Raw genomic sequence first — 49631 nt, forward strand, 5'->3', positions numbered from 1 at the left:
AGCCCGCGTGTGACCCCGCAGGTTCACGATCTGGGGGCATTGACCGGGCAGAAAATCTGCACGCCGCAGCATCTGGGCCTGCACGCCGGGGAGTTCTTCCCGATGGGGATGAGTGCGGAACTGCCGGGCGATCAGCGCGGCGAGGATGCGATGTCGGTCTGTCTTGATTTCGATTTGCCCGAGGGGATCGATCTGCTGGGGCGGGCGCGGGTGGAATTGCGCCTGACTTGCGACCAACCCTTCGCGCATCTGATCGCCCGGCTGTGCGATGTGGCACCGGATGGGTCTTCGACCCGGATCAGCCACGGAATGCTCAACCTGCGCCATCGCGACAGCATGGAGCACCCGACCCCCGTGCCGGTGGGCGAGGCGGTCTCGATCAGCCTCGATCTGGACGAGATGGGCTATCGGCTGGCAGCGGGGCATCGGCTGCGGCTGGCGCTGTCGACCACCTATTGGCCCTTCGTCTGGCCCGCCCCGGTTGCCGTGACGCTGACGGTGCAGGGCGGTCGACTGACGCTGCCGCGTCATCAGGGCAGCACGGGCGATGAATGGCAGCCACCCGCCGCAGAGACCGCCCCGGGCTGGAAGCACCGGATGCTGCGACCGGGAAGGTCCATCCGCCGCATCACGCAGGATCTGCTGAGCGGCGAGTGGCTGCTGGAGGTCGAGGAGGATACCGGCGATGCCGAGAACCTGACCCATGGGCTGGTTTCGGGCGAGACGGTGCGCGAGCTGTGGCGCATTCATCCCGATGACCCGCTCTCGGCCCGGGTGGAGATCCGCTATGAACAGCGCCTGTCGCGGGGCGATTGGCAGGTGCGGACCGAGGCGGTTTCAACCCTCGAATCAGCCCCGACGGAATTGCGGCACCATGCCCGGCTGACAGCCTGGGAAGGAGAGACTCAGGCCCTTACGCGCGAGTTTTTCGACAACACCCCGCGCGACCATGTTTAGGAATATTGCGACATGGCGGGCCGAATTTAGCAGTTTACGCAAGCCGCCTTCTGGTCCCATGCTAACGCAAACAGCCAAAGAGCTAGCAGGGAGACGGAAATATGAAGGACGATCTTGCCAGATTGATCGACTGGATCGACGCCGGCGGCATGAGCCGCCGCGGCTTTCTGGGGCGCGCTTCGGCCTTTGGTCTCGCGGCAGCCCTTGGCAGCGCGGTCCTGCCCGGACAGGCCCGCGCCGAGGAACCGAAGAAGGGGGGGATCCTGAAAATCGGCCTTGGCGGTGGCGAAAGCACTGATGCGCTGGACCCGGGGCTGGCCGATGGTCCGGCGGCTTTCAACGTGAACCGGCAATGGGGCGATTGCATCATCGATGTGTCGGCCGAGAAAGAGTTGCAGCCGCGTCTGGCTGAAAGTTTCGACAGCAACGAGGACAGCACGGTCTGGACCTTCAAGATCCGTAAGGGCGTGAAGTTCCATGACGGATCCGAGATGACCGTCGATGACGTGGTGGCCACCTTCAAGCGCCATTCCGACGAGAATGCGAAATCCGGGGCCTATGGCATCATGCAGGGCATCAAGGAGATTTCTGGCGATGGCGAGAATGTCGTTTTCACGCTGTCGACCCCCAATGCCGATCTGCCCTATCTGCTGGCGGACTACCACCTGATCGTGCAGCCTAAGGGCGGTGTCGACAACCCGAATGCCGGCATCGGCACCGGCCCCTACAAGGTGAAGTCCGCCGAGCCTGGTGTGCGTTATGTATTTGAAAAGAATGCGGATGATTGGGATGCCACCCGTGGCCATTATGACGGGGTGGAATTCCTGATCATCAATGACACCACGGCACGGACCGCCGCCCTGCAATCCGGTCAGGTCCATGCGATCAACCGGGTTGATCCCAAGGTCGCAAAATTGCTGTCGCGTGCGCCGGGCGTGCAGGTAAAAAGCGTGGCTGGCCCCGGCCATTACGTCTTCATCATGCATTGCGACAAGGCGCCGTTTGACAATAACGATCTGCGGCTTGCGCTGAAATACGCGATCAACCGGCAGGAACTTGTCGACAAGATTCTGGATGGTTTCGGCTCGGTCGGGAATGACGTGCCGATCAACAGCTCCTACCCGCTGTTCGACGAGGCCCTGCCGCAGCGCGAGTTCTCGCTGGAAAAAGCGGCGGAGCATTACAAGAAATCCGGCCATGACGGCAGCCCGATCGAGCTGATCGTGGCGGATGGTGCCTTCCCCGGCGCGGTGGATGCGGCGGCGCTGTTCCAGGCCTCGGCCACGCAGGCAGGCATTCCGCTGGTCATCAAGCGGGTGCCCGATGATGGCTACTGGTCGGATGTCTGGAACGTCAAACCCTTCTGCGCCAGCTATTGGGGCGGGCGTCCGGTGCAGGATCAGATGTATTCGACGGCTTACCTCTCGACCGCAGACTGGAACGACACCAAGTTCAAGAATGCGGAATTTGACGAGTTGATCCTGGCGGCGCGCGGCGAAACCGATGAGGCCAAGCGCAAGGAAATGTATGCCAAAGCCACCACCATCCTGTGGGAAACCGGCGGTGTGATCTGCCCGATGTTCAACGATTTCGTCGATGGCGTGTCGGAAACCATCGTGGGTTGGGTCGACGATCCGAACCTTGAACTGATGAACGGCTTCATCTCCTCCAAGACCTGGTTCGCCTGACCGATGGCGCACCCCGTCCTGACACTGGTTGCCCAACGCGTTGCGTTGGGCCTCCTGCTGCTTCTCGCGGCCTCTGTCCTGATCTTCGTCGGCACCCAGATCCTGCCCGGCGATGTGGCGCAGGCCATTCTGGGCCAGTCTGCCACGCCCGAGACACTGGCCAATCTGCGGCAGGAGCTGGGCCTGAATGAGCCGGTGGTCAGCCGCTATTTCGGCTGGCTGTTCGGCGTCTTGCAGGGCGATCTGGGCACGGCCCTGTCCAATGGCCAACCCATCGCCCCCGCGCTTGGCACGCGGCTCGGCAATACGCTGTTTCTGGCGGCAACGGCTGCGGTGATCGCGGTGCCGCTTGCGGTGCTGCTGGGGCTGGTTTCTGTGCGCTATCGCAACCGCTGGCCCGATAAGGTGATTTCGGCGGTGACGCTGGCCACCATCTCGGTGCCGGAATTTCTGCTGGGCTATATCGTGATCTTCTTCTTTGCGGTGCAGTATCGCCTGCTGCCCTCGCTTTCGACGGTCTATGACGGCATGACGATGGGCGAACGGCTCTATGCCATCGGCCTGCCTGTCATCGTGCTGGTGCTGGCGGTTCTGGGCCATATGATGCGCATGACGCGCGCCGCGATCCTGAACGTGATGCAATCGGCCTATGTCGAAACTGCCGAGTTGAAGGGCCTGCGTCCCTTCACCATCATCGCCAAACACGCCTTCCCCAATGCCATCGCGCCGGTGGTGAATGTGGTGATGATCAACCTTGCCTATCTGGTGGTCGGTGTCGTCGTGGTCGAGGTGGTCTTCGTCTATCCCGGCATGGGGCAATATCTGGTCGATCACGTCGCCAAACGCGATGTGCCGGTGGTGCAGGCCTGCGGGCTTGTCTTTGCCGGGGTCTATATCGGGCTGAACCTGATTGCCGACCTTGTCTCGATTCTGGCCAACCCGCGACTGAGGCACCCGAAATGACCCGTTTGCCCATTTCCGCATTGATCGGGCTGGCCTTTACGACCGCCTATTTCGCCGCTGCGCTGTTTGCGCCGCTGATCGCCCCCTATGGTCTGGCCGAGGTTGTCGGTGACAGTTGGGAGCCCGCCTCAAGCCAGTTCTGGCTTGGCACCGATTCCATCGGACGGGATCTGCTGTCACGCATGATCTGGGGCGGACGCACCACGATTTTCGTCGCAACCTGCGCCACGATCCTGGCCTTTGGGCTTGGGTCCGTGCTGGGCTTTCTGGCGGCGGTCTGCGGTGGCTGGGTGGATCAGGTGCTGTCGCGGCTGGTCGATCTGATGATGTCGATCCCGGCGCTGATTTCGGCGCTGGTGGTCCTGTCGGTGATGGAGGTGACGCTGACCACGCTGATCCTTGTCATGGGCATTCTGGAAAGCACGCGGGTCTTCCGTCTGGCCCGCGCCGTGGCCGTCGATATCGCGGTGATGGATTATGTCGAGGCCGCGCGCCTGCGCGGTGAGAAACTCGGCTGGATCATCTTCCGCGAGATCCTGCCCAATGCCTTGTCGCCGCTGGTCGCCGAGATGGGGCTGCGCTTCATCTTTGCGGTGCTGTTCATCTCGACCCTGTCTTTCCTGGGGCTTGGCGTGCAGCCGCCGATGGCGGATTGGGGGGGCATCGTGAAGGAGAACAAGGAGGGCATCGTCTACGGCATCCCTGCCGCGCTGATCCCGGCCTTTGCCATCGCGACGCTGGCGATTTCGGTGAACCTTGTTGCCGACTGGGTGCTGAACCGCACCTCCAGCCTGAAAGGAGGCCGCGGTGCCTGAGACAACCCTGTCTGACAAATCCAATCTGCTGGAAATCCGCAATCTGGTGCTGGAAGCCACCTCCTATCCGCCGGGCGAGCCGCCCAAGACCGTGACGCTGGTGCATGGTGTCTCGCTGGCGGTGGAAAAGGGCAAGGTTCTGGGGCTGATCGGCGAAAGCGGCGCAGGCAAATCGACCATCGGCCTGTCCTCCATGGCCTATGGCCGGGGCGGCGTACGCATCACCGGCGGCGAGGTCATCGTGAATGGCCGCGATATCCTCAAGGCCGGGGCCGGTGGCTTGCGCAAGCTGCGCGGCAAGGAAGTGACCTATGTCGCGCAATCTGCGGCGGCCAGCTTCAACCCTGCCAAGCCGCTGATGGAGCAGGTGATCGAGACGACGCTGGCCACCGGCCAGATGAGCCGGTCACAGGCCGAGGCGCGGGCGGTCGATCTGTTCCGGCAGCTGGGCCTGCCCAATCCCGAAACCATCGGCAAACGCTTTCCGCATCAGGTCTCGGGCGGGCAGTTGCAGCGGGTGATGACGGCGATGGCGCTGTGCCCGAAGCCCGATCTGGTGGTGTTTGACGAGCCGACCACCGCGCTGGATGTGACCACGCAGATCGACGTGCTGGCGGCGATCAAGCGCGCGATCCATGAGACCGGGGTGGCGGCACTTTATATCACCCATGATCTGGCCGTGGTGGCGCAGGTGGCCGATGACATCATGGTGCTGCGCCATGGCAAGACGGCGGAATATGGCAGCTGCCGCCAGATCATCGAGGATCCGCAGCAGGACTATACCAAGGCCCTGGTCGCCATCCGATCCATCGAGCACGCCGAAAAGCCGGATGCGCCGCCGCTTCTCAGCATCCAGAACGTGACGGCCCGCTACAAGGGCACGAATTTTGACGTGCTGAAGAACGTCTCGGTCGATCTGCCGCCGGGGCAGACGCTGGCGATCGTGGGTGAAAGCGGGTCGGGCAAATCGACGCTGGCGCGGGTCATCACCGGGCTTTTGCCGGCAGCACAAGGCAGCATCACCTTTGCCGGGCGGACCCTCTCGCCCGATCTGGCGGGGCGGTCGCGTGATGATCTGCGCGAATTGCAGATGATCTACCAGATGGCCGATGTTGCGATGAACCCGCGCCAGACCGTTGAAACCATCATCGGTCGCCCGCTGGAATTCTATTTCGGGCTGCGGGGCGAGGCCAAGCGCAAGCGCGTGCAGGACTTGCTGGATCAGATCGAGATGGGGCGCGGTTTCGCCGACCGCTACCCGGCAGAGCTGTCGGGCGGGCAGAAGCAGCGCGTCTGTATCGCGCGGGCGCTGGCCGCCAAGCCCAAGCTGATCATCTGTGACGAGGTGACCTCGGCGCTGGATCCGCTGGTGGCGGACGGCATCCTGAAGCTGCTCTTGAACCTTCAGGCCGAAGAGGGCGTGGCCTATCTGTTCATCACCCATGATCTGGCGACGGTGCGGGCCATCGCCGACCGGATCGCGGTGATGTTTAAGGGGCAGGTGCAGCGCTACGGCACCAAATCGGATGTGCTGGCACCGCCCTATGATGCCTATACCGACCTGCTGCTGTCCTCGGTCCCCGAAATGCGGCTGGGCTGGCTGGAAGAGGTGCTGGCGCATCGCCTGATGGAAAGCGCCGGGAATTGAGATCAGGGGCGGGGGATGACCCCGCCCCGATCTTTATGCGCCGCCGGTCATCGTCTTCAACCTGTCCAGCAACCGCGCAAAAGCGGCCTCTGCGCGTGGCACCGAATGGCGGGCGCGCAGCCAGCCATGGACCAGACCTTCATCCAGCAGCCATTCGGCGCGGCCCCCGGCGGCGATGATCCGTTCGGCATAGACGTGTCCGTCATCCGCCAGCGGATCGCATTCGGCGCTGGCGACCACCACCGGCGGCAGGCCGCTGAAATCGAGATCATGCAGCGTGCCGACCGTGACATCGGGTTCCTCGGGTTCCTGCCCGCCATGGCGCGCCTGCGCATACCAGATCACATCCGCCGTGCTCAGCATCGGGGCATGGGCATGGCTGACATAGCTGCCCTGGCTGCGGTCGCCGCCAAGGGCGGGATAGATCAGCAGCAACCCGCGCAGATCTGCCCGCCCGCGCAGCCCATGCGCGGCGGATGCGACCAGCGCGGCCCCCGCAGAATCCCCTGCCAGCACCAGCGGGCCGGACAGGGCATGGGCCACCGCCATCACGTCCTCATAGGCGGCGGGGTGCAGATGTTCCGGCACCAGCCGATAATCGACGCTGATGACCTGCACGCCGGTCGCCACTGCCATCTCGGCGCAGACATCATCATGACTATCGAGATTGCCGACCACGAAGCCACCGCCATGGGCATAGAGGATGTGGGTGTCAGAGGCCGCGCCATAGATGCGGCAGGGCACGCCCGCAATCGCCCGATCCTCCACCAGCAGCCCGGCGGGGCGCGGCGCGCGAAAGGCCGCGCACATCCGGTCATAGACCGCGCGTTGTTCGGGAATCGTCAGATTGACCGCATCGGGCGGGTAGAAACTGTCGGTGCGGGCGATGAAGGCGCGTGTGGCATTGTCCATCAAACGGTCATAATCGCCCATGCCAAACCTCCGGTTCATGGCTGTTTTGCCCAGATTGCCATTAACCATTGTGGTCAGCGCGCTCAAAACGCCCCGACTAGCCCACATTCTCGACACGATTTGATGCCAGATTCGAAACTGAGCCACGCAAATTAGATCGGATGCCCCATGCAGATCTTCCGCGCAGACAGTGATGAGGCTGAGTTAGTGGGTTTTGGTGTTCGCATTCTTCTTTTGTCGCATCCCGGCGGGCCGGGAACGGCGACGGCCATGACCCGGCTTGCCGGTCTTGGCGGCCAGATCGATCATCAGGAGGAACTTTTTGCGGGCCTTGAGGCGATGATCGAGGACCCGCAGGGCTATGGCCTGTTCGTCATGCTCTGTGATGATTTCGGCGGGCTTGAGGCCGGGCAACGCGCGCTTTCGCTGCTGCGCGGGGCGGGCTGTTCGCTGCCGGTCATGTTGGTCGCCGCAGCGGTGGCCCAACAGATCTTCCCCGAGGATCGCAGCGAGGCCGTATTGCTGCGGGCCCCGCTCTCCGCAGTCTCCCTGCGGGTCGGATTTGAACATGCGCTGCGCGAACGCCTGATCTGGCGCGCCGCCTGATCGGATCTTCGGATCGGAATGCCCTGAGCTGCGCGCATGGTCGCAGACATGAAAAAAGGCGGGCCAGCGGCCCGCCTTTTTCTTTGCCCGAAGGCAAATGAAATCAAGCCAGCGACAGGTTGGTCGCCGACTCACGGCCGTCACGGCCAGCTTCGATGTCGAAGGTCACCGCCTGGCCGTCAGCCAGCGAGCGGATGCCAGCGCGCTCCAGCGCGGTGATGTGGACGAACACGTCCTTCTTGCCGCCTTCCGGGGCGATGAAGCCGAAGCCCTTGGTAGCATTGAACCATTTCACGGTGCCCTTGGCCATCGTGATCACTCCTGTTTGATCTGCCGCCCGCAAAATCGCGGCGGCTCGGCATCGTCAGCGCAGTCGAGCTGTGGCCGGAGATCGGAGACAGGGGTCGAAAAGAGATAACGTCGCAGGCGAATATATGGGGGTGATTTCGCGCGAAAACAAGCCAAATCGGTGGCGCGGTCATTGTCCTGCCATTGATGGGGGCGTAAGGCGCTGGAAACCGGGAAAGGGACGACGATGACAGAGGCCGAAGTGATGGCGCGGGCGGGCGGTACCTGCGAGTTTTGCGGGGCAGCGGATGCGTTGCAGCCCGTGGCTTTCGCCCCGGCAGGGGCCGTTGCCCTGTGCCCGGCCTGCCGGGGCGAGACCGACACCGGCCCCGATCATTTCCGTTGTCTTGAGGGCGCGGCCTGGTCGGGGGAACCTGTGGTGCAATTCGCGGTCTGGCAAAGACTTGGCACGATCGAGGCGCCTTGGGCCAGCGAAACCCGCGCCGGGATGGCGCTGTCGCCCGAGGCCGAGGCCTGGGCCAACGCGCCGCAGGCGGTGACCCATCGTGACAGCAATGGCGCGATCCTTGCAAATGGCGATACCGTGACACTGATCAAGGACCTGCCGGTCAAGGGGGCGGGCTTCACCGCCAAGCGCGGCACGGCGGTGCGCGGGATCACCTTGGTGCCCGACAATGCCGCCCATATCGAAGGCCGGGTCGAGGGGCAGCGAATCGTCATCCTGACGGAATTCGTGAAAAAACGCTGATTGCTGCGGCGTAGGGGCGATTCCGCCAGATCATCCCTTGTCGTGGAAAAAGTCGTGGATCTGCTGGGCCAGCGATTCCGAAATGCCGGTGACCGCCATCAGATCCTCGACCGCCGCGCGGCTGACCGCCTTGGCGCTGCCGAAATGCGCCAGAAGCGCGCGCTTGCGACTGGCACCGATGCCGGGCACCTCGTCCAGCGGGGTGGCGGTGGTGGCTTTCGCGCGTTTGGCGCGGTGCGCGCCAATGGCCCAACGGTGCGCCTCATCGCGCAGGCGCTGGATGAAATACAGCACCGGGTCATTCATCCGTAGCGCAAAAGGTGCCTCGCCGGGGCGGTGGAACTCTTCCTTGCCATGGTCGCGGTCAATGCCCTTGGCCACCCCGATAAAGGGCACATCATCCACCCCAAGCTCTGCCATGATCTCGGCCACGGCCGAAATTTGACCGGCACCGCCGTCGATCAGCAGCAGATCGGGCCAGAGGTCGGTCTTGCGCTCAGGGTCTTCCTTCAACAGCTTTTCAAAGCGGCGCGTCAGCACCTCTTTCATCATGCCGAAATCGTCGCCCTGCGCGCCAGCCTCGCCCTTGATGTTGAACTTGCGATATTGCGATTTCAGGAAGCCATCTACCCCGGCCACGATCATGCCGCCGACGGCATGGGCACCCTGGATATGCGAGTTGTCATAGACCTCGATCCGCTTCGGCGCGGCTTCCAGATCAAAGGCATCGGCCAACCCTTGCAACAGCCGGTTCTGCGTCGTGCTTTCGGCCATGCGGCGGGCCAGGCTTTCGCGGGCATTGCGATGGGCGTTTTCCACCAGTTCGGCCTTTTCGCCACGCTGGGGCACCGCGATTTCGACCTTGCGACCCGCGCGCTCTGACAGAAGATCGCTCACCAGATCCTCATTCGCCACAGGATGCGAAAGCAGGACCAGACGCGGCGGTTCCTTCCCGTCATAGAACTGGCTCAGGAAGGCTTCGAGGATTTCTGGCTCATCGGCATCCGCGGGGGTCTTGGGATAGAAATCCCGGTTGCCCCAGCTTTGATGGCCGCGGATGAAGAAGACCTGCACGCAGGCCTGCCCGCCCTCCAGATGCAGCGCCACCACATCCGCCTCGGACACGCCGCGAGGGTTGATCCCCTGCACCGATTGCACCGCCGTCAGCGCCTTGATGCGGTCGCGCAGCGCGGCGGCGCGCTCATATTCCATCGCTTCGGCAGCCTCGGTCATGGCCTTCGCCAGATCGGCCTGCACCGAGGTCGATTTGCCTTCCAGAAACCGCGTCGCATCATCGACTAGGTCGCTGTAATCCGCCTCGCTGATGCGGCCGACACAGGGCCCGGAGCAGCGCTTGATCTGAAACAGCAAGCAGGGGCGCGATCGATTTGAGAACACGTTGTCAGCGCAGGTGCGCAGCAGGAACACCCGTTGCAGCTGGTTCAGCGTGCGGTTCACCGCGCCCGCACTGGCGAAGGGGCCGAAATAGCGCCCCTTCTCGCCGCGTTTGCCCCGATGTTTGCGGATCATCGGAAAGGGGTGCCCGGTCGGGATGACGATATTTGGAAAACTCTTATCGTCGCGCAGCAGCACGTTGTAGCGCGGCTTCAACTGCTTGATGAGGTTCTGTTCCAGCAGCAGCGCCTCGGTCTCGGTGCGCGTGGTCAGGAACATCATCGACACGGTTTCAGCGATCATCCGCGCGATGCGCCCGGAATGGCCCGAGGGGCGGGCATAGTTCGACACCCGCGCCCGCAGGTTGCGCGCCTTGCCGACGTAAAGCACCTCATTCGCGGCATTCAGCATCCGGTAAACCCCGGGCGAGCCGTCAAGCCTGCGCAAATAGTCCTGAATGACCGCATGGCCCGCTTTCGGCGGGGTGGTCTGATCCGGGCTGGGCTGTGCCTCATCCATCATGGGCAGACCTCGCTTTTCCTCTCACCGATTCCCCCTCTCTCGCTGCAACAGGCCAGAGCTAAGGACAAGGGTAAAGCTGTCCCCAGTTTCTGTGGATAAGTTTGCGGAGAAAATTCAGAACGGCGCATTTTTCCCTTGTTTTCAGCCTGCTTCCCTGCCTTGCTTAAAAAATAGGCAAATATGCAAGGCACTGATTTTGCGTGAGAAATTTTTCTTACAGGGGCAAGCGGCTGAAAAGTCAGGGTTTTCTTTACAAGTTCGTGAACAATAGATGAAAAGTGGACAACTTCCCTCGCGACACTTTCTTGCGCCTATTCCACGCCCAGCACATCCGGGGTCTTCCAGCCCAGATGTTGCCCCCCATCGACGCAAAGCAATTGCCCCGTCACACCGGGTGCATCAAGGAAATATCCCAGGGCTGCGGTAATGTCGGCGGGGTTGGAACCGCGCCCCAGAATGGTTGCCGCGCGTTGGGCGGCGAAATGCGTCTCGCTTTGCCGTTCGCCACGCAGGGTGGGGCCGGGGCCGATGGCATTCACCCGGATCGCGGGGGCCAGGCCCTGTGCGGCGGTCTGGGTCAGCGCCCAAAGGCCCATCTTGGCCAGCGTATAGGTCGAAAATTCCGGCGTCAGCTTGCGCACGCGCTGGTCGATCATATTGACGATCAGGCTGCGCGCCAGCGGCTCGCCCGCCGCATCGCGCCCGGCCTCGGGCGCCTGGGCCGCAAAGGCCTGCATCAGCACGAAAGGCGCGCGCAGATTGCTTTCAAAATGCCGGTCCCAGCTTTGCCGGGTCGCACTTTGCAGCGTGTCATATTCAAAGATCGAGGCGTTGTTGACCAACACCGTGAACGGCCCGCCAAGTGCCGCCACCGCGCGCGGCAGCAGGGCTGCGGTCTGCGCCTCATCCAAAAGGTCGGCTTGCAACGCTACTGCGCGCCGTCCCATGGCGGTGATCTGCGCCACGGTCTCGGCGGCACCTGCCTCGGATCCGGCGTAATGCACCGCTACGTCATGGCCACGCCCGGCCAGATAGATCGCCATCGCCTGACCCAGACGCTTGCCCGCCCCGGTCACCAATGCAAGAGGAGCCTGCGCCATCATTTGCCCTTTCCGCCGCAGGGGCAGGGGGATGCGCCGATGCGTGGTCTGCCGCAGGCGCTGCAATAGCGGGCGGTCACCCGTTTTTTCTTGTGGCCGAATTTCTCATAGATGATCGCGCCGATCACGATGGCGACAATCACGAAGGTGACGGCCTTGACCATCATGTCAGAGCCCGAACCGGGCGAAAGCCGCGCGGTCCTCGATCTCGGCCAGAACATCGCTCATGGCGCGCCCGGTCAGTCGGGACATCAGCCCGCGTTTCTGCCCCATCGGCACGAGCCGGGCCTTGTCGCCGTAAAGCGCCTTCAGCTTGGGCACCAGATGCGCCACCCCGTCGGCCAGACCCAGATCGACAGCCTGCGCGCCGACCCAGACATCGGCATTGAACAGATCGGCTTCGGGCTTCAGCTTTGCGCCGCGCCGGGCTTTCACATGGTTGATGAAGGCCTGGTGGATCGGCTCCTGCAAGGCCAGCAGTCTTGCGGTATCTTCGGGTTTCACGGGCTGGAACGGATCGGCCAGCGATTTCGACCGGCCCGAGGTGACAACCCGCCGCTCGATCCCGTGGCGGGTGATGAAATCGGCAAATCCGAAACCTGCCGAGATCACCCCGATTGAACCCAGGATGGAGCTGTCATCGACCCAGATATCGTCGCCGGCACAGGCCAGCCAGTAGCCGCCGGATGCTGCCACATCTTCGACAAAGACATGGACCTTCACGCCCTTCTCAGAGGCCAGCCGCCGGATGCGGGCGGCAATCAGGCTGGATTGCACCGGCGATCCGCCCGGCGAATTGATCGCCAGCGCCACCGCGGCGGGTTTCATGCGAAAGGCCTTTTCGATCAGCGGTGCCAGGGCCGCGTCGTTCAGCCCGGCACCAAAGCGGCCACCTGTGCCGATGGCGCCTTGCAGGCGGATCACCGGCACGACCGGCAGCTTCTTGCGGAAAGGGATGCGGAACTTCATGAAACGGATGTAGAGAGGACGGGGCGATGCGGCAAGGCCCGCCTGGTGCCGGGCTGTAGGAATTGCCGGATTTGCGGTGGGGGGACGGGGCCATGATCGACCGGCTGGAGATGTTCATAGCCCTCGCCAATGAAGGGCATTTCGGGCGCGCCGCGCAGGTCTGCGGCGTGACGCAGCCCACATTGTCTTCAGCGATCAAGCAGTTGGAGGATCAGCTTGGGGTGCAGCTGGTCTGGCGCGGATCGCGCTTTCAGGGGCTGACGCCCGAAGGGCAGCGCGTGCTGGACCGCGCCCGCCGCATCGTGGCTGATGCGCGCGCCCTGCGCGATGAGATGCGCAGCCTGCATCATGGGCTGGCGGGCCATCTGCGCATCGGGGTGATCCCGACCGCGCTGCCGATGGTCGCCGATCTGACCACGCCCTTCACCCGCCGCCACCCCAATGTCCGGGTCACGTTGTTGTCGCGCACCTCGGTCGAGATCCTGACCGGGATCGAACGCCTCGATCTTGATGCGGGTGTCACCTATCTTGACAATGAACCCCTGGGCCGCGTCACGCAGGTGCCACTTTACGCCGAATTTTACCGCCTGCTCTGCGCGCCATCGCATCCGCTGGCCGGGCGGGCGCAGGTGACATGGGCGGAGTTGCGTGACCTCCCGCTATGCCTGCTGACCGGCGACATGCAGAACCGCCGCATCGTCAACCAGCATTTGACCGAAGCCGGGATCGGCGCGGCGCCGATGGTCGAATCAAATTCCACCATCGCGCTGATGGCCCATGTGCTGAGCGGCGAATGGGTGTCGATCCTGCCGAAAAAGCTGGCCGAACTGTTCGCCCAGGGCGGCGGGATTGTCGCCGTGCCCATCGTCGGGCCAGAGGTGGAGCATCTGGTCGGGCTGATTGCGACCCATCGCGTTCCGCCAACGCCATTGATCGCCGCCTTGCTGGACTCGGCCCGCCGCATCGCTGAGGTTTGATAGATAAATCCTATCAAGCAACGGCATATCAATATTGATTTGGCTATCAACCGCGCCCATTCTGGCTGTCAGCTAACGGGAGGTCAGCCAAATGCCGGATCAGGCCGCAATGCTTGCGCGGGTCAAAGAGATCATTTCCGCGCATGACGGGATCGAGGGGCCCTTGCTGCCGATCCTTCACGCGGTGCAGGCGGCCTTCGGTCATGTGCCACAGGCGGCCTTGCCGGTGATCGCGCAAAGCCTGTCGCTGTCGCGCGCCGAGGTGCATGGCGTGATGACCTTCTATCATGATTTCCGTGCAGAGCCCGCCGGGCGGCATGTGCTGAAACTGTGCCGGGCGGAAAGCTGTCAATCGGTGGGGGCGGATCAGGTGGCACAGCAGGCCATGGCGCAGCTGGGGCTGGACTGGCACGAGACCACGCCCGATGGCCGCGTGACGCTGGAGCCCGTTTTCTGCCTTGGCCTTTGCGCCTGTGGCCCGGCCGCCATGGTCGATGGTCGTGTGGTCGGGCGCGTCGATGCCGACAGGCTCGCCGATCTGATTGCGGAGGTGCGCTGATGCGGATCTATATTCCCCGTGATGCGGCCGCCAAGGCACTGGGCGCAGATGCCGTTGCCAGGGCCATTCAGGCCGAGGCGGCGCGGCGCGGGCTGGAAGTAACCATCATCCGCAACGGATCGCGCGGCATGGTCTGGCTGGAGCCGCTGGTCGAGGTGGAAACGCCCGAGGGCCGCATTGCCTTTGGCCCGATGGTGCCGGGGCAGGTGGCCCAGGTCTTTGATGGCGGTCCGCTGGCCTTGGGTCTGACCGAGGATCTGCCCTGGATGAAGGGCCAGACCAGATTGACCTTTGCCCGTTGCGGCGTGATCGATCCGCTGGATCTGGCGGATTTCCGTGCCCATGGCGGGTTCAAGGGGCTGGAACGCGCGATCACCCTGTCGGGGGCCGCGATTGTCGATGAGGTCACCAGATCCGGCTTGCGCGGGCGCGGCGGGGCGGGCTTTCCGACCGGGATCAAATGGAAGACGGTGCATGATGCGCCGGGGCCGCAGAAATACATCGTGGCCAATGCCGATGAGGGTGATAGCGGCACCTTTGCCGACCGTATGATCATGGAAGGCGACCCCTTCACCCTGATCGAAGGCATGACCATTGCCGGGCTGGCGGTCGGGGCCACCAAGGGCTTCATCTATTCGCGGTCGGAATACCCCGATGCCAATGCCACGCTGGCCGAGGCGCTGCGCCTGGCGCGGGCGGGCGGCGTGCTGGGCGCATCGGTTCTGGGCTCTGGTCGGGCCTTTGATATCGAGCTGCGCGTGGGGGCAGGCGCCTATGTCTGCGGCGAGGAAACCGCGCTGCTGAACAGTCTTGAGGGTAAGCGCGGCACTGTGCGCGCCAAGCCGCCGCTGCCCGCGCTGCAAGGTTTCATGGGGCGGCCCACGGTCGTCAACAACGTGATCTCGCTGGCCACGGTGCCGGTGATCCTTGACCGCGGGGCGGAGTTCTATGCGGGTTTCGGTCTGGGCCGGTCGCGCGGCACCATCCCCTTGCAGATCGCGGGCAATGTGAAGCAGGGCGGGCTTTACGAGATCGCCTTCGGCCTGAGCCTGCGCGAGATTGTCGAAGGGATCGGCGGCGGCACGGCCTCGGGGCGTCCGGTCAAGGCAGTGCAGGTGGGCGGCCCGCTGGGGGCCTATCTTGCGCCGCACCAGTTTGAAACCCCCTTCGGCTATGAGGAATATTCCGGCCAGAACGCGCTGATCGGCCATGCCGGGCTGACCGTCTTTGACGACAGCGCGGATATGCTGAAACTCGCGCGGTTCGCGATGGAATTCTGCGCCATTGAATCCTGCGGCAAATGCACGCCCTGCCGCATCGGCGCGGTGCGCGGGGTGGAAACGCTGGACCGCATCGCCCGCGGCGATGACGGGGCGATCCCGCTGCTGACCGACCTGTGTGAAACCATGAAGGCGGGCTCGCTTTGTGCGCTTGGCGGCTTTACCCCCTATCCGGTGATGTCGGCGCTGACGCATTTCCCCGATGATTTCACCAGCACGCACAAGGAGGCCGCCGAATGAACGACAAGGTTCAGGGCCCGGCCTCCTACTTTCCTTCCATTGAACAGGAATACGGCCAGCCGATGCAGCACTGGTTCGACCTGATCGGGCCACGTCTGTCGGAGCCGCATATGCAGATCGTGCGCTTCCTGAAGGAAGATCATGGTCTGGGTCACGGCCATGCCAATGCCATCGTGGCGCATCAGCTTGCCCAACGGAAAGGGGCCTGAGATGAAAGATTTCATCATCCCGGATCGCGATTTCGGCACCCCCGCCGCCAAATCGAAAACCATGGTGACGCTCAGCATCGACGGGTTTGACGTGACCGTGCCCGAGGGCACCAGCATCATGCGCGCGGCGGCCGAGATCGGCATTTCCGTGCCCAAGCTGTGCGCCACCGACAGTCTGGATGCCTTCGGGTCCTGCCGGTTGTGTCTGGTGGAGGTGGAGGGGCGCAATGGCACGCCCGCCTCCTGCACCACGCCGGTGGCACCGGGCATCAAGGTCCATACCCAGACCGGCAAGCTGAAACAGCTGCGGCGCGGCGTGATGGAGCTGTATATTTCGGATCACCCGCTGGATTGCCTGACCTGCGCGGCCAATGGCGATTGCGAATTGCAGGATATGGCGGGGGCCGTGGGTCTGCGCGATGTGCGCTATGAGGCGCCCGAAAACGGAAAGATGGAAACCCATTTCCGCGCCAAGGACACCTCAGGTGCTGCCAATCCGCAATGGCTGCCGAAAGACGACAGCAACCCCTATTTCAGCTATGATCCCAGCAAATGCATCGTTTGCAATCGCTGCGTCCGCGCCTGCGAAGAGGTGCAGGGCACCTTCGCGCTGACCATCGAAGGTCGGGGCTGGGACAGCCGGGTTCATGCCGGGCTGAAAGAGGATACGTTCCTGTCCTCTGATTGCGTGTCCTGCGGGGCTTGCGTGCAGGCCTGCCCGACTGCCACGCTGGTTGAAAAATCCATCATCGACATCGGCACGCCCGATCGCGGCATCGTCACCACCTGCGCCTATTGCGGCGTCGGCTGCCAGTTCAAGGCCGAGATGCGCGGCGATGAGCTGGTGCGTATGGTGCCCTACAAGCACGGCAAGGCCAATCGCGGCCATAGCTGCGTGAAGGGTCGCTTTGCCTATGGCTATGCCAGCCACAAAGATCGCATCCTGTCGCCGATGATCCGCGACAGCATCAATGACCCCTGGAAAGAGGTCAGCTGGGCCGAGGCGATGGCGTTTGCCGCAAACCGCATGAAGGCCATTCAGGATCAATATGGCCGCCAGTCGGTCGGTGTCATCACCTCGTCACGCTGCACCAATGAAGAAGCCTATCTGGTGCAAAAGCTGACCCGCGCGGTGTTTTTGAACAACAACACCGATACTTGCGCCCGGGTCTGCCATTCGCCCACCGGCTATGGTCTCGGCCAGACCTTCGGCACCTCGGCGGGCACGCAGGATTTCGACTCGGTCGAGGATTGCGATGTGGCGCTGGTGATCGGGGCCAACCCGCATTCCGGCCACCCGGTCTTTGCCAGCCGCCTGAAAAAGCGTCTGCGCCAGGGGGCAAAGCTGATCCTTGTCGATCCGCGCCGCACCGAGATGTTCGAGGGGCCGCATTACCGCGCCGCCCACCATCTGGCGCTGAAGCCCGGCACCAATGTCGCCGTCGTCTCGGCCATGGCGCATGTCATCGTGACCGAGGGGCTTTATGATGAGGAATTCATCCGCACCCGTTGCGACTGGGACGAGTTCCAGGATTACGCGGCCTTCATCAGCGAACCGCAACACGCGCCCGAGGCGATTGAACTTCTGACCGGGGTACCCGCAGCCGAACTGCGCGGGGCGGCACGGCTTTATGCCACAGGCGGCAATGCCGCGATCTATTACGGTCTGGGTGTGACGGAACACAGCCAAGGCTCCACCACCGTCATCGCCATCGCCAATCTCGCCATGCTGACCGGCAATATCGGCCGCCCCGGCGTGGGGGTGAACCCGCTGCGCGGCCAGAACAACGTGCAGGGCAGCTGCGACATGGGGTCTTTCCCGCATGAGCTGCCGGGCTATCGCCATGTGAAAGGCCCCGAGGTTCGCGCGATTTACGAGGCGGCATGGGGCGTGCCGATCGATCCGGAGCCGGGCCTGCGCATCCCCAATATGCTGGATGCGGCGGTGGAAGGCAGCTTCAAGGGGCTTTACTGTCAGGGCGAAGACATCCTGCAATCCGACCCCGATACCAAACATGTCGCGGCCGGCCTTGCGGCGATGGAATGCGTGATCGTCCATGACCTGTTCCTGAACGAAACCGCGAATTATGCCCATGTCTTCTTCCCCGGCTCGTCCTTCCTTGAGAAAGACGGCACCTTCACCAATGCCGAACGCCGCATCAACCGCGTGCGCAAGGTGATGGCCCCGAAGCAGGGCTATGCCGATTGGGAAGTGACGCAGCTTTTCGCCCGCGCCATGGGGGCGGATTGGAACTACACCCATCCGGCGCAGATCATGGAAGAGATCGCGCTGACCACGCCCAGCTTTGCCGGTGTCAGCTATGACCGGCTGGAAGAACTGGGCTCGGTCCAGTGGCCCTGCAACGAGGCCGCGCCCGAGGGCACGCCCCTGATGCATATCGACGGTTTCGTGCGCGGGCGCGGCAAGTTCATCCGCACCGAATATGTCGCCACCGATGAACGCAGCGGCCCGCGCTTCCCGCTGTTGCTGACCACCGGGCGGATCCTCAGCCAGTATAATGTGGGGGCGCAGACAAGGCGCACCGAGAACGTAGTCTGGCACCCGGAGGATGTGCTGGAGATCCACCCGCATGACGCCGAAAATCGTGGCATCCGCGAAGGCGACTGGGTGCGCCTTGCCAGCCGGGCTGGGGAAACCACGCTGCGCGCCACGGTGACCGATACCGTTTCGCCGGGCGTGGTCTATACGACCTTCCACCATCCGGTGACTCAGGCCAATGTCATCACCACCGATTTCAGCGACTGGGCGACCAATTGCCCGGAATACAAGGTGACGGCGGTGCAGGTCAGCCCCTCCAACGGGCCCAGCGAATGGCAAGAGGAATACGAGGCGCAGGCGGCGCTGTCGCGCCGGATTGCGGCGGCCGAATGATGGAGACGCGCGCGCCTGTGCCGCGTCGGGCGGTCCGGGCCGGGGGGATGAGCCCGGGCACCCGGATGCTGCCCGCCGAGGTGGCGGTGGCGCTTTCCTATAATGGATCCACCCATGCGGTGATGATGGCGACACCCGCAGATCTGGAGGATTTCGCGCGCGGCTTCACCCTGACCGAAGGCATTGCCAGCCTTGCCGAAATCGAAAGCATCGAGCCGCAGGAAACCCCGCGCGGCATTGATCTGCAAATCTGGCTGGGCTCGGATGCGGCCGAGCGGCAGGCCAGACGGCGGCGCAGCATGGCCGGGCCGGTCGGCTGCGGGCTGTGTGGCATCGACAGTCTGGAAGAGGCGGTCCGCCGCCCGCGCCCGCTGCCGCCTGACGGTTTCACCATGACGGCAGGTCAAGTACAGGCCGCGATGGCGGAGTTGGAGGCGCATCAGCCGCTGCATGACGCAACCCGCGCTGCCCATTGCGCCGCCCTTTGGCGGCCCGGCGGCATCTTGGCCGCACGCGAGGATGTTGGCCGCCACAATGCGCTGGACAAGCTGATCGGCGCGGTCGGGCCGCGCAATGACGGCGCGGTGATCCTGACCTGCCGGGTCTCCATCGACATGGTGCAAAAGGCCTGCGCCGCGGGATTTCCGGTCATGATCGCGGTCTCGGCCCCCACGGCTGCGGCGGTCGCCATGGCCGATGCCGCCGGGCTGACCCTGATCGGGCTGGCGCGGCCCGACAGTTTCGAGATTTTCACCCATCCTGACCGGATCCCGCCTGAGGAGGCCGCCAATGTCGCATGATAATGCCGTGCAGACCAAGCTGATCACCATGGCAAACCAGATCGCGCGCTTCATGGAAAGCAAGCCGCATGATGAAGGCGTCAGCGGCTTGGCGAGCCATATCAACGATTATTGGGAACCCCGGATGCGCCGCCAACTGTTCGAGCTGATCGACAAGGGCGGCGCGGGATTTCGCCCGCTGGTGCTGGAAGCCGCGCCGCAAATCCGCCGCCCCGCTGCCTGAAACCCGCGGTGCCTGTCGTTGCCGCGCCGGTGTGTGGGCCTGTGGGCGGCTGGGACTCGCGGCATCGCAATGGCTTGCCACGCACCGCGCCATTCATCTGTTCCCAAATATCCTCTGGGGGTCCGGGGGGCGAAGCGCCCCCGGCGGCATTCGCCAGATCCCCGTCGAAAGGCCATCTCACCCGAAGCGCCGCCGCGCCTCCAGCGCGAGGCCGGTGCCGACGCTGCCCAGATCGTCGCCGCGATCCTGCCGTGCGCCCGGCAACATCTGTGCCAGCAACTGCTGCAACACGGGCAGACGGCTGGATCCCCCGGTCAGGAAGACGGTCTGCACCTGATCGGGTTTGACGCCCCCTTGCGCCAGAACACGGGCAATCAGATCGGCCAGACGGGTCAGGGGCGCAGCCATCGCGCCTTCCAGCATCTCGCGCCGCACCACCGGGTTCGGTGCCCCGCATAGCGGTGACAGCATCAGGCGCGCTGCCTCATCGTGGCTGAGCGCAATCTTCACCCGCTCCACCTCCATGGCAAGGGCATGGCCGTGATGCCCGTCGATCAAACGCAGGAAGCGGTCGATCAGTTCAGGCTGGTCGATCTCGTGGCGCAACGCCTTCAGGTCGGTCAGCGTCTGGCGGCTGTAGATCACGTTGATCCGGTGCCAGGTCGCCAGATCCAGATAGTAATGCCGTGGCATGGTGCCCGCCCCGCCCTTGGTCGCCGCGCCAAACCCCAGATGAGGCAGGGCGGCCGTCAGGCTCAGCAGCCGGTCGAAATCGGTGCCGCCTAGCCGGATACCGTCATTGCCAAGAATGTCACCCGCGCGGTCAGCCAGCCGGGCGCGATCCGGCCCCACCCGCACCAGCGACACGTCCGATGTGCCGCCGCCGATATCGACGATCAGCACCAGCTCCTCGCGGGTAAGACGGCTCTCATAATCCAAGGCGGCGGCGATGGGCTCGAACTGGAAGGACACCTGTTCAAACCCGATCTCGCGCGCGATCTCGGCCAGCACAGATTCGGCCTGAGCATCGCCCGCGGGATCGTCATCGATGAAATGCACCGGCCGCCCCAGCACCACGGCCGAGACCGGCGCGGGCAGACGGGCGCGGATGCTGGCCAGAAACCGGGCCAGCACCTCGCGGAAGCTGACATTGCGGGTGCCGACGCGGGTGCGCTCAGAAATCAGGCCCGATCCAAGGGTGGATTTCAGACCGCGCATCAGGCGGCCTTCCTCGCCCTCCAGATAGGCGTTGATCCCCGCGCGCCCCATCAAGGGCGGGCCATCCTCGGCCCAGAACACCGCAGAGGGCAGGGTGGCCTCGTTCTCTTCCAGCGGCAACAGGCGCGCGCCATCCGCATCCGCCATGCCGAGGGTGGAATTCGAGGTGCCGAAATCGATGCCGCAGGATGCCATGGGTCCGATGCCTGTCGCTTGGGAAAGGCGGCTGACCTAGCGCCCTGAACCGGGCCTGTAAAGCGGCGCATAGCCGATTGCGCGCTATGGTTGTATCTGCAGGTCACGCGCCCCCTTCCCCCGCTGCAAGGCTTGGGCTACGACTGTCGCCATGACGTGGAATATCCCGAATATCCTGACGCTGTTGCGTCTTCTGGCCGCGCCCGGTGTCGCGGTGATGTTCCTTTACTTCCACCGCCCCTGGGCGGATTGGCTGGCGCTGGCGCTGTTTGTCGGCGCGGCCGTCACCGATTGGTTCGATGGCTATCTGGCGCGGCTGTGGAAGCAGGAATCCAAATTCGGGGCCATGCTGGATCCGATTGCCGACAAGGCGATGGTGCTGATCGCGATCATGGTCATCACGGGCTATTCCGGCATGAATCCGTGGTTGATCCTGCCCGCGACGGTGATCTTCTTCCGCGAGGTCTGTGTGTCTGGCCTGCGCGAGTTTCTGGGCAGCGTTGCGGGGCAGCTGAAGGTCACCAAACTGGCCAAGTGGAAGACCACCGCGCAGATGGTGGCCATCGCGGTGCTGTTTCTGGGCACCGGGCTGGAATATATGGAAGGCATTACCATGCGCGGCATGACGCCGGAGCAGTATGCCGATGCCATTGCCGCAGGTATCGCCGATCCGATCCGCACCTGCGGCGGGCGCGATTGCGCGACCTATGCCACCAATATCGGCCTTGTGCTGATCTGGATCGCGGCCATCCTGACACTGATCACCGGGCTTGATTACTTCCGCAAGGCGCTGCCCTTCCTGAAGGACAAGTAGGATGCGGCTGCGGGTGCTTTACTTCGCCTGGCTGCGCGAACGCATCGGGGCCGCGCAGGAGGAGCTGGAGACTTCTGCGGCAACGCTTGCCGATCTGGTGACCGAGCTGCGCGGGCGCAGCGATGGCCATGCCCTTGCCTTTGCCGATCTGAAGGGCCTGCGGGCCGCCATCGATCAGGAATTGGTTTCCTTTGACGCGGCCCTGGGTGACGCGCGCGAGGTTGCATTCTTTCCGCCGATGACGGGGGGCTAGCCGATGCCAGAGCGACGGCCAGAGCACGAGCGTGTGCGGGTGCAGGCCGCAGCCTTCGATCCCGGGCAGGAGGTCAGTGCCTTTACCGCCGCGCTGTCGGCCTCGGGCGCGGTGGTCAGCTTCACCGGCCTTGTGCGCGACGGTGCCACGCCTCTGACCGCGATGGAAATCGAGCACTACCCCGGCATGACCGAACGGGCAATTGCCGCCATGGTGGCGGATGCCATGGCGCGTTTCGGACTGGAGGATGCGCGGGTGATCCATCGCTATGGGCGGCTCAGCTTGCGCGATCCGATCATGATGGTTGCAACCGCCGCCCGTCACCGCGCCGATGCCTTTGCCGCGGCGGAGTTTCTGATGGATTACCTGAAATCCCGCGCACCGTTCTGGAAGAAGGAAATCACCGCGGATGGCGCGGCCTGGGTTGCGGCGCGCGATCAGGATGAAGATGCGCTGCGGCGGTGGTGACACCTGCCTGCATCTCACGGCACCGTTGACGCATTGCGCGAAAAACACCGTCCTGTCGACGCGCGCCGATGCGGCGGCACCTTCGGCATAGTTCTGGCTGCCGGGCAATCGCGGGGCGCTCGCCTTTGCGACCATTGACACCAAGGCCGGACATGGATCTGCCCCGCGCGCAGGTCGGGGCCTTTACCACTTTGGCATTGCTGCTGGGCCTGCCCGTGCGGGGTGGGGAGGCATCCGCCCCGCTGCCCGATCCGGCCTCGGGTGGCTTGCGCGGCGTGCGGCTGGGGGCGGCATGACGCAGTCAGAGGTCGCACCCACGCTGTCGCAGTCGGTGCGGCAGGAACCGCATGACGGGATTTGTTGTGGCTTGCGGGCTTTAGGGGTTGACCCCGCGTCGCTCCGGCCCTCTGTTCGTCTGATCTGTCTTCGTCCCTGTGCGATTCCCGCTAAACAAACGGCTGCCACCGATGTTGAAAACAATTCTGCTCAAATTCACCGCCCTCGCGGCGCTTTCTCTGCTTGCGGCCTGCGCCCCGCCACCCAAGGTCGTGGCACCGCCGGCCGAAGTTCCCGGCTATGAAGGCCTGCAAGATGGGGAATTCTTCATCCAGCCGGTCAATGCGCGCTATCTGGCGGGCGATGTGGCGCGGCATGAGGTGGCCTATAATGGCACCGAAAAGCCCGGCACGATCGTCGTCGATCCGCATGTGCGCAAACTTTACTTCGTGATGCCGGATGGGCGTGCGATGCGCTATTCCATCGCGGTGGGTCGCGCCGGTCTTGGCTTCAAGGGCAGCGCCACGGTCAATCGCAAGGTCGAATGGCCCCGTTGGACGCCGACCGCCAACATGATCCGCACCATGCCGGAAATGTATGCCGAATATGCCGGTGGTCTGCCGGGCGGCCTGTCGAACCCCCTGGGCGCGCGCGCGCTGTATCTCTATCGCAACGGGCGTGACACCTATTTCCGCATCCATGGCACTTCGGAGAACAGCTCTATCGGGCACGCGACCTCGGCCGGTTGCATCCGTCTGTTCAACCGCGACGCCATCGACCTTTATGAGCGCGCGCCGCTTGGCACCCATGTGAAGGTCCGCACCGCTGCCGAGTCGGAAAAGCTGGAAGGCCGTTATATGGAAGATGAGAACGGGCTTCTCATTCCCTATGACGAGGCGATGATTGCGGTGGTCGAGCAGCGCAAGCTGGACAAGAAGGCGGCAGATGCTGCGGCCGCAACCGCTGCTGCCGCCAATGCTGCAGCAACCGCCGCTTCCGAGGCTGCGGCGCGGGAGGCCGCGCTGACCGGCCAGCCGGTGCAAGGCTGATCCGGCGCGGAGCGCGGCACCGGAGCCGGGGCCGCTTCTGCCGCTGATCGGGCGAAATTGAAAAGGCGCCCCGGATCGGTCCGGGGCGCCTTTCTTCATGGCCGTGCGGCCGGGGTCACCAGTTGATGTGATCCTTGAAATCGGCAATCGTCCGGTCCCAGAGCGACAGGTTCTCCGCAAACAGATCGCGCGACATGCCGGTGCCGACCATCATATCCATCTCGATATAGGGGTCTTGCTCGTCATCGAGATAGACCTTGCCATAGCGTTTGCGGGTGTTCCAATCATTGACCGAGGCCATTTCCATGCCGTTTTCCATGTCGAACCCGGCCGAAAACTGGATCGCCTCGCAATCCTTGCCGCTGCTGCAGCCATAGAACCAGACCGAGAAATTGGCACCGCCCGCCGCCGACTTGATCTTGGGGTCGCCCCGGTCATCGGTGGTCAGTTCCGCCCGGTAGCCAAGCGATTGCATGACCTCGACGATATGCGCAGGATTGCCCGCGCTGATCATGTCATTGCTTTGGGTCTGCGCCGGCACCAGCTTTGGAACCGGCACGCTGTTGGTGGTCTGCGCCATGCCGAATTGCGGCACGAGCGCAAGCGCGAGGCCAAGGAAAATCGGTTTCATCCCATATCTCCGTCTTCAGGGTCTGCGGGGCCGGTCACCGGCCCCTGAAATCGTTACGCGGGTCCGGCCCGGCCTATCCCGGACCCGGGGCGGATGCAAATGGCTCAGGCCAGAATGACATAGTCTTTCAGTGTGGTCTCCACGCATTCCCAGGTGCCTTCGAAACCGGGGCGGATGATCCAGCTGTCGCCCGCGCGCAGGGTGGTGGCTACCCCATCGGCATCGGTCAGGATCGAGACCCCTTCAAGGATATGCACATATTCCCATTCCGAATAGGAGATGCGCCACTTGCCCGGGGTGGATTGCCACATGCCGCTGTAAAGCCCGTCGCGTTCCTCGATATTCCAGGTCGTGTGGACCGGATCGCCGGAAATCAGTTTTTCCGGGGCGGGGCGCTCGGTTTCGGGCGGGGTCGCCTCACGGTTCACGCGTTGCAGCAGGGTCATGGCTGGGCCTCTCCTATGGCTTTGCCGCATCCTGCGCTTTCCCGCGCGCGGGTCAAGCTGGCTGCGACGAAGGAAGGGGCGGGCCGGGGTTTCGCCGCACAGCAGCGGGCAAGTTTCGCTGGTGCGGCACCGGGGCGGGGGCTATACAAGGCCCCAGCCTTTCTTGCGAGGGAGATCAAGAGAGCCATGAGTGCAACCGGCAGCCTTCGCCCCGTCCTGCCTGCGGATATCCTTGCCCGCAAGGGCGATACGCCCATCGTCGTGCTGACTGCCTATACGACGCCGATTGCGCGGATCGTCGACCGGCATTGCGATATCATGCTGGTGGGGGATTCGGTCGGCATGGTGCTGCATGGCCTGCCCTCGACCCTTGGCGTCACCATGGAGATGATGATCCTGCATGGCCGCGCGGTGATGCGCGGGGCGCAGAAATCCATGGTGGTGATCGATATGCCTTTCGGTAGCTATGAGGAAAGCCCGGAACAGGCCTTCCGCAATGCCGCGCGTATCATGGCAGAGACCGGTGCCCCGGCGGTGAAACTGGAGGGCGGCCAGCATATGGCCGAGACGATTGCCTTCCTGACCAAACGCGGCGTGCCGGTGATGGCTCATATCGGCCTGACCCCGCAATCGGTGAACACCCTGGGCGGCTACAAGGTGGTCGGCCGCGACGGCGAGGCCGAAAAGGTCATGGATGATGCCCTTGCGGTGCAAGAGGCGGGCGCGTTCTCTGTCGTGCTGGAAAAGGTGCCCGAAGGGCTTTCGGGCCGCATCACGCAGCGCCTGTCGATCCCGACCATCGGCATCGGTGCGGGGGCGCGCTGTGACGGGCAGGTGCTGGTTGTCGATGACATGCTGGGTCTGTTCACCGATTTCCGCCCGAAATTCGTGAAGCGTTTTGGCGAATTGGGGCAGGCCGCGGATGAGGCCATCGCCGCCTATGCCGATGAGGTGCGCCACCGCCGTTTCCCGGCCCCGGAACATGCCTTTGCCGATGTGCTGGCCCCCAAAGGAACCAAAAGCTGATGCAGATCCTCAGGACCGTCGCGGAATTGCGCACCCGTGTGCGTGGTTGGAAGGAGGATGGCCGTCAGGTCGTGGGTCTGGTGCCGACCATGGGTGCGCTGCATGAGGGGCATCTGAGCCTTGTCCGCGCCGCCAAGCGCGGCTGTGACCGGGTGATCGTGTCGATCTTTGTCAATCCGACGCAGTTCAACAACGAAGATGATCTGAAGAAATACCCGCGCAGCGAAGATGCCGATGCGGCTTTGCTGGCCGCCGAAGGGGTCGATATCCTCTTCGCGCCCTCGGTGACCGAGGTCTATCCGCCGGGCTTTGCCTCATTGATCACGGTCAGTGGCGTCAGCGCCCCGATGGAGGGCGAGCGCCGTCCCGGCCATTTCGAGGGGATGGCGACGGTGGTCGCCAAACTGATGGGCATGACCCAGGCGAACCGCGCCTATTTCGGACAGAAGGACTGGCAGCAGTTGCAGGTCGTGAAGCGCATGGTCGCGGACCTGAACCTTGCGGTCGAGGTGGTCGGCTGCGACACTATCCGCGAGGCCGATGGTCTGGCGATGTCATCGCGCAATGTGCGGCTGGACGCGCTGAGCCGGGCGCAGGCCTCGGGCCTTGCGCGGGTGATGGGCAAGACCGCCGCCGCGATCCGCACCGGAACGGACATTGCCGCCGCGCTGGACCAGGGCCGCGAGGAGCTGCGTCTGGCGGGGTTCACCGAGGTCGAATATCTGGATCTGCGCGATGCCGCGATGCTGGATCCGATCACCAGGCTGGACCAACCGGCGCGGCTGCTGGCGGCAGCCTGGATCGGTGGCGTGCGGCTGATCGACAATATCGCGGTCTGACGCGCAGCTGCCAAACGAACCAGAAGCGGGCGTTTGCGCCCCCTTCTTGCTGCGCAATTCCCCAAAGGCGCGCGCGCCCGACCTGAGGATATTCGAGAAAAGAAGCGCGCAAATGGCTGCGCCCTGATGTCTTCCTTTCCCAAACATCCTCAGACGGGTTTGGGGGCGAAGACCCCCGGGGGATGGGGCCGAAACAGCATAGTCAGGTCAGCAGGTCGGCCAGCACCAGCGCCATGACCAGTGCGCTGTCTTCCATATCCTGCACGCCCACCCATTCATCGGGCTGATGCGCCAGATGCAGCAGGCCCGGCCCATAGGCGATGCAGTTCTTCATGCGCCCGATCCGGTCGATGTGTTTCTGGTCGTAGGTGCCGGGGGAGACCACATGTTCCGCAACCCGCCCCAGCACCCGCTCGATCGCCGCGCCGGTGGATCGCACCACGGGCGCATCCGGCGCGGTCTGGATCGGCTGCACCTCGAACAGATCGCGGATGCTGTAATCAAAGCCGGGGCGGCTGGATTTCAACCCTTCCAGCAGCCCGGTCACCTCGGCCTTCACATCGCCGATGCCTTCTTCGATCAGGAAACGCCGGTCGAGGATGATGCGACAGCGGTCGGCGACGCAAGGCGCGGGCAGGCCGCTATAGCCGGGCTCGGGCTCCGCCTCGCCGCCATGGATCGAATTGATGTTGAGCGTCGAGGCCCGCGCCCCTTCCGGCACCACCGGCATGGCGGTGCGTTTGGTGGCAAGCAGCGGATAAAGTTTGCGCTCGATCTCTTCCAGCACGGCCCCCATATGGCGGATGGCGCTGTCGCCCAGAAACGGCATGGAGCCATGGGCGATGCTGCCCTTGGTCTCCACCTCGGCCCACCAGACCCCGCGATGGCCAAGGCAGATGCGATCCTTGTGCAAGGGTTCGGGGATGATGACATGCTGGACGCGGTCGGGGTCGAACCAGCCCTGTTCGGCCAGATAGGCGACACCGCCATAGCCGCCGGATTCCTCGTCGGCGGTGGCGGAAATTTCGATGGCACCGCGAAAATCGGGGAAGGCCGCGATAAAGGCCTCGGCCGCGATGATGCTGGCGGCAAGACCGCCCTTCATATCGCAGGCCCCGCGCCCATAGATGCGGTCACCTTCCAGCGCGCCGCCAAAGGGATCACGGGTCCAGCCATGGCCGACCTCGACCACGTCGTGATGGCTGTTGAAATGCACGCAGGCACCGGGGCCCGCGCCTTCGCGCCGCGCGATCAGATTCCAGCGCGGATGGGCGTCGCTGTCGCCGGGCGCGCCTTCGGCCCGCACCAAGGCGGTGACAAAGCCCTGTGCTGATAGCCGGTCCGACAGGTAATCGCAGATTTCGCGATAGTGCAGCCCCGGCGGGTTCAGCGTCGGGATGCGGATCAGATCCTGCGTCAGCGCGATCAACTGATCGCGGCGGGCGCGGATCTCGGCGTGCAGGCGGGGAAGCGGATCGGTTTCCATCCTCCGATCATAGGAAGGGCGGGGCCGATTTGCCAAGGCGCGATGGCGCAGCACGGGCCTTGCGCGGACTTGCATTGCCGCGTTGCATTTTGCCCCCCTCTGGCGCAGGCTCGGAGCCGAAGAAACTGTCTGTGCGGCCCTGATTTTCAGACCACCGCCACTGGTGCGGGGCAGGCAGGACGCACATATGTGAACAGAGTTAACTTGGGAGGTGTTCATGGCCGATTTTGCCACGCAGATTGCCGATAGCCAGAAGCAGTTCATCGAGGCGCAAGAGAAGATCTCGACGCTGACCGCGCGGATCGAAGAGGCGCGGCAGAAGATGTCTGCGGGCGAGGCGGCCATCGATATCGAGAATGCGACGCTGGACGATGTTCACAAGCACACCGACCTGATGAACGCCAATATCGCCGAGCTGATCATGGGCTTGGATGATGTGACAGCGGGCTTCACCGAGGATTTCAACGAGCTGCGCTCAAAAACCACGGCAGAAAGTGTCATCGGCTTCTTTTCGCGCGGCAAATCCGAAGCGATGCGGCAGGAGCGTCTGCGCACGGCCTCGATTGATACCAAGTTGCAGGATCTGATCGGCAAGTCGGATGTGATCGTGAAGCTGCTGCAAAGCCAGCTGGATCTGCTGAACAACCAGAAATCCCGCGTCGAGGCCAATCTGGTCGGCACCCTGGACGAGCGCGAGGGCACGGTTGCCGCGCTGGAGGCCGTGCGGGCCGAAATTGCCGGGCTGGACCCCAAGGTGATCGAGCTGGAGAACAGGATCGCGGTGGAACAGGACGCCGCTGCCCGCACCAAGCTGGAGACCGAACTTGCCACCCTGAACACCCGTCATAACGCGCTGGTGCAGGATGAACAGGTGATGCTCGCGAAAAGCCAGACGCTGGAACGCTATATCGAAAAGGGCAAGACCTGGGTCGACAGTCTGCAAAATCAGGCGGCGACCCAGATGGTGCTGATCAACAAGCTGCAAACCGACACCAAGCAGCGTGTGGTGCTGTATGATGCGCTGACCTCCAGCCTCAAGACCGCGCAGCAGCAGGATGTGGCGCACCGTATCAATGAGATCGGGGTGAAAACCGATCAGGAGGCGCAGGCGGCTATGGCGGCGATTGGCGCGGCCACCAATCAGAAGATGGCTGACATGCTGGAAGCGCATGAGGGGCACATGGTCTTTGCCCGCCAGATTCTGGAGGCCAAGGCCAAGGCGGATGAACGCTTTGCCCGCCGCTTTGCCACCATTGTCGAGAAGCACGACAAGAACCAGTATGGCGCATGAGCTTTGCGGCGCAGCTGCGCCGGGCGGCGCTTTGGGGCGGGGCGGCGGCGCTGATCGCGCTGGCGCTTCTGGCCTTGGCAGAGGCGACGGGTGCTGCGATCTGGGCGGCGCTGGCCGTATTGCCTGGGCTTGTCGCCATGGTGCTGCTGGTCGGGGGCGTCGCGTTTCGGGCGGGGCAACGCTGGCTGTATTTTCGCCTGTCGGCCCCGAATGCCGCCTATCGCCGCTTGAACACCGCCAGCGCCGCGATGCGCTGGCTGATCTGGATTGACGAGGACGGGCGCGACCGCGATGCCTCAGACCCATCTGACTGACGACCATACCCCGATCCCCGACAGCCTTGTCGTGCGGCGCTATTTCGCCAAGTTCGACCGCATCATCGGTCATTTGGCCCGTGTGGCGGGCGAGTTGGAGGTGGAGGGCCGCCTAACCCGGCTGGAAGCGCGCGTGATTGCGGGCCATGTCGGGCGGCTGGCCGCGACCTTTCATGCGCTGGGGCTGAAATACCTGATGACCGGCCGGGTCGAGGGGCCTTTGCCCGGTGCGCTGACCTTTGACCGCCATGACAGCGGCTTTCCCATCGCACAAGAGCTGATGGTGATGGCGGTCGATGCCAGTCAGGCAGAGAAGCATCTTGCCGGAATGGAAAGTGAGGCGGGGCTGAAGGATCGGATGATCCGCCAGATCGTCGGGGATCTGAGCCTGCCGACACGGCTGCAATTCGCGCTGTCGCAGCGGCTTTATTATGAGGCCTTGCAGGCGGGTGGGCTGTTTCAGGCCCGCAATGATCCCGATGCACAATGGGTGCAGGATGTCGGTCCCCGGCGGCATTTCCTTGTGCATTGGGCGGTCTATGACACCCAGAGCAATCTGCCGGTCCTCTATCTGATGGATGTGCACGATAGCGGCAAGAAGCCGCTGCCCACAGATGCGCGGCGCTGGCCGCAGGTGCAGGCGCATCTGATGGCGCAATCGTTGTCGGGGCTGAAACTTCTGACCATCGCGCAGGGCCTGGACGCCGATTTCCCCGATCTGCATCCGCGCCGCTTGCGGCGGCTGACCCTGGGGCCCATGCATTCGCACAGCTTCACCCTGCAATCGGGGCCGATTGCGCAGGTTCTGGCCACTGCCCGCGCGCCGGCGGGCGAGGATTGGGCGCTGGTCTGGACGGCCGAGGATCTGGTCTCTGACCGCGAGGAAGAGGTGAAGGATGGCTGGTTCTCCTCTGCGCAGCGGCAGGTTTACCGTCTGGATCCGCTTTTGGGGGGTGAGACCGGGGCCAGCCGGACCGAGCGGATGATCGTGCTGCCCGAGCGCCCCTATCAGGCGCTGGCGGAACTGAACCCGCCCGGCTTTGCCGATATTCGTAAATTCATTGTTGGCGCGGGCGGGCGCCTCATTCCGGCGAGGTAGGCCATGACGACACGCGACACGATGGAGCTGAAGGAAGACGGTATCCGCAGCCATTACGAGACGGCTTTGGGTCTGCTGACCGGCTTTGACCATGCGCCGCGCATTGCCACCGCTATTGCGCCGGTGGTTGAGGCGGAACGTTCGCCCGGCATCGGCGCACGGCCGCGCTTTCGGTCGACCATCCCGGGGATGGCGGCGCGCAGCACCGCCCGCCCCGGCGGCGTGCGGCTGATCGAGCGGATCGAAGGGCTGGGCGATGGGCTGGTGACGCCGCAGCAGGCAACCGCCCTTGGTGCGCTGCGCCGGGCGCTGGCGATTGCGCTGGCGATGGGGGACACCTTCGCGCAGGGCACCGCGCTAGCCGAGTTGAAACGCGCCAATCTGGAGGCCCGTCTGCCCGAGGTCCGGCGCGCCGATTTCTCGGCCCTGCTGGCTGCCGAGGCGTTGGTGGTCCTGCACAGCTTTGCCAACGCGCTGGCCTTTCTGTTGGCCCCGCATCTGGGCGAGGTGGTGGTGGAGATCGGCACGGTCGAGGAGGTGCTGACCGACAATGCCCCCCTCGCGCTGCAAGGTGCGCTATGGGAACTGGACCAGGATATCGCGGCGCATGGCCAGGATGATGCACGCCTGATCGCCACGCTTGCGGCCTTTGCCGAGGCATTGATGACCCGCGTGGCCGCGCGTGCCGAAAGCGCGCCCGCCACCGCGCCTTTTGCTGCCAGCAGCTGGCGGGTGGAGGCCGATGGGCTGACCCTTGCGGGCTTTACCCCGGCGCGGGTGGCCAAGGGTGCGGCCCTGACCATGCAGTTCAAGAAACCGACCGAGGTGATCGGCAACCATATCGCCAAATATCAGGCGATGCGGCTGGCCAAGATGCTGATGGCCTATGACTTCACCCGCAAGCTGAACCCCTTTGCGGAACTGGGCGGTTTCATCTTCACCTTCATGGGCGATGGCAAGCCCGGCACCGGCAAGACCACGCTGATCCAGATGATGGCGGGGTTGCTGAACGATTACTGCACGGTCGCGGGCTATCCCTTCCGCTATCAGAATTTCTCGATTGACCAGATCGACAGCTATCAGGGCAAGTCGGGGCAGAATGCCAAGGCCTTCATCACCCATATCATCGACCCGGCGGCGATTGCTTTTGGCACCATCGACGATATCGACCAGATCGCGGGCAAACGCGGCGACCGGCAATCGAGCGCGGGCCAGCAAGAGGTGACGGCGGTCTTCATGGAGGCCTTCGCGGGGGCCAATACCGTGGTGCGGGGCAATTGCACCTTCGGAATGTTCTCGAACTTCCCCGAAAACGTCGATGATGCGCTGCGCCAGCGCGCGGGGGCGCGGTTCCTGGTCGACGGGCCGCAAAGCCGCGAGGATTACATCGACATCCTGTCGCTTCTGCTGGGGCGCAATCACCAGATCCCGCTGGGGGACCATGACCTGTTCGCCGCGCAAGAGATCAAGCGCGCGGTAGCCGCCAGTTTCGACCGCCATGCCCGGCCGCAGGAAGATGGTCTGGTCAAGGTGTTTGAACGGGTCACGGCCGATGTTGGGCCTCTGGACACGATCGCGAAGCTGGGCGGATACCTCAAGGCGATCCAGATGGCGGATGATCGCTTTACCGGCCGTGCCATCAAGAACATCACCGACGCGGTGAAGGTGCGGGCGATGGATTTCGAACTGCCGGACATATGGATGGAACAACCCGACCTGTTCCTGTTCCAGCCCTATGATCAGAAACTGGCGATGATCCGCGAGTTGATGACGCCGATCACCGTCGACATGGTGGTGCAGGAAATCAACCGCTACGCCGATAGCGAGTTCCGCTATGCCGACAAATCCGACGAGGTCGCGATTGACGGGATGGTGCGCGATATGGGCCGGGCAGAGGAAGCCAAGCGCCGCTACCTTGCGGGGCGCGGATGATCGGGCCAGAGGCGATCATCGGGCTTGTGGCCCTGACCGCCGGGGCGGGGGCCGGGCTGTTTGCCGGGTTTGCGCAATGGGGCTTCTGGCCAATCTTCGGCCTGATCCTTTTGGGCGGTGTTCTTGCCTTCTGGCTGGGCAGCGAGTTTGGCAGCGCCATGATGAGCGCCCATGCAAGCGCTGGAGAAACCGGGGTGGCGGCGTTCGTGCTGGGCGTCATTGGCGCGGTTCTGGGCACCGTCCTCGGCGCGGGCGCTGCGGTCATCGCGTGGATCCTGGGCTGCATCGGCGGGCTGATCTTCGGTCTGTGGCGCGTGAGCAGGGGGGCGGAAAAATGCGGCGGCTGATCGAAAAGGGGCTGATGTTCGGCAATCTGATCGAGGTGTCGTCGCCCGCCTTGGTCGAACGCTATCGCCGCGCCATGCGGCAACTGACCGGCCGCGAGACGCAGTTGGCGGATTTCCATATCGACATTTCCGGCTATTCGCCCGAGATCGGTGACGAATTGGGCGATCCGCTTTACCTCAACCCCAATGGCTTCAACCGGCAATTTATCCTGTTGACCACGGCGCAGAAGACGGCGCCGCTGCTGAATATCAAATTCTCCACCTCGCGCGGCATCCTGCAGCAATTCATCGAGGCGAACGAGGCGCAGTTGTTTGCGCTGACCGCGCGCGATGCGGTGCTCGGGGAATTGGAGAACAGCGTCTTCGACACCTCGACGCCGGCACGGCTGTTCGACATTCGCCGCATCACCGTGCAGGCCGACACGACCGGGGCGCATGTGCGTGATGCGGGCAAGCTGGCCGGGCTGATCGACCGGTTCCGGCAAGAGCCCGATGGCTGGCGCGATGATGTGCTGATCGCGCAGATGATCGAGTTGGCGAAGAAAACCGGCGATGTCACCCGCGCGCCGATCCATCTGCCCGCCATGAGCTTTGAACAGCCGAATTTCTGGACCTCGCATTTCGGCGGCATCTACATCTTTCGCGAGGCGCGCTTTCCCGGCGTGATCTGCGCAGGTGCCAAGGCGGCCCTTGGCCCGGTGCCGGTGGCCCCGGTAATGGATCTGGGCGATCGCAATGCCATTGCCGACTGGCTGGAGCGCAACCAGCTGGTCGAACCCATTGTGACCGCGCGTGGCACCGATGTGGCGGCGCTGTTGCGCCAGAAGATGGATTTCATTCTGGTCGATGCGGCAGATGCCTTGAACCTGGATCTGGGCCAGGCGACGCGGCCCGATCTGCGCAAGGTCGCGCATAAGCTGGGATCTGCGCTGCCCGAGGCGTTTCAGGGGTTGGCGGCGCTGCTGCGATGGGTCGAAGGGGCGGGGGATTGGCCGCGCCTGACATCGGAACATCCGGCCTATTTCTATACGCTGCGGGCGCGACCGGGGCGGGACCGCGATCTGGTGAACATGCTGCTGGCCGATCTGGCACCATTGGATGTGCGGCAGATGTTCATCACCCATAAAGAACTGTTCTATGCCAGCTATCTGGGCTGGTCGGATCGCAAGCGCCAATATGTCGCCGATTTTCTGGAGCGCGAATACATCGTGGACAAGCAGGGTGCGCGTGCGGCCCTGTTCGGACCGGAACCGGGGATGGAGGAGCCGCCGCGCGCAGCCCCCGCCGATCCGATCCGCGCGGTTGGACCATGGGGAGCCCTGAGACGATGATCGCAATCTTGCGGGCCTGGGCCCTCGCCTTCGTGATCCTGACGGTGTTCTACTGGCTGCTCAGGATCTTCTTCCGCTCCACCCGTCGGGAAAAGCTGGAAAAACGCTTTGCCGCGCGCGGGATGGAGGGTGACCGCGACGCTTGGGTCGAGGCGCAGATGAAGGATTACAATCGCAGCCTGCGTGTGCGCTTGTTATGGCTGGTCTATATCCTGCCCATGGCGGGCATCGGGATTACCATCTATCTGGTGAACCACAATTGAAGGAGTGCCAGTGGCATGTGGACTTATATCAAATGGGGCTTCCGCCTGACGATCTTTGCCATCGTCGCGGCCTTCCTGCATTACACCCTGCCGCATCGCGACGTGGTGCGGATCACCGGCACCTATAACCGCCTGACCGAAGTCGGCGCGAATGCGATGTTCTATGCCTCGCCCGACAGCGGCACCACGACCTCCACGGTGGATCGCCGCGATATCCGCTTTATCGAGGCGGTGTTTCCCAGCGGCAAGGTCATGGTCTATCGCAATGAGGATACCGGCTGGATCTGGCCGCCCTATTTCAAATATGACAGCTCCAACCTGCAGGCAGAGGCGACCAATCTGGTTTCGCCGAAGGAAAAACCGGAATGGGTGGCGGTCACGCATTACGGCTGGCGTCTGCCGATCTTCTCGATTTACCCGAATGCGGTGAAGGTGCGCCCGGTCGAAGGCCCGGATGTCACGTTGATCCCGTGGGTCAATATCGTGGTTCTCGCCCTTCTTGGGCTGGTCTGGCTGATGCTGTGGCGGATGTGGGTGCAGTTCAAGGAACGCATGATCGAACCGGCGGTCGATGATCTGAACAGCAAGCTGGATGAACTGGATGCCAGTGCAGACGCCGCGAAGGCGCGGGCGCACGGCTTCTGGTCCCGGCTGTTCGGACGCAAGTGACATCGCAAAAAAGGTGCCCGGAAGGGCACCTTTTCATGTGGGGGCGATGTGCCAGCCTGCGCCGGACCAATATCCTGACAGGCCGAAATCTGTATCCAGCAACACCAATTCGGCCGCGCGGCCGGGGGCAATATGGCCAAAGCGATCCTCGACCCCGATCACGCGGGCGGGGATGCGGCTGGCCATGGCAAGGGCGCGTTCGGGGGAGATGCCAACCTTGGTCACCAGATTGCCGATGGCTTGGGGCAGGGTCAGATCGGCCCCGGCCAGCGTGCCGTCCTCCAGCGACAGGCGACCATCCCGACGCAGCACACGCCGTCCGTGCAGGGTCATTTCTGTCAGGTCGGTGCCTGCGAATGACATGCAATCGGTCACCAGAAACACGCCATCCACCCGCGCGGTCAGCGCAAGCCGCATCGTCGCCGGATGGACATGGATGCCATCGGCAATCAGGCCCGCCGCCGCATCCGCCGTCAGCACTGCACCGGCAAGGCCGGGTTCGCGATTGCCGATCTGGCTCATGGCGTTGAACAGATGCGTGGCACAGCGCGCGCCCGCGGCAAAGGCGGCCTGCGCGGTGTCGAAACTGCAATCGCTATGGCCAAGGCTGACCACGGCGCCCGCGCGGGTCAGCGTCGCGATCTGATCCGGCGTCGCACTTTCCGGGGCAAGCGTCACCAGCAATGCGGGCAGGCGGGTCGCGGCATCGCATAGGCGGGCCAGATCCTCTGCCTCCATCGGGCGGATCAGGGCCGGATCATGCGCGCCCTTGCGGCGCGGATCGAGATGCGGACCTTCCAGATGCAGGCCAAGAAAGCCCGGCGTGCCGATGGCCGCCACCCCGGCCGCAATCACCCGCGCGGTTGCCTCTGCGGTGTCGGTGATCAGTGTCGGCAACACGCCCGCCGTGCCAAGGCCCCGATGGGCGGCACAGACGGTTGCCAGATCGGCAGCCGTTGTGGTGGCCCCGACCAGATGCCCGCCGCCGCCATTGACCTGCAGGTCTAGGAAGGCGGGGGCAAGCAGCCCGGTCAGGTGCTGCGCAGCTTTCGGTGCCTGATCCGCCGGGATAAGGCCTGCAATCACAGTCCCCTCGATCACCAGCGCGCGATCCGAATGGATCATCTGCCCGTCAAAGATCCGCGCGCCGGTCAGCACATGACGCGTCATCACACCGTCTCCGTCACCTTGCGCAGATGCGGCGGGGTATCAGGATCAAAGCCGCGACGGCGCGCGAGCTTTTCGATAAAGGCGTAGAAGCCCGCCATCATCACCAGCGGTGCCACGATCGGGTGCAGCCCTTCGACCGAGGGCAGACGGGTTGCCCCGTCGATATCGGCCCCGGTCACAAAGACATCGGCCCCTTGCGCGGCCAGCCGGGCGGCGGTGGCACATAGCTGCGGCAGGGCCGCGTCTTCGACGCCAAGCGCCAGAACCGGGAATCCTGCCTGCACGATGGCCGCAGGCCCGTGCAGCACTTCGGCGGCGCTATAGGCCTCGGCATGGATGCCGCAGGTTTCCTTGAACTTCAACGCGGCCTCGTTGGCGGCGGCAAAGCCCGGACCCCGCCCCAGAACGAAGGCCGAATTGGCCCGCGACAGTCGGGCCGACAGCGGCTCCCAATCCAGTGCCACGGCCTTGGCAAAGGCTTCGGGCAGGGCGGTGACGGCGCGGCGCAGGCCCTCGTCTTCGCGCCATTCCGCCAGCAATGCGAGGCCTGCCAGCACGCTGTTGATATAGGTCTTGGTCGCGGCGACGCTTTTTTCCTCGCCCGCCTGCAAGGGCAGGCAATGCGCCGAGGCCTGCGCCATCGGGCTGTCGGCAAAGTTGGTGATCGCGATGGTCAACGCGCCGCCTTCGCCCGCGCTGCGCATCATCTCCACGATATCGGGGCTGCGGCCCGATTGCGAAATGCCGATGCAAGCGGCACCCTTCAGACGCAGCGGCCGATGGTAGATCGAGGCGATGGAGGGACCGACGGATGCGACAGGCAATCCGGCCTCCAGTTCGATCGCGTATTTCAGATAGGTCGCCGCATGGTCAGAGGATCCGCGTGCCACGCTGGCAAAAAGCTCCGGATCCTTGCGGCGCAGGGCAGCAGCGGCGGCGACCACGGCGATGCGCGAGCGATCCAGAAAACGGGCCGCAGCCTCGGGGATTTCGGCCACTTCGCGGGCCATATGGCTTTCACTCATTCTGTAATCCTCTCGCCATCGGGCGCAAGTTTCAGTTCCACGGCAAAGTCATAGGCATCGCCGCGATAAAGCGACCGGGTGAATTCCACCACCCTGCCGCTGGGCAGGTAGGAGACCCGTTCGATCCGAAGGCCCGCGACGCCGGGCGCCACCTCCAGCAATTCTGCGTCGCGCGCGCCAAGATTGGCGGCGGAGATGCGCTGCACCGCGCGCACGGGCCGGCAGTCGCGTTGTTCCAGCACGGCATAAAGCGATCCGGTCACCTGATCGGGATCGGGCAGGATCGGCCCCGGCAGCGAGGCGCGTTCAATCGCCAGCGGCACCCCGTCGGATGAGCGGACCCGTTCCAGCCGTGCCACGCGGTCGCCCGCGCCAAGGCCAAGCGCCATCACCTCTTCGGGGCTGGGGGCGTGCAGCCCGCGCGCGATCCAGCGGCTTTGCACATCGCGCCCGCGCCGGGCCATATCCTCGGTGAAGGAGGTCAGGAGTGACAGCGCCTGTTCCAGACGTTCCACCCTTGGGGCGACAAAGGTGCCAGAGCCGCGCCGTTGCACCAACTGCCCAGAAGCGACCAGCGCCTCGACCCCTTTGCGAACGGTGACGCGCGACAACCCGGTCAGCGCCGCCATTTCGCGTTCAGGCGGCAGGCTGTCGCCGGGCTTCAGCCGCCCCGAGGCGATGGCCTCGGCGATGCGGCGATGCAATTGCAGATAAAGCGGCCCGGCACCGTTATCCTCAAAGGCGGAGGCTGCGAACAGATCTTCCATCAGGCTCTTTCCTCCGTCCGGCCCAGCTCAATCGCCAGCCGCAAGGCACCGTCCAGCCCGTTGCCCTGCGGCATCTGCACCGGCCAACGCCCGGCCAGCCGCGCGCCGTAGCGCGTGCCAAGCCCGCCCAGAAACACCACTGGCAGCGGCCCTTGCCGTTGCAGATGGTCGATCATCCCGGCCAGTTCCTCGGCTGCGCTGTCAAAGATCGTCAGGGCGGCGGGATCGTCGCTGCCCGTAATGCGTGGCGCAAATTCGGCGAACTGGGCGGGTCGGGCATCTTTCGCAAAGCGGATCACGCCTTCGATGCCACCCAACTCGACCAGCAGCTCGGCCAGAAGGGGTGTCATGGGCACAAATCCGTCCTCGGCCCGCAGCGCGCGCGCCAGCAAGGTCCGGCCCAGAACCGCGCCGCTGCCCTCATCCCCCAGCAGGAAGCCGCGGCCGCCGAACTGCTGCACATGGCCCGCACGACAGGTGGTCAGCACCGATCCGGTGCCAATAGCCGCGACGATCCCGTCCCCATCGCCAAGCGCACCTTTGGTCGCGGTGATCGCATCGGTCACGATGCGCAAACGTGCGAAAGGCAGGCTGTCAGCCAAAGCGCGCGCCGCGGCGGTGACATTGGCCCCCGCCAGACCCAGCACCGCGACCATGTCATGCGGCGCGGAATCAAGGCCGGCGGTCCGTCGGGCCTGTTCGGTTGCTGCCAGAATGTTGTCGCGTGTGGCGGCCAGATCGGTGTTCACATTGGCAGGCCCTGCCATCCCGGTGCCGAGGATTCGGCCAGAGCCATCGGCCAGAGCCGCGCGGCATCCGGTGCCGCCACCGTCGATTCCCAGAAAAATGGCCATGATATCCCCTCGTGACTGGTATCATACCAAAAGAATACCAAATGTGAAGATGCTTCTGTGATTTGCTGTTTATTCTGGATTTTTAGGGCAATTGAACAAGAGGCTTTACAATTGGTATTGGTTTGGCATTATTGGGTGTAGGCATGAGGGGGGAATCGCATGACTGCATCCGGCACTGAGGGCAGGCATCCGCAATCGCAGGGGCTGCACGCGCGCCCCGCGTCTGAGGTCCTGTCTGTTCTGCTGGAGGCGCAGATCGCGGCCCTACAATCGCTGCGTGCCGCAACTGCTGGATTGGAGCAAGTGGCGGATGCGGCGGCGGATGCGCTGCGTCGGGGCGGGCGTGTGGGCTATGCAGGTGCGGGCAGCTCCGGCCTGATGGCGCTGGCCGATTGCCTGGAGCTTGCAGGGACATTCGGTCTGGCACCTACGCGCACGCCGATGTTGTTTGCGGGCGGGGCGGCGGCGCTTTTGCATATGATCGGCAGTGTCGAGGATGATCCGGCGTTGGCCTTGGCGGATCTGGACCGATCCGGCCTCGGGGCGGGGGACGTGTTGCTTGTGCTGTCGGCATCCGGGCGCACGCCCTATGCGCTGGTTCTGGCCGAGGCGGCAAAGGCGCGCGGCGTGACGGTCGCGGGCTTTGCCAATGTGTCGGGATCGGCGCTGCTGAATCTGGCGGATCTCGTCGTGCTGCTGGAAACCGGAGCTGAGGTCGTTTCTGGTTCCACCAGGATGGGGGCCGCGACCGCGCAAAAGGCGGCCCTGAACATGGTGTCCGTTCTGATGGCCATCCGGCTTGGCCATGTGCATGACGGCTATATGGTCAATCTGGTGGCGGATAATGCCAAGCTGATCGATCGGGCGGCGCGCATTGTCGCCGCGGTCGCCGAGACGCCGCGTGTGACCGCAGAAGCGGCGCTTGCCGAAACGGACGGGGCGGTCAAGCCCGCCATTCTGGTGGCGCGCGGCGCAACGGCCGGTCAGGCTGCGGATTTGCTGGAGAAAAGCGGCGGCCATCTGGCCGCTGCACTGGACGATCTTAAAAACAAACAGGGAGACTAAGATGAAAACCACGCTTCGCTTCGCGCTTTTGGCCAGCACGCTGCTGGCCGCCCCGTTGCTTTCTGGCGCGGCCCATGCCGAGGATGTCACGCTGACCATCGAAAGCTGGCGCAATGACGACCTCACCATCTGGCAGGACACGCTGATCCCGGCGTTTGAGGCCGCAAATCCCGGCATCAAGGTGGTCTTCGCACCGACCGCGCCGGCAGAATACAACGCCATCCTGAATTCCAAGCTGGATGCGGGTTCGGCGGGCGATCTGATCACCTGCCGCCCCTTCGATGCCTCGCTGGAGCTGTACAACAAGGGCCAGATCTCGGATCTGACCGGGCTTGCCGCCATGGCGAATTTTTCGGATGTGGCGAAATCCGCCTGGCAGACCGATGATGGCGCGGCCACCTTCTGCGTGCCGATGGCCTCGGTGATCCATGGCTTCATCTACAATGCCGATGCCTTTGCCGAACTGGGCATCGAAGTGCCCAAGACCGAGGCCGAGTTCTTTGCCGCCCTCGACAAGATCAAGGCGGATGGCACCTATATCCCGATGGCCATGGGCACCAATGACCAATGGGAAGCGGCCACCATGGGCTACCAGAATATCGGCCCGAACTACTGGAAGGGCGAAGAAGGCCGCAAGGCGCTGATCGCGGGCACCCAGAAGCTGACCGATGAGGGCTGGGTTGCGCCTTACCGGACGCTGGCCAAGTGGAAAGACTATCTGGGCGACGGGTTCGAGGCGCAGACCTATCCCGACAGCCAGAATCTGTTCACCCTGGGCCGGGCGGCGATCTATCCGGCCGGCAGCTGGGAAATTGCCGGCTTCAACACCCAGGCGGGCTTCAAGATGGGCGCCTTCCCGCCGCCGGTGCAGGCTGAGGGGGACACCTGCTATATCAGCGACCACACCGATATCGCGCTTGGCATGAATGCGAAATCCGCCCATCCCGAGGAAACCAAGAAGTTCCTTGAATGGGTCGGCTCGCCCGAGTTTGCGGCGCTTTATGCCAATGCCCTGCCGGGCTTCTTCAGCCTGAACGCGACCGCCGTCGAGATGCAGGATCCGCTGGCGAAGGAATTCGTCATCTGGCGCGAGACCTGCCAGCCGACGATCCGCTCGACCTATCAGATCCTGTCGCGCGGCACGCCGAACCTGGAAAACGAGACCTGGAACGCCTCGGCCAATGTCATTCGCGGCACCGAGACGCCGGAAGATGCGGCCAAGCGTCTGCAAGACGGTCTGGCCAGCTGGTACGAGCCGCAAAAGGCCAAATAAGCCTTTCGGGGTTTCTGGAAAAAGGCCGGGGGGCTGTCTGCCCCCCGGACCCCCCGAGAGTATTTCCACAAGCAGCAAAGAGGTGGCGGCATGGCTGAGCGCAGGGCGTTTCGCTGGCATATCGCGGTGTTTCTGGCACCCGCCGTTCTGGTCTACAGCGCATTGATGATCGTGCCGCTGTTCGGCACCTTGAACCTGTCGCTGTTCAATCTGGATGCGACCAAGACGCGGGTCTTTGTGGGGCTTGCGAATTTTGCCACGCTGTTTGGCGATCCGCGCTGGTCGGATGCGTTCTGGAATGCGCTGGGCAACAATCTGTGGTTCTTCGTGGTGCATATGCTGGTGCAGAATCCGGTGGGTATTCTGCTGGCGGCGATCCTGTCATCGCCCCGGCTGCGGATGGCCGCCTTTTACCGCACTGCGATTTTCATCCCGACGATCCTGAGCTTTGTGATCGTGGGCTTTGTCTGGAAGCTGATCCTGTCGCCGATCTGGGGCATTGCGCCGGGGATGCTGGATATGGTCGGGCTGAAAAGCCTGTTCGCCCCCTGGCTTGGCAAGGAGGAATACGCGCTGACCACGCTGGCGCTGATTTCGGTCTGGCAGTTCGTCGGCATCCCGATGATGCTGATCTATGCGGCGCTTCTGTCGATCCCCGATGAGGTGATCGAGGCGGCCGAGATGGATGGCGTGACCGGCTGGTCGCAATTCCTCAAGATCAAGCTGCCGCTGATCCTGCCCTCGATCGGCATCATCTCGATCCTGACCTTTGTCGGCAATTTCAACGCCTTCGACCTGATCTATGTCAGCCAGGGCGCGCTGGCGGGGCCGAATTTCTCGACCGATATTCTGGGGACCTTCCTCTATCGCACCTTCTTTGGCTTCCAGTTGCAACTGGGCGATCCGCATATGGGGGCAACCATCGCCTCGGCCATGTTCTTCATCATTCTGGTCGGTGTCTGCTTCTATCTGTTTGCCATCCAGACGCGGCTGCGCCGCTACCAGTTCTGAGCGAGGAGACCCATGTCACAGGCCCGACATTCCGCCTTTCGCAGCGTCGCCGCCCATGCGGTGCTGATCTCCTGGACGGTGATTGCGCTGTTTCCGGTCTTTGTGATCGTCGTCAACAGCATGAAGTCGCGCAAGGCGATCTTTGCCGATCCCTTGTCGCTGCCCGGCCCCGGCAATTTTGATCTGGTGGGCTATACCACCGTCTTGGCGCAGGGCGATTTCTTCCAGTATTTCCTGAATTCGTTGATCGTGACGGTGGCAAGCCTGTTCTGCGTGCTGCTGTTTGGCGCGATGGCGGCGTTTTCGCTGTCGGAATACCGCTTTCGCGGCAATACGCTGCTGGGGCTGTATCTGGCGCTTGGCATCATGATCCCGATCCGGCTTGGGACGGTGGCGATTTTGCAGATGATGGTGGCCAGCGGGCTGGTGAACACGCTGACCGCACTTGTGCTGGTCTATACCGCACAGGGGCTGCCGCTGGCGGTGTTCATCCTGTCGGAATTCATGCGCACGGTGTCGGAAGACCTGAAGAATGCCGGGCGAATTGATGGTCTCAGCGAATATACCATCTTCTTCCGCCTGGTGCTGCCTTTGGTGCGGCCGGCCATGGCAACGGTTGCGGTCTTCACCATGATCCCGATCTGGAATGATCTGTGGTTCCCGCTGATCCTTGCGCCGTCCGAAGGCACGAAGACCATCACGCTCGGCAGTCAGGTCTTCATCGGGCAATTTGTCACCAACTGGAACGCGGTGCTGGCGGCGCTGTCTCTCGCCATCGTGCCGGTGCTGGTGCTTTACCTCATCTTCTCGCGCCAGCTTATCCGTGGCATTACCGCAGGAGCCGTCAAATGATCCGTGTCCTTGTTGCAGGTCTGGGCAATATGGGGCGCAGCCATGCGCTGGCCTATCACCATAACCCGGAATTTGAGGTGGTCGGGCTGGTGAACCGATCCGCGGTCGATCTGCCCGACACGCTGCGCGCCTATCCGCGGTTCAGCGATTATGCGCGCGCCTTGGCCGAGACCAAACCCGATCTGGTCTGTGTCGCCACCTATTCCGACAGCCATGCCGATTACGCGGTGGCCGCGATGGAGGCGGGGGCGCATGTCTTTGTCGAAAAGCCGCTGGCGACCACGGTTGCTGACGCCGCCCGCGTGATCGATGCGGCGCAGCGCCTGAACCGCAAGCTGGTGGTGGGCTATATCCTGCGCCACCATCCAAGCTGGCAGCGCCTGATTGCCGAAGCGCGCGCGCTTGGCGGGCCCTATGTGTTCCGCCTGAACCTGAACCAGCAAAGCAGCGGCCCGACCTGGGAGGTGCACAAGGCCTTGATGCAGACCACGCCGCCCATCGTCGATTGCGGGGTGCATTATGTCGATGTGATGTTGCAGATCACCGATGCCGCCCCGGTGGAGGTGCGTGGCATGGGGCTGCGCCTGTCGGACGAGATTGCGCCCGAAATGTATAATTACGGGCATTTTCAGGTGCTGTTCGCCGACGGGTCTTGCGGTTGGTATGAGGCCGGTTGGGGCCCGATGATGTCGGATACCGCGTTTTTCGTGAAGGATGTCGTCAGCCCACGTGGCGCGGTCTCGATCCGTATGCCCGATAGCGCACGGTCGGATGATATCGATACGCATACCCAGACCTCCACCCTGCGGGTGCATCGGGCCGGGCAGGGGCATCAGGATCTGAGCATGGCGGATGAGCCCGGCCATCAGGATCTGTGTGACCGCGAGCAGGCCTTTGTCGCGGCGGCCATCACCGGCAATGCCGATCTGACCCGCCACATGACCGATGCCCTGCGTTCGCTTGCCATCTGCCTTGCGGCGGATGAAAGCGTGCGCAGCGGCCAACCCGTGATATTGTAAGGAAATCCGATGGGCGCACTGACCCTGACCCAAGTCGCGAAGTCCTTCGGCTCGACCGAGGTGATCAAGGGCGTTGACCTGCAGGTGGAGGAGGGCGAGTTCTGCGTCTTCGTCGGGCCTTCGGGCTGTGGCAAATCCACCCTGCTGCGGATGATCGCCGGGCTGGAGGATGTGACCGGCGGCGATGTGAAGATCGACGGCAAGCGCATCAATGATCTGGCCCCGGCCAAGCGCGAGATCGCGATGGTCTTCCAGTCCTACGCGCTTTATCCGCATCTGACGGTGCGCGACAATATGGGGCTGGCACTGAAACAGGCAGGCGTGGCCAAGTCTGAGGTGACGGCGGCGACCGACAAGGCGGCAGCCATGCTCAGCCTGGATGCGCTGATGGCGCGCCGCCCGGCCGAGCTTTCGGGCGGGCAGCGCCAGCGGGTCGCCATCGGCCGCGCCATCGTGCGCCGTCCCAAGCTGTTCCTGTTCGACGAGCCGCTGTCGAACCTTGATGCAGCCCTCCGGGTGCAGACAAGGATCGAGATTGCCCGCCTGCATCGCGAGCTGGGTGCCACGATGATCTATGTCACCCATGATCAGGTCGAGGCGATGACGCTGGCCGACAAGATCGTGGTGTTGCGCGCGGGCAAGGTGGAGCAGGTCGGCGCGCCGATGGAGCTGTATAACAACCCCGCCAATACCTTTGTCGCGGGCTTTATCGGCAGCCCGCAGATGAACTTCCTGACGGCAGGGGCGTTGGGGCTGCAAAGCGATACGCTGGGGATCCGTCCCGAACATCTGGCGATTTCGCGCGAGGCGGGCCAGATTGCGGGGCGTATCAGCCATGTCGAGAAGCTGGGTGGCGAGACGCTGGTCTATGCCAATACCGAAGGGCAGGGACTGCTGACGGTGCGGCTATTCGGCGAGCATGATTTCACGGTGGATGAAACCGTCTCGCTCACCCCGGATCTCAGCCGCGCCTTCCATTTCGACGCGACCGGCCAGCGGCTGCGCTGAGGCGGGTCAGGTGAAAGCAACCGCAAGGCGGCTTGCGGATCTGCCGCACCCAGCCCGTGTTCACGGCGCGAGATAGGTAACACCCGGTAGTGTCGCGATATAGGCCATGTCGCGCTCATAGGTTTCGGTCATGGTGGTGACCATATCTTCGGTCCAGCCGGGCAATTCGACACTCATGTCCAGCTTTTCGGTCTGGGCGAATTTGTCGAGGAAGGCCGAGACGATGCGCCGCCTTTGCCCCATGGTCTGCGGCGGATGGGCGTCCAGATAGCTGGCCAACCGGATCATGCCGTCTCCGGTCATCAGGCTGGCCAGCAGGTCATTTTCGCCATCCAGCGCGATATCTTCGGACAGGTCCGCCACCGCCTGCAGCACCTCTGGCCAGATCAGCGGCGTATCCTCATCCGCCCAGACGGTGATCTGCACCTCCGGGTTGCGCTCGCGCAGGTTCAGGATCAGGTCGGACCAGCGCAGGTTCAGCGGATCGGTGCCTTCGATGAATTCATCATAGGGGCGGCCGCGCTGACGGCGATGCAGTTCCGGCAAATAGGTGGCCGGGTTGCGCAAGCCGATGAAAAACTCTGCCTCGATATCGGGAAAGATGTTGCGAATGGCGCGCATCCGGTCGCCGCCTGTGCGGTAAAGCTGGCCCTTCACCGCCCAGGCCGGGAAAGCCAGAAAGTTCTCCCAAGACAGCACCAGCCGGTCCGCGACCTCGGCCTCCATGATCTGGTCCAGCACGAGGGCCTGCGTTTCGGTGGGCGCGGCCTGCCCTTTCAGCTGGATTGCGGTATCCCGGATCAGGTTGCGATAGCGTTCTGGTGCTGGCACTTCGATGCCAGCCTCGGCCAGAAGATCCTTGTTGCGGTGCAGCGTCCGCACCAGACGGTCATCATCGGTGCAATGCACCCCGAGGTGATATGCGATGCGCATCAATCTGCCTGCCTGTCCGCCTTTGTTGGCCTTTGACAGAACTATACGGGGTTTTTGATCCAGATAAACCGCTTTCCGCAGGGGGCTGGGGCGCAAAGCCCGACAAATGCAGGCGAATTAAAGCGGCCAATAGGCGGGCAGGCCCCCGGCGGCAACCGGGGGCCGCATGGGGATCAGCGGCGCACCAGCGCCTCGTAATCGGTGGCGATCTCGCGTGTCAGGGCGCCGACCTCAAACGTATAGTCGCCGATCTGGCCCACCGGGGTCACTTCGGCGGCGGTGCCAGTCAGCCAGCATTGCTGGAAGCCCTCCAGTTCTTCCGGCATGATGTGGCGTTCATGCACGGTGATGCCCTTGTCGCGCAGCATTGCGATCACGGTCTGGCGGGTGATGCCGTTCAGGATCGCATCCGGCAGCGGCGTATGCACTTCGCCATCCTTGACGAAGAAGATATTTGCCCCGGTCGCCTCGGCCACATAGCCGCGATAGTCAAAGAACAGCGCGTCAGAGCAGCCCTTGGCCATGGCCGCGTGCTTGGACATGGTGCAGATCATGTAAAGCCCTGCGGCCTTTGCGGCGGTGGGGATTGTCTCGGGCGAGGGGCGTTTCCATTTCGCGATGTCAAGTTTGGCACCCTTGAACTTGGCGTCGCCATAATAGGCACCCCATTCCCAGACCGCGATGGCCAGACGCACCGGATTGCCAAGGCTCGCGACCCCCATCTCATCGCCCGCACCGCGGAAGGCCACGGCGCGCACATAGGCGTCAGTCAGCCCATTGGCGGCCAGAACCTGATCCTTGGCGGTGTTGATTTCTTCCACGCTGTAGGGGATCGGCATGTCCAGCAATTCGCCCGATTTCAGCAGACGCTGCGAATGTTCGGTCGATTTGAAGATCTTGCCATTATAGCACCGCTCGCCCTCGAAGACAGATGAGGCATAATGCAGCGCATGGGTCAGGATATGGACATTTGCCGCGCGCCAGTCCACCAGCGTGCCATCCATCCAGATCTTGCCGTCGCGATCGTCATATCCTGCCATGTCTTCCTCCGGATTTTCACAAGTTGCGCATTTCTCTGGATTTTCAGATGTAATGTTGCGCAAAATCTATGCGTCGCTAGCAGTTACGACTTGGAAAGTCAACAAGGCTGACGTAACTTCAGCGCCAAGCGAAGGAGGCCGGATATGAGCGAGCCGGGTTCGGGCGGCGAAAGCCTGCTGTTTCTGACCGATGAGCAGTTGCGCAAGGGCATCGAGGCGATGTTCTTTGCCTATCGCGGCTTCACCGCCGATCCTGACCGGATTCTGGACGGGATGGATTATGGCCGCGCCCATCACCGGGCGCTGCATTTCATCCATCGCGCACCGGGCACCACGGTGAACAACCTGCTCAATATCCTGGGCGTCACCAAGCAAAGCCTGAACCGCGTGCTGCGCACCTTGCTGGATGACGGGCTGGTGGAAAGCCGGGTCGGCAAGCAGGACAAGCGCGAGCGGCACCTGTTCCTGACCGCGAAAGGCGCGGAGCTGGAGCGCACCCTGTCGGATGCACAGCGCGCCCGGATGCGCACGGCCTATCGCGCCGCAGGTCCGGTGGCGGTGCAGGGTTTCCGCCAGGTGCTGGAGGCGATGATGGACCCGGAGATGAAGCGGCAATATCTGGCGCTGAAGGAGGGCGGTGCATGAGCGATCCGCAGGCGCATCTTCTGGTCGTCGATGATGACGAGCGTATCCGTGGGCTTTTGCAGAAATTCCTAATGCGCAATGGCTTTCTGGTGACGGTTGCCCGCGATGCCGGGCAGGCGCGCAGGCTTCTGGCAGGGCTCGATTTCGACATGATCGTGCTGGATGTGATGATGCCGGGCGAGGATGGTATTGCGCTGACCCGCGATCTGCGCGACCGCCTGTCTGTGCCGATCCTGCTGTTGACCGCCAAAGGCGAGGCGGTGAACCGCATCGAGGGGCTGGAGGCGGGGGCGGATGACTATCTGGTCAAGCCGTTTGAGCCCAAGGAACTGCTGCTGCGCATCAATGCGATCCTGCGCCGGGTGCCCAGCATCAAGCCGCAGGCGCAGGGGCCGAAGGTGCTGCATCTGGGCGAGGTGCGCTATGACATGGAGCGCGGCGAGCTGTGGCGCGGCACCGAGCCCGTGCGCCTGACCGCGACCGAGGCGCAGCTGATGCGCGTGCTGGCGGCCCAACCCGGCGAGGCCGTCAGCCGTGAGCGCCTTGTTGGCGATCTCGGGCCCACGGATGACACCGGCGAAAAGTCGCAGGAGCGCGCAGTGGATGTGCAGATCACCCGGCTGCGCCGCAAGATCGAGGCCGATCCCAAACAGCCGCGCTACCTGCAAACCGTGCGCGGCGCGGGCTATATGCTGCAACCGGACTGAGGCGCGGGTCTTGCGGTTCGGGCCGCGCCCAGGGCGCAGGACGGCCCAGGACGAACGCCACGCTGTCGGCCCGTGAAACGCCCTCCGTGCCGAGACGGCGCGGATGTCCGCTTTCTGGATGGCCTTCCCTGTAACGGCACGGGAGCGCAGCCATGTCCAGGGGACGCGGCTCTGCCACCCGCTGGCGTCGGCTTTCCCAAATCGCGCGGCAAGAACGCTTCCGCCCTTGGCCCTCTGTCGGCCCTCCGCCCTGTTGCCTGGCCCACGCCGGTTTGCCGCCATGGTCCAACACGCGGCGAGCCGCAAAGGGAGAACAGTCACGGCATTTGGAAAACGACAGACTTGAGCGCCGCCACCCGCGCGTCTGGCTGCGAGAAGATAGTGCATCAGATGGGTGTCTTCAGCCCGGCATTGTTGCAGAAGTCCGGCTGCGGCTAGACGCGCCCCTTTCCCCGTTGGGTTCAGGCCACGCGTTCGATCTCGGTAGTGCCGAGTGCATTGA

Annotated in this window: 53 protein-coding genes (1 of these 53 running past the window's edge); 37 read left to right on the plus strand and 16 right to left on the minus strand. The window is 63.8% G+C overall.

Annotated elements, in window-relative coordinates:
• The 5 genes from GBJ34_RS12115 to GBJ34_RS12135 form a co-directional block, all read left to right on the plus strand.
• On the plus strand, positions 1 to 957 hold the 3' end of the coding sequence (locus GBJ34_RS12115; protein WP_151719536.1) for a CocE/NonD family hydrolase. Its footprint begins 1017 nt before the window's first position; the window shows 957 of its 1974 coding nt (coding positions 1018-1974); its start codon lies off the left edge, out of view; it ends in the stop codon at positions 955 to 957.
• Positions 958 to 1058: 101 nt separating this feature from the next.
• Positions 1059 to 2645: an ABC transporter substrate-binding protein gene (locus GBJ34_RS12120; RefSeq protein WP_151719537.1), complete on the plus strand. Its 1587-nt coding sequence runs from the start codon at positions 1059 to 1061 to the stop codon at positions 2643 to 2645.
• 3 nt (positions 2646 to 2648) lie between these two features.
• On the plus strand, positions 2649 to 3608 hold the full coding sequence (locus GBJ34_RS12125; protein ID WP_151719538.1) for an ABC transporter permease: 960 nt from the start codon (positions 2649 to 2651) through the stop codon (positions 3606 to 3608).
• Positions 3605 to 4423 (plus strand): ABC transporter permease, encoded by an 819-nt coding sequence (locus GBJ34_RS12130; protein ID WP_151719539.1) that lies wholly within the window; start codon positions 3605 to 3607, stop codon positions 4421 to 4423. Before GBJ34_RS12125 ends, GBJ34_RS12130 begins: the two co-directional genes overlap by 4 nt.
• A gap of 7 nt (positions 4424 to 4430) precedes the next feature.
• A complete protein-coding gene (locus GBJ34_RS12135; protein ID WP_151719596.1) occupies positions 4431 to 6071 on the plus strand; it encodes an ABC transporter ATP-binding protein in 1641 nt (546 codons plus the stop codon).
• A 33-nt stretch (positions 6072 to 6104) separates the two neighbouring features.
• Here the strand turns inward: GBJ34_RS12135 and GBJ34_RS12140 are convergent, their stop codons facing one another.
• A complete protein-coding gene (locus GBJ34_RS12140) occupies positions 6105 to 7004 on the minus strand; it encodes an alpha/beta hydrolase (RefSeq protein ID WP_151719540.1) in 900 nt (299 codons plus the stop codon).
• Positions 7005 to 7253: 249 nt separating this feature from the next.
• On the opposite strand from GBJ34_RS12140, the gene GBJ34_RS12145 reads away from it, so the two are divergent.
• Positions 7254 to 7589 (plus strand): hypothetical protein, encoded by a 336-nt coding sequence (locus GBJ34_RS12145; RefSeq protein WP_151719541.1) that lies wholly within the window; start codon positions 7254 to 7256, stop codon positions 7587 to 7589.
• Positions 7590 to 7692: 103 nt separating this feature from the next.
• Here the strand turns inward: GBJ34_RS12145 and GBJ34_RS12150 are convergent, their stop codons facing one another.
• Complete coding sequence (locus GBJ34_RS12150) at positions 7693 to 7899, minus strand: cold-shock protein (protein ID WP_146286306.1); 207 nt, start codon at positions 7897 to 7899, stop codon at positions 7693 to 7695.
• A gap of 225 nt (positions 7900 to 8124) precedes the next feature.
• Between GBJ34_RS12150 and GBJ34_RS12155 the strand changes: the two genes are divergently transcribed.
• Positions 8125 to 8646, plus strand: coding sequence for a PhnA domain-containing protein (locus GBJ34_RS12155; RefSeq protein ID WP_151719542.1), 522 nt, complete (start codon positions 8125 to 8127; stop codon positions 8644 to 8646).
• 30 nt (positions 8647 to 8676) lie between these two features.
• Here the strand turns inward: GBJ34_RS12155 and uvrC are convergent, their stop codons facing one another.
• From uvrC to GBJ34_RS12170, 4 genes are all read right to left on the minus strand, one after another.
• A complete protein-coding gene (uvrC, locus tag GBJ34_RS12160) occupies positions 8677 to 10563 on the minus strand; it encodes an excinuclease ABC subunit UvrC (protein WP_404811426.1) in 1887 nt (628 codons plus the stop codon).
• 311 nt (positions 10564 to 10874) lie between these two features.
• Positions 10875 to 11666, minus strand: a complete 792-nt coding sequence (locus GBJ34_RS12165; protein WP_404811427.1) for an SDR family oxidoreductase — start codon at positions 11664 to 11666, stop codon at positions 10875 to 10877.
• Entirely contained in the window at positions 11663 to 11830 is a 168-nt protein-coding gene (locus tag GBJ34_RS20550; protein ID WP_192931205.1) for a hypothetical protein, read from the minus strand. Before GBJ34_RS20550 ends, GBJ34_RS12165 begins: the two co-directional genes overlap by 4 nt.
• 1 nt (position 11831) lies before the next feature.
• Complete coding sequence (locus GBJ34_RS12170) at positions 11832 to 12632, minus strand: S49 family peptidase (protein ID WP_151719543.1); 801 nt, start codon at positions 12630 to 12632, stop codon at positions 11832 to 11834.
• A 92-nt stretch (positions 12633 to 12724) separates the two neighbouring features.
• Between GBJ34_RS12170 and GBJ34_RS12175 the strand changes: the two genes are divergently transcribed.
• From GBJ34_RS12175 to GBJ34_RS12205, 7 genes are all read left to right on the plus strand, one after another.
• Positions 12725 to 13609 carry a LysR family transcriptional regulator gene (locus GBJ34_RS12175; RefSeq protein WP_151719544.1) on the plus strand — a complete coding sequence of 295 codons (885 nt, stop codon included), beginning with the start codon at positions 12725 to 12727 and terminating at the stop codon, positions 13607 to 13609.
• A gap of 91 nt (positions 13610 to 13700) precedes the next feature.
• Positions 13701 to 14168, plus strand: coding sequence for a formate dehydrogenase subunit gamma (locus GBJ34_RS12180; RefSeq protein ID WP_151719545.1), 468 nt, complete (start codon positions 13701 to 13703; stop codon positions 14166 to 14168).
• Positions 14168 to 15688 carry a formate dehydrogenase beta subunit gene (locus tag GBJ34_RS12185; RefSeq protein ID WP_151719546.1) on the plus strand — a complete coding sequence of 507 codons (1521 nt, stop codon included), beginning with the start codon at positions 14168 to 14170 and terminating at the stop codon, positions 15686 to 15688. Before GBJ34_RS12180 ends, GBJ34_RS12185 begins: the two co-directional genes overlap by 1 nt.
• Complete coding sequence (locus GBJ34_RS12190; RefSeq protein WP_151719547.1) at positions 15685 to 15897, plus strand: DUF4287 domain-containing protein; 213 nt, start codon at positions 15685 to 15687, stop codon at positions 15895 to 15897. The genes GBJ34_RS12185 and GBJ34_RS12190 overlap by 4 nt, the downstream gene beginning before the upstream one ends.
• A gap of 1 nt (position 15898) precedes the next feature.
• Positions 15899 to 18790, plus strand: a complete 2892-nt coding sequence (gene fdhF, locus GBJ34_RS12195; protein ID WP_151719548.1) for a formate dehydrogenase subunit alpha — start codon at positions 15899 to 15901, stop codon at positions 18788 to 18790.
• Complete coding sequence (gene fdhD / locus GBJ34_RS12200) at positions 18787 to 19590, plus strand: formate dehydrogenase accessory sulfurtransferase FdhD (protein ID WP_151719549.1); 804 nt, start codon at positions 18787 to 18789, stop codon at positions 19588 to 19590. The genes fdhF and fdhD overlap by 4 nt, the downstream gene beginning before the upstream one ends.
• Complete coding sequence (locus GBJ34_RS12205; protein WP_151719550.1) at positions 19580 to 19813, plus strand: formate dehydrogenase subunit delta; 234 nt, start codon at positions 19580 to 19582, stop codon at positions 19811 to 19813. The genes fdhD and GBJ34_RS12205 overlap by 11 nt, the downstream gene beginning before the upstream one ends.
• Before the next feature lie 177 nt (positions 19814 to 19990).
• Here GBJ34_RS12205 and GBJ34_RS12210 read toward each other — a convergent pair whose 3' ends face one another.
• Positions 19991 to 21226: an Hsp70 family protein gene (locus GBJ34_RS12210; protein WP_151719551.1), complete on the minus strand. Its 1236-nt coding sequence runs from the start codon at positions 21224 to 21226 to the stop codon at positions 19991 to 19993.
• Positions 21227 to 21377: 151 nt separating this feature from the next.
• Between GBJ34_RS12210 and pgsA the strand changes: the two genes are divergently transcribed.
• From pgsA to GBJ34_RS12230, 5 genes are all read left to right on the plus strand, one after another.
• Positions 21378 to 22040 carry a CDP-diacylglycerol--glycerol-3-phosphate 3-phosphatidyltransferase gene (gene pgsA, locus GBJ34_RS12215; protein ID WP_151719552.1) on the plus strand — a complete coding sequence of 221 codons (663 nt, stop codon included), beginning with the start codon at positions 21378 to 21380 and terminating at the stop codon, positions 22038 to 22040.
• A 7-nt stretch (positions 22041 to 22047) separates the two neighbouring features.
• Positions 22048 to 22293 (plus strand): molybdopterin converting factor subunit 1, encoded by a 246-nt coding sequence (moaD, locus tag GBJ34_RS12220; protein WP_151719599.1) that lies wholly within the window; start codon positions 22048 to 22050, stop codon positions 22291 to 22293.
• Between the two features lie 3 nt (positions 22294 to 22296).
• Complete coding sequence (locus GBJ34_RS12225; RefSeq protein WP_151719553.1) at positions 22297 to 22761, plus strand: molybdenum cofactor biosynthesis protein MoaE; 465 nt, start codon at positions 22297 to 22299, stop codon at positions 22759 to 22761.
• A gap of 152 nt (positions 22762 to 22913) precedes the next feature.
• Positions 22914 to 23057 (plus strand): hypothetical protein, encoded by a 144-nt coding sequence (locus GBJ34_RS20555; protein WP_192931206.1) that lies wholly within the window; start codon positions 22914 to 22916, stop codon positions 23055 to 23057.
• Between the two features lie 171 nt (positions 23058 to 23228).
• Positions 23229 to 24086, plus strand: a complete 858-nt coding sequence (locus GBJ34_RS12230) for a L,D-transpeptidase (RefSeq protein WP_151719554.1) — start codon at positions 23229 to 23231, stop codon at positions 24084 to 24086.
• Between the two features lie 115 nt (positions 24087 to 24201).
• Here GBJ34_RS12230 and GBJ34_RS12235 read toward each other — a convergent pair whose 3' ends face one another.
• Both GBJ34_RS12235 and GBJ34_RS12240 read right to left on the minus strand, forming a co-directional pair.
• Positions 24202 to 24717 (minus strand): YbjN domain-containing protein, encoded by a 516-nt coding sequence (locus tag GBJ34_RS12235; RefSeq protein WP_151719555.1) that lies wholly within the window; start codon positions 24715 to 24717, stop codon positions 24202 to 24204.
• A 104-nt stretch (positions 24718 to 24821) separates the two neighbouring features.
• Positions 24822 to 25163 carry a cupin domain-containing protein gene (locus GBJ34_RS12240; protein ID WP_151719556.1) on the minus strand — a complete coding sequence of 114 codons (342 nt, stop codon included), beginning with the start codon at positions 25161 to 25163 and terminating at the stop codon, positions 24822 to 24824.
• Between the two features lie 186 nt (positions 25164 to 25349).
• Between GBJ34_RS12240 and panB the strand changes: the two genes are divergently transcribed.
• Both panB and panC read left to right on the plus strand, forming a co-directional pair.
• Complete coding sequence (gene panB, locus GBJ34_RS12245; RefSeq protein WP_151719557.1) at positions 25350 to 26189, plus strand: 3-methyl-2-oxobutanoate hydroxymethyltransferase; 840 nt, start codon at positions 25350 to 25352, stop codon at positions 26187 to 26189.
• Positions 26186 to 27028: a pantoate--beta-alanine ligase gene (panC, locus tag GBJ34_RS12250; protein ID WP_151719558.1), complete on the plus strand. Its 843-nt coding sequence runs from the start codon at positions 26186 to 26188 to the stop codon at positions 27026 to 27028. The genes panB and panC overlap by 4 nt, the downstream gene beginning before the upstream one ends.
• A gap of 202 nt (positions 27029 to 27230) precedes the next feature.
• On the opposite strand, the gene GBJ34_RS12255 is transcribed toward panC, so the two are convergent.
• Positions 27231 to 28514: an acetylornithine deacetylase/succinyl-diaminopimelate desuccinylase family protein gene (locus GBJ34_RS12255; RefSeq protein ID WP_151719559.1), complete on the minus strand. Its 1284-nt coding sequence runs from the start codon at positions 28512 to 28514 to the stop codon at positions 27231 to 27233.
• Positions 28515 to 28731: 217 nt separating this feature from the next.
• Between GBJ34_RS12255 and GBJ34_RS12260 the strand changes: the two genes are divergently transcribed.
• Genes GBJ34_RS12260 through GBJ34_RS12295 form a run of 8 tightly spaced genes read left to right on the plus strand, consistent with a single transcriptional unit; the run spans position 28732 to position 35760 of the window.
• Positions 28732 to 29805 (plus strand): coiled-coil domain-containing protein, encoded by a 1074-nt coding sequence (locus GBJ34_RS12260; RefSeq protein ID WP_151719560.1) that lies wholly within the window; start codon positions 28732 to 28734, stop codon positions 29803 to 29805.
• A complete protein-coding gene (locus tag GBJ34_RS12265; RefSeq protein ID WP_151719561.1) occupies positions 29802 to 30119 on the plus strand; it encodes a hypothetical protein in 318 nt (105 codons plus the stop codon). Before GBJ34_RS12260 ends, GBJ34_RS12265 begins: the two co-directional genes overlap by 4 nt.
• On the plus strand, positions 30097 to 31218 hold the full coding sequence (locus GBJ34_RS12270; RefSeq protein WP_151719562.1) for a hypothetical protein: 1122 nt from the start codon (positions 30097 to 30099) through the stop codon (positions 31216 to 31218). Before GBJ34_RS12265 ends, GBJ34_RS12270 begins: the two co-directional genes overlap by 23 nt.
• 3 nt (positions 31219 to 31221) lie before the next feature.
• A complete protein-coding gene (locus GBJ34_RS12275; protein WP_151719563.1) occupies positions 31222 to 33150 on the plus strand; it encodes an AAA family ATPase in 1929 nt (642 codons plus the stop codon).
• A complete protein-coding gene (locus GBJ34_RS12280) occupies positions 33147 to 33497 on the plus strand; it encodes a hypothetical protein (RefSeq protein ID WP_151719564.1) in 351 nt (116 codons plus the stop codon). Before GBJ34_RS12275 ends, GBJ34_RS12280 begins: the two co-directional genes overlap by 4 nt.
• Positions 33485 to 34828 carry a DUF6638 family protein gene (locus GBJ34_RS12285; protein WP_151719565.1) on the plus strand — a complete coding sequence of 448 codons (1344 nt, stop codon included), beginning with the start codon at positions 33485 to 33487 and terminating at the stop codon, positions 34826 to 34828. The genes GBJ34_RS12280 and GBJ34_RS12285 overlap by 13 nt, the downstream gene beginning before the upstream one ends.
• Positions 34825 to 35091, plus strand: coding sequence for a hypothetical protein (locus GBJ34_RS12290; protein WP_151719566.1), 267 nt, complete (start codon positions 34825 to 34827; stop codon positions 35089 to 35091). Before GBJ34_RS12285 ends, GBJ34_RS12290 begins: the two co-directional genes overlap by 4 nt.
• A 15-nt stretch (positions 35092 to 35106) precedes the next feature.
• A complete protein-coding gene (locus tag GBJ34_RS12295) occupies positions 35107 to 35760 on the plus strand; it encodes a DUF1523 family protein (RefSeq protein ID WP_151719567.1) in 654 nt (217 codons plus the stop codon).
• Positions 35761 to 35793: 33 nt separating this feature from the next.
• Here the strand turns inward: GBJ34_RS12295 and nagA are convergent, their stop codons facing one another.
• From nagA to GBJ34_RS12315, 4 genes are read right to left on the minus strand one after another with little or no spacing between them, the layout of a single operon-like run.
• Positions 35794 to 36930 (minus strand): N-acetylglucosamine-6-phosphate deacetylase, encoded by a 1137-nt coding sequence (gene nagA / locus GBJ34_RS12300; protein ID WP_151719568.1) that lies wholly within the window; start codon positions 36928 to 36930, stop codon positions 35794 to 35796.
• Positions 36930 to 37955: an SIS domain-containing protein gene (locus GBJ34_RS12305; protein ID WP_151719569.1), complete on the minus strand. Its 1026-nt coding sequence runs from the start codon at positions 37953 to 37955 to the stop codon at positions 36930 to 36932. The genes nagA and GBJ34_RS12305 overlap by 1 nt, the downstream gene beginning before the upstream one ends.
• On the minus strand, positions 37952 to 38722 hold the full coding sequence (locus tag GBJ34_RS12310; protein WP_151719570.1) for a GntR family transcriptional regulator: 771 nt from the start codon (positions 38720 to 38722) through the stop codon (positions 37952 to 37954). The genes GBJ34_RS12305 and GBJ34_RS12310 overlap by 4 nt, the downstream gene beginning before the upstream one ends.
• The gene (locus tag GBJ34_RS12315) at positions 38722 to 39576 is read right to left on the minus strand and encodes a BadF/BadG/BcrA/BcrD ATPase family protein (RefSeq protein WP_151719571.1); all 855 of its coding nucleotides are present in this window, start codon (positions 39574 to 39576) and stop codon (positions 38722 to 38724) included. The genes GBJ34_RS12310 and GBJ34_RS12315 overlap by 1 nt, the downstream gene beginning before the upstream one ends.
• Positions 39577 to 39735: 159 nt before the next feature.
• Between GBJ34_RS12315 and GBJ34_RS12320 the strand changes: the two genes are divergently transcribed.
• The 6 genes from GBJ34_RS12320 (at position 39736) to GBJ34_RS12345 (ending at position 45804) form a co-directional block, all read left to right on the plus strand.
• The gene (locus GBJ34_RS12320; RefSeq protein ID WP_151719572.1) at positions 39736 to 40641 is read left to right on the plus strand and encodes an N-acetylmuramic acid 6-phosphate etherase; all 906 of its coding nucleotides are present in this window, start codon (positions 39736 to 39738) and stop codon (positions 40639 to 40641) included.
• 1 nt (position 40642) lies between these two features.
• A complete protein-coding gene (locus GBJ34_RS12325; protein ID WP_151719573.1) occupies positions 40643 to 41914 on the plus strand; it encodes an ABC transporter substrate-binding protein in 1272 nt (423 codons plus the stop codon).
• A 90-nt stretch (positions 41915 to 42004) separates the two neighbouring features.
• Positions 42005 to 42925: a carbohydrate ABC transporter permease gene (locus tag GBJ34_RS12330; RefSeq protein WP_151719574.1), complete on the plus strand. Its 921-nt coding sequence runs from the start codon at positions 42005 to 42007 to the stop codon at positions 42923 to 42925.
• Between the two features lie 12 nt (positions 42926 to 42937).
• Positions 42938 to 43777, plus strand: coding sequence for a carbohydrate ABC transporter permease (locus tag GBJ34_RS12335; RefSeq protein ID WP_151719575.1), 840 nt, complete (start codon positions 42938 to 42940; stop codon positions 43775 to 43777).
• Positions 43774 to 44796 (plus strand): Gfo/Idh/MocA family protein, encoded by a 1023-nt coding sequence (locus tag GBJ34_RS12340; RefSeq protein ID WP_192931207.1) that lies wholly within the window; start codon positions 43774 to 43776, stop codon positions 44794 to 44796. Before GBJ34_RS12335 ends, GBJ34_RS12340 begins: the two co-directional genes overlap by 4 nt.
• A 9-nt stretch (positions 44797 to 44805) precedes the next feature.
• Positions 44806 to 45804 (plus strand): ABC transporter ATP-binding protein, encoded by a 999-nt coding sequence (locus tag GBJ34_RS12345; RefSeq protein WP_151719576.1) that lies wholly within the window; start codon positions 44806 to 44808, stop codon positions 45802 to 45804.
• 60 nt (positions 45805 to 45864) lie between these two features.
• Here the strand turns inward: GBJ34_RS12345 and GBJ34_RS12350 are convergent, their stop codons facing one another.
• Both GBJ34_RS12350 and GBJ34_RS12355 read right to left on the minus strand, forming a co-directional pair.
• A complete protein-coding gene (locus tag GBJ34_RS12350; RefSeq protein WP_151719577.1) occupies positions 45865 to 46740 on the minus strand; it encodes a hypothetical protein in 876 nt (291 codons plus the stop codon).
• A gap of 170 nt (positions 46741 to 46910) precedes the next feature.
• Positions 46911 to 47777 carry a branched-chain amino acid aminotransferase gene (locus tag GBJ34_RS12355; protein ID WP_151719578.1) on the minus strand — a complete coding sequence of 289 codons (867 nt, stop codon included), beginning with the start codon at positions 47775 to 47777 and terminating at the stop codon, positions 46911 to 46913.
• A 144-nt stretch (positions 47778 to 47921) separates the two neighbouring features.
• Here GBJ34_RS12355 and GBJ34_RS12360 point away from each other — a divergent pair, with 144 nt between their 5' ends.
• The gene (locus tag GBJ34_RS12360; protein WP_151719579.1) at positions 47922 to 48422 is read left to right on the plus strand and encodes a MarR family winged helix-turn-helix transcriptional regulator; all 501 of its coding nucleotides are present in this window, start codon (positions 47922 to 47924) and stop codon (positions 48420 to 48422) included.
• Positions 48419 to 49129, plus strand: coding sequence for a response regulator (locus GBJ34_RS12365; protein WP_151719580.1), 711 nt, complete (start codon positions 48419 to 48421; stop codon positions 49127 to 49129). Before GBJ34_RS12360 ends, GBJ34_RS12365 begins: the two co-directional genes overlap by 4 nt.
• Positions 49130 to 49631 lie beyond the last annotated feature (502 nt).

The organism is Gemmobacter serpentinus, from assembly GCF_008973825.1.
Taxonomy (GTDB): domain Bacteria; phylum Pseudomonadota; class Alphaproteobacteria; order Rhodobacterales; family Rhodobacteraceae; genus Gemmobacter; species Gemmobacter serpentinus.

Excerpts from the sequence above, each read along its gene's own strand:
- GBJ34_RS12120 (WP_151719537.1), top strand. The coding sequence starts at position 1,059 with ATGAAGGACGATCTTGCCAGATTGATCGACTGGATCGACGCCGGCGGC.
- GBJ34_RS12125 (WP_151719538.1), top strand. The coding sequence starts at position 2,649 with ATGGCGCACCCCGTCCTGACACTGGTTGCCCAACGCGTTGCGTTGGGC.
- GBJ34_RS12130 (WP_151719539.1), top strand. The coding sequence starts at position 3,605 with ATGACCCGTTTGCCCATTTCCGCATTGATCGGGCTGGCCTTTACGACC.
- GBJ34_RS12140 (WP_151719540.1), bottom strand. The coding sequence starts at position 7,004 with ATGGGCGATTATGACCGTTTGATGGACAATGCCACACGCGCCTTCATC.
- GBJ34_RS12145 (WP_151719541.1), top strand. The coding sequence starts at position 7,254 with ATGACCCGGCTTGCCGGTCTTGGCGGCCAGATCGATCATCAGGAGGAA.
- GBJ34_RS12150 (WP_146286306.1), bottom strand. The coding sequence starts at position 7,899 with ATGGCCAAGGGCACCGTGAAATGGTTCAATGCTACCAAGGGCTTCGGC.
- GBJ34_RS12155 (WP_151719542.1), top strand. The coding sequence starts at position 8,125 with ATGACAGAGGCCGAAGTGATGGCGCGGGCGGGCGGTACCTGCGAGTTT.
- uvrC (WP_404811426.1), bottom strand. The coding sequence starts at position 10,563 with ATGATGGATGAGGCACAGCCCAGCCCGGATCAGACCACCCCGCCGAAA.
- GBJ34_RS12165 (WP_404811427.1), bottom strand. The coding sequence starts at position 11,666 with ATGATGGCGCAGGCTCCTCTTGCATTGGTGACCGGGGCGGGCAAGCGT.
- GBJ34_RS20550 (WP_192931205.1), bottom strand. The coding sequence starts at position 11,830 with ATGATGGTCAAGGCCGTCACCTTCGTGATTGTCGCCATCGTGATCGGC.
- GBJ34_RS12170 (WP_151719543.1), bottom strand. The coding sequence starts at position 12,632 with ATGAAGTTCCGCATCCCTTTCCGCAAGAAGCTGCCGGTCGTGCCGGTG.
- GBJ34_RS12175 (WP_151719544.1), top strand. The coding sequence starts at position 12,725 with ATGATCGACCGGCTGGAGATGTTCATAGCCCTCGCCAATGAAGGGCAT.
- GBJ34_RS12180 (WP_151719545.1), top strand. The coding sequence starts at position 13,701 with ATGCCGGATCAGGCCGCAATGCTTGCGCGGGTCAAAGAGATCATTTCC.
- GBJ34_RS12185 (WP_151719546.1), top strand. The coding sequence starts at position 14,168 with ATGCGGATCTATATTCCCCGTGATGCGGCCGCCAAGGCACTGGGCGCA.
- GBJ34_RS12190 (WP_151719547.1), top strand. The coding sequence starts at position 15,685 with ATGAACGACAAGGTTCAGGGCCCGGCCTCCTACTTTCCTTCCATTGAA.
- fdhF (WP_151719548.1), top strand. The coding sequence starts at position 15,899 with ATGAAAGATTTCATCATCCCGGATCGCGATTTCGGCACCCCCGCCGCC.
- fdhD (WP_151719549.1), top strand. The coding sequence starts at position 18,787 with ATGATGGAGACGCGCGCGCCTGTGCCGCGTCGGGCGGTCCGGGCCGGG.
- GBJ34_RS12205 (WP_151719550.1), top strand. The coding sequence starts at position 19,580 with ATGTCGCATGATAATGCCGTGCAGACCAAGCTGATCACCATGGCAAAC.
- GBJ34_RS12210 (WP_151719551.1), bottom strand. The coding sequence starts at position 21,226 with ATGGCATCCTGCGGCATCGATTTCGGCACCTCGAATTCCACCCTCGGC.
- pgsA (WP_151719552.1), top strand. The coding sequence starts at position 21,378 with ATGACGTGGAATATCCCGAATATCCTGACGCTGTTGCGTCTTCTGGCC.
- GBJ34_RS12225 (WP_151719553.1), top strand. The coding sequence starts at position 22,297 with ATGCCAGAGCGACGGCCAGAGCACGAGCGTGTGCGGGTGCAGGCCGCA.
- GBJ34_RS20555 (WP_192931206.1), top strand. The coding sequence starts at position 22,914 with ATGGATCTGCCCCGCGCGCAGGTCGGGGCCTTTACCACTTTGGCATTG.
- GBJ34_RS12230 (WP_151719554.1), top strand. The coding sequence starts at position 23,229 with ATGTTGAAAACAATTCTGCTCAAATTCACCGCCCTCGCGGCGCTTTCT.
- GBJ34_RS12235 (WP_151719555.1), bottom strand. The coding sequence starts at position 24,717 with ATGAAACCGATTTTCCTTGGCCTCGCGCTTGCGCTCGTGCCGCAATTC.
- GBJ34_RS12240 (WP_151719556.1), bottom strand. The coding sequence starts at position 25,163 with ATGACCCTGCTGCAACGCGTGAACCGTGAGGCGACCCCGCCCGAAACC.
- panB (WP_151719557.1), top strand. The coding sequence starts at position 25,350 with ATGAGTGCAACCGGCAGCCTTCGCCCCGTCCTGCCTGCGGATATCCTT.
- GBJ34_RS12255 (WP_151719559.1), bottom strand. The coding sequence starts at position 28,514 with ATGGAAACCGATCCGCTTCCCCGCCTGCACGCCGAGATCCGCGCCCGC.
- GBJ34_RS12260 (WP_151719560.1), top strand. The coding sequence starts at position 28,732 with ATGGCCGATTTTGCCACGCAGATTGCCGATAGCCAGAAGCAGTTCATC.
- GBJ34_RS12265 (WP_151719561.1), top strand. The coding sequence starts at position 29,802 with ATGAGCTTTGCGGCGCAGCTGCGCCGGGCGGCGCTTTGGGGCGGGGCG.
- GBJ34_RS12270 (WP_151719562.1), top strand. The coding sequence starts at position 30,097 with ATGCCTCAGACCCATCTGACTGACGACCATACCCCGATCCCCGACAGC.
- GBJ34_RS12275 (WP_151719563.1), top strand. The coding sequence starts at position 31,222 with ATGACGACACGCGACACGATGGAGCTGAAGGAAGACGGTATCCGCAGC.
- GBJ34_RS12280 (WP_151719564.1), top strand. The coding sequence starts at position 33,147 with ATGATCGGGCCAGAGGCGATCATCGGGCTTGTGGCCCTGACCGCCGGG.
- GBJ34_RS12285 (WP_151719565.1), top strand. The coding sequence starts at position 33,485 with ATGCGGCGGCTGATCGAAAAGGGGCTGATGTTCGGCAATCTGATCGAG.
- GBJ34_RS12290 (WP_151719566.1), top strand. The coding sequence starts at position 34,825 with ATGATCGCAATCTTGCGGGCCTGGGCCCTCGCCTTCGTGATCCTGACG.
- GBJ34_RS12295 (WP_151719567.1), top strand. The coding sequence starts at position 35,107 with ATGTGGACTTATATCAAATGGGGCTTCCGCCTGACGATCTTTGCCATC.
- nagA (WP_151719568.1), bottom strand. The coding sequence starts at position 36,930 with ATGACGCGTCATGTGCTGACCGGCGCGCGGATCTTTGACGGGCAGATG.
- GBJ34_RS12305 (WP_151719569.1), bottom strand. The coding sequence starts at position 37,955 with ATGAGTGAAAGCCATATGGCCCGCGAAGTGGCCGAAATCCCCGAGGCT.
- GBJ34_RS12310 (WP_151719570.1), bottom strand. The coding sequence starts at position 38,722 with ATGGAAGATCTGTTCGCAGCCTCCGCCTTTGAGGATAACGGTGCCGGG.
- GBJ34_RS12315 (WP_151719571.1), bottom strand. The coding sequence starts at position 39,576 with ATGGCCATTTTTCTGGGAATCGACGGTGGCGGCACCGGATGCCGCGCG.
- GBJ34_RS12320 (WP_151719572.1), top strand. The coding sequence starts at position 39,736 with ATGACTGCATCCGGCACTGAGGGCAGGCATCCGCAATCGCAGGGGCTG.
- GBJ34_RS12325 (WP_151719573.1), top strand. The coding sequence starts at position 40,643 with ATGAAAACCACGCTTCGCTTCGCGCTTTTGGCCAGCACGCTGCTGGCC.
- GBJ34_RS12330 (WP_151719574.1), top strand. The coding sequence starts at position 42,005 with ATGGCTGAGCGCAGGGCGTTTCGCTGGCATATCGCGGTGTTTCTGGCA.
- GBJ34_RS12335 (WP_151719575.1), top strand. The coding sequence starts at position 42,938 with ATGTCACAGGCCCGACATTCCGCCTTTCGCAGCGTCGCCGCCCATGCG.
- GBJ34_RS12340 (WP_192931207.1), top strand. The coding sequence starts at position 43,774 with ATGATCCGTGTCCTTGTTGCAGGTCTGGGCAATATGGGGCGCAGCCAT.
- GBJ34_RS12345 (WP_151719576.1), top strand. The coding sequence starts at position 44,806 with ATGGGCGCACTGACCCTGACCCAAGTCGCGAAGTCCTTCGGCTCGACC.
- GBJ34_RS12355 (WP_151719578.1), bottom strand. The coding sequence starts at position 47,777 with ATGGCAGGATATGACGATCGCGACGGCAAGATCTGGATGGATGGCACG.
- GBJ34_RS12360 (WP_151719579.1), top strand. The coding sequence starts at position 47,922 with ATGAGCGAGCCGGGTTCGGGCGGCGAAAGCCTGCTGTTTCTGACCGAT.
- GBJ34_RS12365 (WP_151719580.1), top strand. The coding sequence starts at position 48,419 with ATGAGCGATCCGCAGGCGCATCTTCTGGTCGTCGATGATGACGAGCGT.